The organism is Bradyrhizobium sp. F1.13.3 (assembly GCF_040548265.1).
GTDB lineage: Bacteria > Pseudomonadota > Alphaproteobacteria > Rhizobiales > Xanthobacteraceae > Bradyrhizobium.
Genome location: NZ_JBEPRI010000033.1, coordinates 1 through 41,111, shown reverse-complemented (window position 1 = coordinate 41,111; position 41,111 = coordinate 1). Strand labels below are relative to the sequence as shown.

Genomic DNA, 41,111 nt, shown 5'->3' with positions numbered 1-41,111 from the left:
TCTGGAGAATGGGCGGTCAGGCTAACCAGCGCCGTGCTTGATGGCTTCAAAGGTGTCCATGAAGCCGCCAGCAAGAAAAGTTGCGATCTCACCCAGATCCCCGTCTCCTCGGGAGACGCCGCTCCGCCGTGGCGGAAGGAAAAGGCGCGCGTGGAAGCGGCGCGGTCGCGGAGGCCCTTACATCGCCGCAGCGACCCGGCCGCGCTTGCCGCCGGCGCCAAACCGGAACGTGGTGCCATCGATCCAGATCTTGTGCAGCAGCACGGCGAGCGCGCGCGCCACCGCGGTCGCGGCGCGCTTCAGACCCTTCTTCCTGGCCAGTCGCAGGCCCCAGAGCCGCAGCTTAAAGTTCTTCGGAATGCGCGTCAGGATCGCGATCGCCGCTTCATAGAGCATCGCGCGCGTCAGCTCATCGCCGCATTTGGAGATGTTGCCGATCCGGTCGGTCTGGCCGGATTGATAGCGCCGCGGCGTCAGTCCGAAATGGGCGCCGACATTGGTCGACTTCTTGAATCGCGCCGGGTCATCGACGGTGGCGTCAAACGTCGGCGCCACGCGATGCAGTTTTGCCAAACGCTGCCGCATGGCGCTGCGGGCGTCCAACAGCGGCGCGACGATCGCTTCCGATTCCTTCTTCCCGGCCAAGATATCGCGCACCCGTGCGTCAAAACGGCCGACCGAGATCTCGCTGACTTTGAGGCCGAACGGACGCAACAGGCCGCGGATCATGTTCTCCAAGTCCAGCACCTTGCCGAGCATTGTCTTGCGCCCGACCAGCAGCGCCCGCAACGTCTGTGCGCTCTCCGACTTGACAAGAACCACGCGGAACCAGCCGGCCCGCATCATCTGCGCAACGCCTTCGACGTCGTTGCGGCGGGTCTTGTTCAGTGTCGCGTTCAGCGCCGCCTTGGCGTGCCGGGTCTCTCTGCAGATCATCGGGAGGCCCTTTTCGGCAAGCGCCGTGAACAGCCAGGCGCTGGAGGAGAAGGCCTCAAGACTGACACGTTTCAAGTGAATGCCCCATTTCGCCAGGAACAGCTCGATCGCATCCGGATTGGTCTCGAGCTTCGCCTTCCTGCCGACGTTGCCATCGCCACCCACCGCGCAACTGTTGGTCGCCTCCAGCGACACATCAAGACCAGCATAGAATTCCATCATTCGCCTCCACAGCCGACCGTCGGCACGCACCGCGCGCGCCGCTCGCGGATCGTTGCGAAGCATCTTCGCAGCAGCACGGCCGGCGAGGGGGCACCGGCCACTGCCCCGGCTAACCTGGAATCCCTCGGATTCCTTGTAACGAATTGGTGCCACTCGGCTGCGATCCGGCAGCGGCAGGAGCGCTGCATCGCTTCGACAACGCCAATCATCGACGCTTCATTGCGACCATTCGGCCAAAACCAAGGCTCTGACTTCGATGCGCTGGCGACAGCGCACCAGCATGTCCAAAATTCCTCTCATGACTATGGAGTGGCCAGGTGAGAGACCTCACAACTGTTGAACTCTTGTGGCTCGAGAAGCGTATCGAGAACCGAATCCGGTTCGGCAAGCCTGCATCGGAGAGGATCATTGACCAGCACCGGCGCATTCTCTCATTTGTGCCCGGCAGCATCTTCGCATTCGTGCGCTGGACGTCCAATGACTTCGGAACCACCCTGTCTCGCATCGACATTCTGCGCGCGATCACGCCGGGGCAGCGGTATTCGACCGTGCCTTGGGTCAGCCCCGGTGGCGAAAGCCTGCTGCGGCTAGCAGGCTGGCAAAAGGTCGAGCGCGTTCTTCAGTTGATCGACGCCGTGGAGTCACTCGGCATCGATCCTGCCGATGCAGCCCCCGAGTACTGGCATCACGTCCACAACCGGCTTTCCGTCAACGAGACGCCACGACCTTATACGCGTGCGCGCCACCAGGCGTGGCTCCGCCGGCGCAGGATGGTGTTCTGATGGGGCGGCTAAGGATCGTCCTTGCAACGTGTGGGGCCACAACGCTCGCGCTTTGGCCGGTCACTGACACCTCACTGTCGTACATCTGGAACGCTTCCGAAAGCGTGCCGATCGGCCTCTACCGTTTGCAAGGGACCGCACGATTGCACATCACTGAGCTCGTGGCCGTCCGGCCACCGGAGCCGCTTGCGAGCTTCCTCGACTTCAACGGCTATTTGCCGAGCGGTCTTCCGATGCTCAAGCGCGTGCTGGCGTTGCCCGGACAAACCGTCTGCAGAACGGGACTCAAAATCGTCGTGGACGGGATCGAAATGGGCCAGGCACGCGAGCGCGACCGCCGTGGCAGGCCGTTGCCGGCCTGGCAGGGTTGCCGGGTCGTCGCTGAGGACGAGGTCTTTCTCATGAACTGGCAGTCGGCGGAGTCCTTTGACGGCCGATATTTCGGACCGCTCCCGACATCGGCCGTCATAGGGCAAGCGGTACCGGTGTGGACCAAGGAGGACTGACAAATGGCGGCATTGCTCCAATGGCTTGCGGTCTCTCTAGTCGGCCGATCGCACTGTCATTCCTCCATCCCGGCCGAATTGTCAGCAATCGGCGCGCGTCGCGGCCGTCTCGCGCCGTCTCAGTGCCGGCCGGGAAGAGCTCTGTCCTTGGCGGCTGTCCGCGCATTGCTATCTCGAGCCGCTGCATGCTTTTTGGGAATTCTGCTGACGCTCGGAGCGCCATCGGCCTGCAGAGCGGAGGTTGGATCGCGCACACAAGCTGCGCGCTTCTCAAACCTGCTTCCGGGCCTTGCATACGCCGCGTTCGTGACCGAAGCCCCGCATCGGTTCGCGGTCCCGGAGCGTTGGATCCGTGCTGTCATGCAGGCCGAAAGCGGCGGGAACGCGCACGCCATGTCACCTCGGGGAGCGCTCGGGCTGATGCAAATCATGACGGCGACCTGGGTCGAGCTGAGCGTTCGTCACGATCTCGGTATCGATCCGCTTGATCCTCACGACAACATCATGGCTGGGGCAGCGTACCTTCGCGAGATGCTCGATCGTTTCGGATCGGAAGGGTTTCTCGCGGCCTACAATGCGGGACCAAAACGGTACGAGGAGCACCTGGCCACCGGTCGCCCGCTTCCCGATGAAACACAAATCTACATCGCTAGACTCGCACCATTGATCGGCTTTGCGCGGCGCAACAGCAGCGGTTCGGGTGCCAGACGCTTCACCGCGTGGCAGCAAGCGCCAGTCCTTGTCGAGCGGTCCGAGAGCTTATCCCCTGACGGCAACTCGGCATCTGGCGTCCGCACAATGAAATCGTCGAAAGCAGCGCCTAAGCCTAAGGCGGGTGCAACTGCACTCGTCCCTCGCGCGACGGGCCTGTTTGTGCGGCGATCAGACGAGGTGCAGGCCCGATGATCGCAATCTCATTTCGTCGCATGATGTCGAAGCCAGTCGCAACGTTGAGAGTGGTCGGCAGAGAGCCGGGAGTGAGCGACCGGGGAGGGCAGGGTAAAAGCCGCAAGGTGCGGCCGGTCGGTCGGGGCGGGAATCACCAGCAAACTCAAATCACGCTGCAAACATTGCCAACGTCCGGCAAACTTTGCGACTTTCGGCAACGCGCTATTTTGGTTCAGCTTTCGACACCCTTCGGAGCGAACGATGGCCGGTAACGATGATTTCCGCATCCGTCCCGGCCGCATCCGCTCGACGCGCCCGGCTCGGACAAAACCGTTCCTGGCGCAGGCCCTCAAAGCTGCGCAGAAGGCCGGCGGCCTCTCACGTGGTGGCCTTAAGCGCGGCAGCACGTTTGGGCGCGGCCGCGCGGCGAGCCTTGCCGCGACCCGGCTCCTCAGCAACCGTGCCCGCAGCGCCATCGTCAAGGCGCGTGTTGTGCGCCGCATGCGTTCGCCAGGCGCGCTGCGTGCCCATATCGGTTATCTCCAGCGCGACGGCGTCACCCGCGACGGAGCGCCCGGCAAGCTCTTTGACGCGAGCGGCGATGAGGCCGACGGCCGCGCCTTCGCCGAGCGCTGCGAGGACGATCGGCATCATTTCCGATTTATCGTCTCGCCCGATGATGCCACTGAGCTGGAAAGCTTACGAACCTTCACCCGCGAACTGATGGATCAGGCTTCGCGCGACCTTGGCACGAAACTCGATTGGGTGGCGGTTGATCATTGGAACACGGAGCACCCGCATATCCACGTCCTCGTGAGAGGCCGTGGCGATGACGGCAAGGACCTCGTCATCAGCCGGGACTATATCGCGAGGGGCTTGCGCGCCCGTGCCGGGGATCTCGTCACCCGTGAACTCGGTCCGCGATCAGAGCTGGAGATCCGCCAAAACCTCGACAGGCACGTGACGGCTGAACGTTGGACCAGGCTCGACCGGGTGCTGGCCCGGGAAGCAGGGGCGGCGGACGGGGTCATTGATCTCCGGCCGGACCGGGAAGCCGCGCGCGACCCGTTGCGGGAGATCCGGATCGGAAGGATGCGCAACCTCGAGCGGCTGGGCCTGGCCGAGCCGGCCGGGCCGGCTCGCTGGGTGCTGGCGGCTGACGCGGAGCAGCGCCTGCGAGAGCTCGGGGAGCGCGGCGATATCATCAAGCGGCTGCACAAGAGCCTCACAAAGGATGGCGCCGCACGTGCACCCTCATCCTGGGCACTCGAAGGCGAACACCATGGCGAACCCGTGATCGGCCGCCTGATCGCACGCGGGCTTGACGATGAGCTCAGGGGCACGGCCTTCGCGGTGGTCGATGGGATCGATGGGCGCGTGCATCATCTGAAGCTGCCGGACGTCGAAGCGGCTGGCGACGGGCCTATCGGTGGCATCATGGAGCTGCGGCGGTTTGAGGACACAAGGGGCCGCCAGCGGATCGCGCTGGCTGTCCGCTCAGACCTCAATCTTGACCAGCAGGTGACGGCGGATGGGGCGACCTGGCTCGATCGCCGACTCGTCGCGCGTGAGCCGGTCGAACTCTCCCGCGCTGGTTTCGGTGCCGAGGTCCGCGACGCGCTCGACCGGCGGATCGACGTGCTGGCGGAGCAGGGGCTTGCCCGCCGTGACGGCGACAAGATCACGGTTGGCCGTAACCTGATTGGTACCCTGCGCAACCGCGAGCTCGAGACCGTGGGGCGGCGCTTGGCCTCCGAAACCGGGCTGGCGCATTTGCCCGCGGAGGCAGGAGAGTCCGTTTCGGGGGTTTACAGCCGGAGGCTATCGCTCGCCTCCGGCCGCTTCGCCATGATCGACAACGGCCTCGGTTTCCAGCTCGTGCCCTGGTTACCGTCGCTGGAGCGTGAACTGGGCAGGCAGGTGAGCGGCATTGCCGGTCCTGGCGGGGTGGATTGGAGTTTCGGCCACAAGCGCGACCTCTCGCTCTGACCCGCCGATCTCCGCGCCAATCTGCGCGCGACTACGATGCCTAGCGGATCGCCGTTGCACAGGCACCAGACGTTGCCGCATTGCCTCGGTCCATGTCCGCGACAAAGATTGTCTGGAGCCAACTGATCGTCGTCTCGCTGGTGGTGCTCGCCTTCCTCTGGACAGCGACCGAGTGGACGGCCTGGCGTCTGGCCTTCCAGCCGCAACTTGGGCCCGCCTGGTTCGTGATCGGGCACTGGCCGATCTATCAGCCGGCCGCGTTTTTCATCTGGTGGTTCAAATTCGATGCCTACGCACCCGTAATCTTCATGCAGGGCGCTTGCATCGCGGCCGGAGGCGGAATAGCAGCCGTTGGCCTCGCCATCTTCCTCTCGGTCTGGCGGGCCAAAGAAGCGCAGAACGTCACGACCTATGGCTCGGCGCAATGGGCGGATGCGCGGGAGATTCGGCGTGCTGGGCTTCTTGGCCCCGACGGCGTCGTGCTCGGCCCCTTTGGCCGCAACTATTTGCGGCACAACGGTCCGGAACATGTGCTGTGCTTTGCTCCGACGCGCTAGGGCAAGGGCGTCGGCCTTGTCATTCCGACACTTCTGACCTGGCCGAGCTCCACCATCGTCCACGACATCAAGGGCGAGAACTTCCAGCTGACATCGGGCTGGCGCGCCCGCTTTGGCCCCGTGCTCCTGTTCGATCCGACCAATCCGGCAAGTGCCGCCTACAATCCGCTGCTCGAGATCCGCAAGGGCGACTGCGAGGTGCGGGACGCACAGAACATCGCCGACATCCTCGTGGACCCGGAAGGAGCCCTCGAGCGCCGCAATCATTGGGAGAGGACCAGCCACTCCCTGCTCGTCGGCGCGATCCTACATGTCCTCTACGCGGAAGCCGATAAGACGCTCGCCGGCGTTGCCAACTTCCTGTCCGACCCGTCGCGGCCAATCGAAGCGACGCTGAATGCGATGCTGGCAACGCCGCATCTGGGAGAGCGGGTTCACCCCGTGGTCGCTTCGGCGGCGCGCGAGCTCCTGAACAAGAGCGAAAATGAACGCTCGGGCGTCTTGTCAACGACGATGAGCTTTCTGGGGCTCTATCGCGATCCCGTAGTCGCCAGGGTCACGGGCAGATGTGATTGGCGCATCCGAGATCTCGTGGACGGACCCCGACCCATCTCGCTCTATCTGGTGGTACCGCCATCCGATATCGCCCGCACGAAACCCTTGATGCGGCTGGTGCTCAACCAGATCGGACGGCGCCTGACCGAAAGCCTGGATACCACCCGGCGGCGCCAGCAGCTGCTCCTCATGCTCGATGAGTTCGCGGCACTCGGCCGGCTCGACTTCTTTGAGAGCCAGCTCGCCTTCATGGCCGGCTACGGCATTCGCAGCTTTCTGATCACCCAGAGCCTGAACCAGCTCGAACGCGCCTATGGGCCGAACCACGCTATTCTCGACAATTGCCATATCCGGATCGCGTTCTCGACCAATGATGAGCGCACCGCCAAGCGGGTATCGGACGCGCTCGGAACCGCGACCGAGATGCGGGCGATGAAGAACTACGCCGGGCATCGCCTCTCGCCCTGGCTCGGCCACCTGATGGTAAGCCGCCAGGAGACCTCCCGCCCGCTGCTCACGCCCGGGGAAGTCATGCAGCTGTCGCCCGATGAGGCGGTCGTGATGGTCTCGGGCGTGCATCCAGTGCGCGCCCGCAAGGTCCGGTACTACGAGGATCCGCAATTCCAAAGCCGGATATTGAAACCGTCGGGCACAGGTCCAGCCGCACCGATCGCTCTGCCGGATGCGTGGTCGGGCCAAACGCCGATTCCGCCCTCCGTCGAGCTTCTCGCGACCTTAAAGCACAGAGCCCGGGATACGAATGGCGGTATTCGCCGCGAACCCGAACTGCCGCAACATGAGGAAGTGGTGATCAGCGCCCCGCTTACCGAAAACGAGTTCGACACCGCCCCGGATGATGGCGACGCCGACGTCGCCCAGGCGCAGGCCATGAGCCGCTCGATGCAGGGTCTTGCACGTTCTGTCAGCCTCGACCCGGACGACAAAATGGGGCTTTGAGCGGTCGTCATGAAAAAGGTCCAGCTGAGCATCTACCTCGATCGAGGTATCTTCGGCAGCCTCGAGGCTCTCGCAAAACGTCACGGCAAGCCCAAGTCTCTGGTCGCCGAGGCCGCGATCTCTTCATTCCTCTCGCCGGACGACTCCGACCGGCGGGAGGCTGCCATAGCCAAGCGGCTCGACCGCATCGTACGCATGCTGGAACGACTCGAACGGAATGACGGTGTCACGCTGGAGACGATCGCATTGTTCGTCCGCTTCTGGCTGACGTCTACCCCCGCCTTGCCCGAGCAGTCGAGCCCAGCCGCGCGTTCCAAGGGCGGTGAGCGCTACGACCGCTTTGTCGAAGCTCTGGGGCGACGACTTTCTAGTGGATCGACGGTACTTAAGGAAGTGAGCATGGAATCAAGCGATCCTGGGAGTACGACGCCAGTCACAGGCGATCCCGGCTCGCATTGATCGACCGACCATTCTTTCTTTTCCTACGCCAGAACACGAGCGCCGTCTCCTGTCGCTTGATATCGTTGCGCTGCCTTTCTGCCGCCGTCACTAGGCGCGGTTGGATGGGCAAGGGCGCTACGCTTTTATTGGCGGCAATAGGAAGGGCGTGCGGTTGTCGCCGATTTCCGACGATACATGCCGGGCTCAAATCGAGGGCCGCTGGCTCGCCACTGCGTGAGGTCTATTCCGTGATTCGCTTTGTTGACCCGAACAGTCGAGAGCGCTGCGGTCCGGGTTGAGGCCAGCCGCGACGATGCCGAGCGCCTGGCTCTGGACTGCCCGGTTTTCGACGCGCCGAGGCGTTCCGACCTCCGTGAAATCGATGACGGTGCCGCTTCATCGGCGCACGCGGCCTCGTGCGGTGTTCATCCTGATGACGGATTCCCGTTTCCAATTGCTGTGGCGTGGCGTTCGACTGTATCAATTTTCCGGCAGTTGTATCAAATTTGTAGTACAACTATGGCATCTTGGATGGTCGACAACCAGCGGCACACGGCGAACGAGCATCACTCGAGGCGTATATCCGAGCGGCCATCCGGAAGAACTCGATAGGAGCCTTGGGATCGCAACGTTCGGAGTAGCCTATCCTGGCGACAGTCGCCGTCATTTTCTCCGCGCGTGCGGCAGCATTTAGATAAAACGGGAGCCAGACATGAACGCGCAGAACGACTACAGGAAGGACATCACCGACCCGCTCATCCGTCTGTTCTTCGACAAGTACCGGATGAACTTGCTCAAACTACCGCGGGCCGACCTCGAACCCGGGCAAGCCATCGTTCAGTCGAATGACGGATTCTTCGGTCCAGCCTCGTTGGGACTCGTCGTTCCGAGCGTAACGTTGCCCCACGTCTCGCCTCCGGAAGCGTTGGCCGACATCGGCGAAGCATTCTCCGACGCCCGCGATACAAAGGCGCAGATCGGCTTTTTCGAGGGGATCTTCACAAAGTTTCTGCCCGGCGCAAGCCTTGGAAAGGTCTCCGCGAACGTGGAAGCGCAAGGCGGCCGGAAGTTGAGTATCCGTTTCGCCAGCGCCAAGCGGCGTTCGATCGATCTTGCGGCATTGGCCAAGTCCATCGCCGGCAAGCCCGCGGACCTTGCCGCGTTCGACGCTCCCGAAATTCTGAGAATCTTCTGCGTTACCGATATCTATGCCTGTAACGATCTCGAGGTTCTGTGGACCGACGACAGGGGCCACGCAGTCGGCGCGGAGATCGCGCTGAAAGAACTGGCGAAATTGGAAGCTAATCACCAGACGAAAAACGGCGTCAATGGCTCCATCGTCGTAAAAGGTCCCGAAACCCTCGCATTCGGATTCAGGGCGGTCGAATTGGTCCGCAGCCAAAACGACGCCGGACTTCGCGTACGTCTCGAGTACACCTACATCGACGTGCTGGGAAGCACCTCGGACGAGCGCGATTACTTGCTGCTAGGCGACCCGTGGTCAGGCAGCGCTTTCCTGGACCTTCGCACGTACAAGACCTGACGCCGGCGGCTCCTCGCGCGTCACGGTCAAACTGTCCAGTCGGAGGAACCGGCGGTCGACGCGACGACCGCCGAGGACCACATCGAGCGTTGCCGTCTTGGACGCATTATCGTCGTTCTCGAACTCGACCACGCCATCGAGGACGAGGCCGGACGGCAGGTCTCTTCGCCAGGAGAACTTCTTGGTCTTCGAAACCAGACCGTAACCCGACAACCGGATCCGCGGATCGAGGCGACTCAACTCCTCGGCCGGCGAACCGTGAACGACGCCGGGCAGCGCCTCAGCCATCCAGCGACGAAGTCGTATCCGCGCGTTGTACTTCTTCTTTTCTGCCTTGGCATCGGTTCGGCCGAGTTCGATTTCGAGAAAGAACGGCCGGCCCCGCCTCTCGAAGTAGCCCGACACACCGTCGGCAATCGCCTGCGGCGTCTCGTCGGTGGCGCCCGACGCCGCCGTAGCCCGATAGATCGCAAGGGCAGCCAGCGATCTCAAGTCGCCGTCCTGTGCCGTGAAGACCCGTTCGGCAGCGCTGGCCGCCGCCATCCGCTCCCAAGAAGGCCGCTCCGTCCAGTCGGTTGCAACCAGCCTTCGCAGGGGCTTGTCCATCTGCACGCCGCTGCCGCTGCGCAACGCGTCCAAGGTTTCGACAAGATCGGCATGAGGCTCGGTCGTCGCGGAAACGGGGATTGGCGCGGCGCCGGCACTGGCCGCGCTCACCGAGTCGAACGCGCCCCGCGTTTGCGGCGCAATCTCCACAATCCTCACCGGATGATAATCCTGTCGGTGTCCACGCTTACGGCGTGAGTTCTTTCTTCGCCGCTTCTTGAGCGTGGTGACCTTCCGCATCCTCGCGTCGTCGAGCAATTCACCCACCACCTTCGCGCCATGAACGATCGGTTGGCCGAGCACAAGCTCCGCATCGGCCTTGACGGCGAGCACCTCGTCGAAAGTGAAAAGGCGGCGGCCGTCGGCGTTCGCGGGTATCGCCCGCGTGAATTCGGAGCTCACGTTCACGACGTCGCCGATACCGACCCGGTATTGTTTCCCACCAGTCTTGAAGATGGCCCACTTTTCCCGCGCGGGAGGTTGCTGCGGCATCTCAATCGTCCTCGAATGTTCGATCTAAGCCGAGCGGGCGGTTTCCTGCGCGTCCGGAAGCGGGACTGAAGGGAGTGCGAAGTCATCCATCGCGTGAAAGGAGTAACACAGGCTGGCCAGCGTACCGTCGTTGCGCAAACTGTCGCGACGCGCGCGGAACAAACTTTTCCCTACCGACAATTCGCCGCTCAGCGCATGCGAATAGAAGCGCTCCGCAAAATGCGTCGCGAATCGGTCGTGGATCAAGCAGTGCGTGGCGATCACGCCTCCAGCCCCCAATTGATTTAAACTGTCGGGAAAGTTCGTGTCGTCGACAATCCCAGATTGCGTACCCGCACATAAGTTCAGGAACATGAGGGGTTGGCCTAAAAACGTCCTCGCCCCCTGCTGTCGATTGAGAAAGTCGGCTCGAACCTCAAGTCCGTTGTCCAACACGAAAACGGGCTGACCTGCTCTCGTTTGGGTGTGACTGGTTATATGCCAAATCGGACGATACTGGGCCCAGGCGCGGAAAAGCGCGTGAATGTCAGCCACGTTCATGACAATGCCCTGGGGGTCCCTGAGCGGCGTCTCCTCGTGCACGCGCTCACCGGGGATCTTCAGCCTCTCAAATGCTGCAAAGATGCCATCAGGATTCCTAAGCCGAACGGATTGGACCCCGTTTGTACCGAGAAAGCCGATCCTGAGATCGCTTTCCTGGTCCCCCGGATAGTCGTTGTCGGCGCGGGGCGCATGGACGATCGGCGCCCGCGCCCCAATGAATCGCTGCAAGTCGACGGCCGCCCCGAGAGCGCCGTAGTGAAGCGCGTCGAGCGGGATCCCCGGAACGTCGCTGTCGAAGTTTATCCCTATGAGGTTCTTGTGATCGAGGAAGTAGCGAAGCTCATTGACACGGGCGACGGTCAGATCGTCCGTCTTGTGCCGGAAAATCCTGAGGAAGAACGCAGCCGCAGCATTCTGAAGCGCACGGGTTTCGTCCGGCGTCGGAGGATTGGGGTTGTTCGGCGCCCATGGTCTTCCGGCAAATCTCGCGAGTTCGGCAGTGAAAGCCTTGCTCTCGTTGATGATTTCGGAGCGCCGGGGGCCTTCCTCGAACTTCAAGGTCACTTGGTCGTCGTTGCCCCGGAGCACGTTCACCACGGTCTTCGTGGGGGCTTCGAATCGCGTAGACAACGCTATGCGGATCTTGAAGGGATCAATCGTAACCCGATCGCGCTTGGAAAATTTGCCGTCTGCCATAAAACTACTGACCCGGAAAAACGCAAAATCAAAAATCGACTATCTCTACTTTCCGTTGTAGCTTTGACACAACTCTCTCGTGTGTCAAGAAGGTGAAGCGCACATCGTGGATTCCCGCCTGACCACCGGTAGCCCGGAAGTCGATTGGTTTACCCACCCAACCTCGCTTGTGCTCTGGGGCAACATTGAGCCCGTTCGAATCGGCGAAAACGGTGACTTCCCGTCCGTCCCCGTTACTTGCCATTCCGATCAGTTGGTAAAATTCGCCGTCCAGAAGGGCTGAAACACGAGTTTCGCGGCCGAGCCGAAGTCTCACCGGATCACGCCCGGGCCGCGGGTGACCGCGCCGTTTGCCGAAGGAGACCGAAGCCCGCAGCACCCTCAAATCCTTTGGAAGGAGCCCACTCAGGATAGCGTGGTCGGCCGGCATAGAAAAGAGGTGTTTTCGTTTCGATGAAGCCGATTCTCCGTCGGATAGGGAGTGCAAAGGCAGCGCGGGGAGCGCCGCACAGAGCAGCCGATGCACGCCGAAGCCCAAACTTGGGATGTAAGAGGCAGAACCGGATTCGGCGAGCGGATCTAGGAACGGAAAGCGCCCTTGCTGCCGAACGAATATCGCTTCCTCGACGTCTCTCAGTCTTCGCTCCGCAGAATCGGCGCAAGACAAAAAGTTCGAAGAGCTGAGATCGTGCACTGCGTTCCTGAACAAGGCTGCGGCCTGGGCAAGCAGTTGTTCCGAGACTCCGGCTGAAAGTTCAGTCAGGATCTTCGCCATCTCGAACCTGATCACACCTGTCAACGATTTCGGCACGCGATCGTCGACCTGGTCGAGCCAATCGGCCGCGATCTGCGTGCGCGTAGTCGCATCGACGTCCTCGGAAAAGAGCTCCGAAATGACCATTTCGATCAATCGATCTGGAGACGCAGTGTCGAGGCTCCCGCTTGGTCCTTGACGAAAATCCAACACGACGCAGGAAATCTGTCCGCGCATTGGGTGCAAGAAGCTTACCAAGCGCTCCCCGAGCATGGGGACATAAAACCCCAATCCGTTTTGGCGAAGACCTTGCGGAAGTCTGGTCGACATCCATGCCGGCGCAAGGCATGCGATTTCGTTCTTTCCCCGCTCGACCATTAGAATGACGTCATTCTCGCCGATCGCGACACGTCCATTCCCGGCATCGATCAGGATATGCTTTCGCTCGGTGAGCGCCCGCCCCAGTTCGGCATCGCGACCATCCCTGTCGGCCACCAACCAGCATCGTGCGGCTGGCGCGCCGGAAGGAAGCGCTACCCATTTCTCAAACGGGAACAGGGAAAACTGTTCGGTCATCGGGGAGACCACTGGTGCTAGGGCACGTCGAGGATACGCCAACCGCGGAGGTGGCCGTTGCGTCAAATTCGGCCGAACGGCGCCAATGCCGAGCTATCCACAACAAAGGCGCTGGATGCGTTCCAGCTGCAACACACGCAGCCCGCACGCGCTGTCCTAAGCTATCGTCCCGTGCAGCGCCTCCCCAAGCGTAGGTCCTCCCGCGGAGCTACCTCGGGCGAAAATGAAATATCTTCGCTTGTTGCCGATGCCACGCTGCGGCACAAGCACCATCGCTTTGTTGAAACAGGCGGAGCGTACGAAGACTTGGACCGTCGGCAGTGGCGAATGCGCAGATTCGATGGCTCACCACGGTGCTCACTGGAGCATCTCTGGGCTTTGAGGGCGCAAAGCCGCACTAGTTAGGTACTTTGCCGGCCATGCGAACTCTAACGTCAACGCTGCGCGCCCGCCCAGTCGTTCGTGCTCGGCGACTGTGAGCTGCGGCATCAGTTACTTGTCGGTTTCATTTCCGACCCAGACAATCTCTCCGCTCGTGAGGTAGATAACCGCGCCCCGATTGGCATGGGTTGCCGACAGATAGTCGAGCAGCTGTTGCGCGTGTGCCTTGCGAACGGCGCGTGTCGGGTTGACATCCGATTTCCAGTCAATTGCGGCCTCGACACGCTGGCCGCTGATGGCCAAGGCATCGGCGCGACCGGCGACAAGAACGTGCTCATCCGACGCCCAGACTGGAACCTCAGGTACAAGATAAGGCCGCAGTTCAGCAATTGCGGGCAAAGCAAGGGTACGAAGCGCCGCCGCCGCCATCTCATTGGGATCGGGCCGAGTTTGATCATCGCCGGTGCGAGGTGTTAGCTGATCGAGCAGGAAACGGGCGCGTGCGACGCTTGCCGCTAGTTCATCCGCGAGCTCGCCGGTCAGGAGTTCCTCCATAAGCTTATGCAGGATCACTCCGCGCCGAGCGCCCGCGCCTGAAATTTCGAGACGCTCGGCCTGGCTCTCCAAGGTGATTACCCCGTCAAGAGAGGCGCCAAGACGATCGCCGTCATGCTCGCTTGGTCGACGCCAGACCAGAGCCGGCGAGCTGTCCTCGACGAAAAGCTGTTCCGTCGCAAAAATTTCAGCCGACTGTTCATTTGGCTGAGAAGCGCCAGAACGGGCTGCCATCGGCGTGAAGGAGGAAAGATCTAGTTCTGGGACTTCAAGTTGACGAAGATCGACGGAGCTGAACCACGAATCCTTTGACGCTTGGGGGATATGGGGAAGGATCAGGAGGCTTCGTGCCCTTGTGCACGCCACGTACCAAATTCTCTCGCGCTGATTGGCATTCTCGAGGCTTTCCGCGGCGCGCGCCGCCGCGAGTTCCGGAGGTGCGACGCCACCGATCATCCAATGCAGGCTGTTGTCGGATTGCCTGTGAACGAACTGGTCCGGCCGATAGAGCTCGGTCGTCGAATTGATCGGAATAACCACAGGCCATTCCAACCCTTTTGCGCTGTGGATCGTGACAATCTCGACCGCATGCTCGGCGGCGTCGATGCGACCCTCTGGTGCTCTGGCCTTGCGCTCCCAGTCGGATTGAAGATCGCGAACGAAAGCGCGCAGGCCGGCGACCCCGTAGCTGCGCGCTCTCTCAATCAGCGCATCCAGGTTGGCGAGCGCCCGTGCGTTTCGGTTTCCGTGCCGCGCCGCGATAATGACGCGCGCGTTCAGGCGCTCGATGGCCTCAGTGAGGATCAGGCTCGGTGTGACGACGGGCGCTTTGCGCCGCAGGCTCTGCAGCAACATGAGAATTTCCTTGGCAAGCGGATGCTGCACCAAGTCAGGATCTGTGCGCACAGTAAAGAAGGTCTGAGCCGTCCCATCTGCAGAGAGGGCGGCGGTAATGTCGAGCAGCTCCTGCTCGCTCAGCCCAACCAACGGACCGCGCATGAAGGCGCCGAAGGCGAACGTGTCCGAGGAATCCGCCAGCACCCTCACGAGTGCCAGGACATCCTGCGTTTCCTGCCGTCGCAGTAGGGTCTGGCCAGCTTGCGATGAAACCGCAAGGCCCCGCTGTTCGAGTGCTCGTTCATAACGCCAGAGTTCCGTATGACCCGGCGATAGAAGCGCGATGTCACCGGCCTGCAGGGGAGTGTGCGTTTTGTCGGCCCGCAAAATTGGCAAGTTTCCGACCAACGCTGCGCAGATATCCGCGACCCTTTCTGCTTCGGCTTCCCGAAACATCTCCGCGTAGATGCGCTCGGCGTTAGGAATCTCGATGGTGGAACGCGCTACGCAGGGCAGGGGCTGCGACGCGTCGGACAGTGTTGGAGCAAGAGCGACATATCGGGGCTGGGAAGGCTTTGCAAAAACCGGCTCGAAACATGCATTGACGTGATGGATAATCGGGCTAAGCGATCGAAAATTGGCCGTGACCTCGATGACCGCTCCCCCGTCCTGGCCTTGGATCAGCCTGCGGCAAAGCTCGTAGGCCTCGATATCGGCACCCCGGAAGCGGTAGATCGCCTGTTTCGGATCGCCGACAAGGAAAAGCGCTCCGGCACGCAGCCGCACGGCCTCCCAATGCGTCGGGCGTTCGGCGGTCGCAGCAATCGAGAACAGAATCTCACTTTGAATGCGGTCCGTGTCCTGGAATTCGTCGACCAGAATATACCGATAGCGCCGCCCGACTGCCTGCCGAACCTCTTCGTGTGAGCGCACAAGGGACTGAACGTGAACTATCAGATCGTCGAAATCCAAAATTGCCGCCGCGCGTTTGCGGGCGCGATAGCTCTCCAGAAGTTGGTCAAGCGAGCTTGATAGCGAACAGACGAGCGTGCTCGCGATGTGGCCAATGAGCTGGCTCCACGCGTCGTTGACCGCTTCGAACAGCGCCCGCCCTGAATCGTTGCCAACATCATTCTTGTGAGCGCCAAAACCGCGGGCGGCCTCGTCATAAGTCTTGAGCTGCAATCCCTTCCGTCCAAACAACCGGCCCGATTGCGGGTCGCAGAGTTGCCACAACGAGCGAAAATCCGGATCGCCGGTGAAGCAGCCTTGGTAGCGTGTCGCCAGCCTCCCGAGTTCCTGTGCGATTTCTCGCGCCCATGCCTCGTCCCCGATGCTTGCTCTCCATCGCTCGAAGTCGTCGACTGCCTGGACGAAATCGATGTCGGGTCGAAGATCTCGGGACGGAGCGATCGGCTCAGCATCGGGATGCTTGCGCCGCAGGAATGCAAGTTCGCGGACGAGGTCGACCACTTGCAGCGGGATTTGCTCCGCCAAGACAACGATCGGATCGTCCTCTGAGGCGTCAATTGCGAGCCGGCGTGAGAACCACGCTGATAATTCTGCCATGAACAAATTGTCAGCGACGATCGCGTCGGCGACGCGAGCGCCAGGATCAAGCCCTGCCTGGACGCCATGGCTGCGAATGATCGCCTGACAAAACCCGTGGATGGTTGTCGCAGTCAACTCGTCGAGTTGTGCGGATGCGGCCATGAGTGCGTTTCGCTGCTGGCCGGACAGCCCCTGCGGAATGACCGCCTTCAAGAAGGCCGGAACCACGCCCACCAGCAGGAGGTCGACGGTCTCTCTAATTCGCGCGGCAAGTTGGCTTGCCGCTAACTCGGTAAAGGTGATTGCGGCGATCTCTTCGGGGCGGTGCCCTGCGGCGAGCATCATCGCCACCCGCCCGGCCATGAGCGACGTCTTACCGGTTCCCGCAGCCGCTTCCACCAGCAGGATCGACGAGAAGTCTGTCATTGCCCGGCAACGGTTGTCCTGATCGACGAGCGTCATGTCACGGCGCTCCAGAGCTTGTTGAGTTGCTGGTTGGCTGCGCGGAATTCCGAGGCCTTGCGACGAAGATAGCTGTCGCGATCCGCTGGGAGCGCAAGACGCATGTCGTCATAGAAGGCGTCTTTTTCCCAGCGCGGCGCAAGCCGTCCCCTGCGCAAGATTGTCGTTGCCGCCGACAGGTATCCGATGGCCTGCGTGATTGCGTCGCATAGTTCGTCTCCCTTGAGCTCGAAGGTTGCCGGGTCATCCGCCAAATAAACCAGACGTGCGATCACTGTTCTCACCTCAGGCAGTAGGGCCCGCACGGCAATTGCGTAAAGCACGCGTTGTAACTCGCGCCCTTGTCCAAGGGTGATGCGTTGAGCTTTCGGAGGCGGCTTGATGCTCTTGTAATCTGTGATCCTCGCGGCGTCGCCAGTCGCCCGAATATCTAATCGGTCCATCCGGCCACCGAAGATCAAGCCGGTCGGCTCGATCGGAACGGCCGACGTTGCGTTCCATGGCACTTGTTCCGATACCAAATCGATTTGGCCGAATGGCACCTCGGTCCAGCTTCGCGTGTCGGATCGTACCAGATCGTCGGAGGCAAGGCCTTTCGCCGTCCTGCGCGCCGCTTCCTTCACCGTGTGACGCCAAAGGATCGGCGGCGGGACGGATCGTTGCAACGGCCACGAGGTAAGGACAGCCGCTGAAGCGCCTTCGATTGCCGCCTCGATTTCGTTGGCGCTTGCGCGTGCAAATCCCGGCGCGGGCTCAAGCGCTGAGATCGCACCGCTGATCAACTCGTGTACCAGTTCGCCAAACGACGTCGGATCGAGCTCCAACGGTTCGGGCTCTTGGCGAGCCGAGCGCCAGCCCAATGCATATCGCCAAACGAATCCGAGCGGGTCACGCAGCAAGCGCTGCAATGAGGTCGTCGACTGGACCCGCACAAGGGCGGCCTCGATCGCTGGATGATTGGCGTCCGACAATCCGTCATGTGCGGTGAGATCCGCGCGCCACTGCCAGTTTCGCCAGCAGAGCTGAGCCTGCCGTACATGGGCGAGCTGTCCGGCGTCGCGGGCGCGCGCCAACAACCGGTCGGCTTCGCTGAAGGCGTGTTCTGGCACGCGGTCGCGTTTGTGAACGACCGTGTCGCCGGGCCATAAGGTGCTTGGCGATAGCTGGCTGCCTCTGGCGTTTCGCTGAGCGCGCGACAAGACCAGTTGCTCGCGCGTTTGTGCCCTTATGATCTCGAAATGAAGGCGGTCTCGCTCGGCGGTGCTGACCGGATGCAGCTTGCGGCGCTCGAGCAGATGATGCGGGATGAGGGGATCGTCATGGTCCGATCGTGGCCAGGATCGGCTGGTGAAGCCGAGCAGACGTGTGAACGGTCGCGGACACGACACCAACTGCGATGCCGGACACCAGACAACGCTATTGGCAGGTTCGCATTGATCCGCGACCCGCAATGATTGAAGTGACAGCGCAATTGCATGCGGTGGGGCGCTTCGCAGTGCCTCTTCCCACATCGTCAGGCTGGCGCCGCTCAAAAGCCGCGTGCCGGCTTCGCTTCCAGCCTCTGGTCCGCGGGCGAGGAGATCGAGGATCGGCAGAAGAGTTTGCTCGGCAAGCTCGGCCGTGGACCGCCGTGGCCTGGCCGCGGTGAACGCTTCGCGCCATTGATCAAGTGTCCGTAGCGCTGCCCCTCTCGGAATGCCGGCGAACCAATCTTCGGGAAGTGAGCTGGCGAACGGCCGCGACGGAAGGCGCCGGAGCAGCCGCCAGACGCGTTCCTGGCTTAGACCGTTGCCTAGAATATCCGCAAGGGCAGCGCAGGTCTGACCATCCGCCGTGCTCAACGCCGGCACGCCATGAGAAAAATGAACCGGCAGTGCCGCACTTCTCGCGTAGGCAAGAAAGTGATCGTCCCAGTCTTGCGTCGAGGTCGCGGCGATTGCGATGTCCTGTGCCTTGACCTGGCCCGTCGATAGCAGTCGCCTAGCCCATCTCAGCGCCTCCACGACCTCTGATTTCGGATCTGCGCTCGCTTCGGCGGAAATATGTGTAGGTCCAGGGGCTGCGCTCTTGCGGGTCGCGCCGCCGAACCAGGGCTGCTCAACGCCGTCCGGCATATCCCAAGACAGGTCGGCCACGCGTATGATTGCATTGAGAAGGGGACGCCAAACCGGATCAACCTCGACGATGCCGGCAAGTGTGACAGTGCCCAGAAGGGTGCGGGTGTAGTCAGCGCGTTCGACGGCGGCGTCGCGAAGGTCGCGGGGCAGCAGATGGGTGGCTGGTAGGCTCTCGCGGATTCGCGCCTCAATCAGAGCAAGGTCATGGAACCGCACGGCTTCGTGGGCGAGTGAGGCTAAATCCAAGTCCGAGCGCCAGACCGAATCGAGCGATTGAAGGACGGCCCGTGGCATGCCTGGCAAGCCCGCAATGCCGGCAATATCGCGAAAACCTCCTGCAGCAAGTGCTGCCTGAATCGCCGGGTAAAGAACATCGGTCCCCGCGGGCGTTGTAAACCCGCCGGCAAGGCGACCGGCGAGAAGGGGAAGCGTCAGGATTTCGCGGCCGATGGCACCGCTCATGGCTGTTGTAGCGCGAGCGCTGCGTAAGGCGAGCAAACCGTCGACGATGTGGGCGGAGCGAGTGATCATTTGCCTACGTTACGCTATTGTCGGTCGAGTCTCGATGGTTGCTCAGACTCTCGGCCTACCGAGATGTCAGGCTAATAAAGAGATACAATCCTGGGGGCACAATGCGTCTAAGCAAGTTGAGCATAAGAAATTTCAGAAATTTTCAATCTATTGATATTCCGCTGGCTGGCAATGTCGTGCTGCTCGGGCAGAATAGAGTCGGAAAAAGCAATCTGCTGTTTGCAATCCAGCTCATACTCGATCCGACCCTCCCTGACTCGGCCAGGCAGCTGAAGCTGACCGACTTCTGGGATGGAGGGCCGGCCGATTTCAGTGCGCCCATCGAGGTACATCTGGAGCTTTCGGATTTCGCGACGGATATGGCCCTGACCGCGATTCTAACCGATTTCCGCGCCTCACATGATCCGACGATCGCGCAACTCAGCTACGTCTTCCGCAAGAAGCCCGAGGTTGCCGGTGCTCCACAGTCGAGTGCCGATTGTGAATTTATCGTTTTCGGCGGCGGCGACGAAACCCGCTCGCTTCCCAGTAGGGTTCGCCGCCGCATCGCGATCGAATTGCTGGACGCATTGCGAGATGCTGAAGGGCAGTTGGGGAACTGGCGTAGTTCGCCATTGCGTCCTCTGCTTGAGGATGCCGTTTCCGGGATCAGCCGTACGGATATCGACGCTGTCGCTGCCGAGCTCGACAAGGCGACCAAGACGCTCGAAACGTTTCCGACGATCAAGACGCTGGAAGATGAGTTGCGCTCGGGCATCCTCCATCTTTCGGGAAAAGCGCATGACATCGACGCGCGCTTGAGATTCGCGCCGACTGACCCGCTGCGCCTGTTTAGGGCGATTGCGATGTTCATCGACAACGGGAAGCGTGGCATTGGGGATGCCAGTCTTGGATCGGCCAACGTGGCGTTGCTTGCTCTGAAGCTTGCTGAGTTTTCATGGCGCCGCAAGAAGAACGAACGAAACTTCTCGCTCCTGTGCATCGAGGAGCCCGAGGCGCATCTTCACCCGCAACTCCAGCGATCTGTCTTCAAGAAGCTGCTGGGCAGTGTCGACGCCTCGCAGGCCATGATCGTCACCAGCCATTCGCCGACTTTGGCCGCCGTCACCCCGTTGCGATCTATCGTGCAGTTGAAGAGGCAGGGGGGCTCGACCCAGGCGTTCTCGCTGGCGAACCTGCCGGTAACTTCGGACGAAATCGACGATCTTGAAACCTACCTCAATGCGACACGCGCTGAGTTGCTGTTCGCCCGAGGCGTCATTTTTATCGAAGGCGACGCAGAGGAGGCGCTCTTGCCAATCTTCGCCTCATCACTCGGCCATTCGTTGGACGAGCTTGGGATCGCGGTCTGCAACGTCGGCGGGGTCAACTTCCGCCCCTATGTGAAGCTCGCTGAAGCACTGAAGCTTCCTTACAGTGTGATCACCGACTGGGACCCTCTCGATGGAACGAAGCCTCCTCTGGGAAGGAAGCGGACACTCGATCTCTGGCAGGACATGCTTGCGGTTCGTGGCCAGCCTCTCCTGACGGCCGCGCAACTGGCACCGTGGGAAGCAATGGACCATGCCGCGTTCAGCGCGGGCGCTGCAAAATCCAGCATTTTTCTCAACGAACAGACCTTCGAGGTCTCTATTGCGAACACGCCCACATTGCTGAACCCGCTGCTCGATATCCTGAGTGAGCAGGACTTCGGCTCCGTGCGCAGTCGGCGCATCGCTGCTTGGCGAGCTGGTACGACAGTGGATGCCGCACAATTGCTTGCAATGATTGCAGATATTGGCAAGGGCAGGCTCGGCGCGCGTCTTTCGAAGAAAGCCGTTGGTCTCAAGCCGCCTACTTATATCGAAAGCGCAATCAACACGATCGTTGGACTGGTTGCTCATGTCTAGTGATCGCGCGCTTCGTCAGGCCCTGGCTGAGCTCCAGGCGAACCCGGAACAGTCCGCCGCTGTCGTTGAGACCGGGCATTGTATCGTGCTGGCGGGGCCCGGAAGTGGGAAGACCAAAACTCTGACGACGGCTATGGCGCGGGTTTTGGCGCAAGACGTGGTCGAACCACGAGGCGTTGCCTGTATCACCTACAATAACGAGTGTGCGATCGAACTCGAAACTCGTCTTGCGCGCCTCGGCGTTACTCCTGGAGAGCGCGCCTTCATCGGGACGGTGCACGGGTTCGCGCTGAGCCAGGTAATCGGTCCTTATGTCCGTTGCGTGCCCACAGGCCTTCCTCCTAACTTCCGGGTCGCGACGCGATTGGAAGCGAGGGCGGCCGTGGAGGTGGCGTACCGGAACTCCATCAACGGCGCCGACGATCCCCACCGGCGCTGGGAGTTCGCGTCCGAGAAGCGCAAGCGCGACGTCGATCGCTCGCGGCCCGAGTGGCGTGGCCGCAATCCCGAACTTGCGATTTTCATCGAGGCTTATGAGGCGGAACTGCGCCGACAGGGCTTGCTTGATTTCGACGATATGCCGCTTCTCGCCTATCGCATGATCAAGGATCATCGTTGGATCCGTGAGGCGCTCCGCGCACGGTTCCCGGTCCTGTTTGTGGACGAGTATCAGGATCTCGGCCACGCATTGCATGAGCTCGTCCTGCTCTTGTGTTTTGAGGGGGGCATCCGGCTTTTCGCCGTTGGCGATGCCGACCAGTCAATCTATGCCTTTGCCGGCGCCAATCCTGAACTGCTTGAAAGCCTGACGCGGCGCGCCGATGTGCGGACCATCAGGCTGCGCTTCAACTATCGTTCGGGCGGGAAGATCATTCGCGCTTCTTTGGGCGCGCTTGGCGAAGAGCGCGATTACCACGGTGTCGACGGGACCCCCAAAGGGGATCTTAGCTTTTGGCACGTCCCATATGGCCATGACTCACAGGCCCAAGCCATTGCCGTCACGATCATCCCAAAGCTCATCGAACAGGGGTTTGAGCTCGGGCAAATCGCGGTTCTTTATAGAGCGGCGTGGCTCGGCGACAAGGTCGCGAGTGCGCTAAAAGAAGCCAATATTCCCTTTGTCCGAACAGACACCAACGCCCTCGTCAGAAGAAACTCGCGCCTCGCGCGCTTCATTGAGGATTGTGCCCGCTGGGTGACTGGGGGATGGAGAGAGGCTGATCCACCTTATGCGCGGCTTCTGTCACAGGCTATTGCGCTCGTATTCGGGCGGCATGCCAGCGAACGCGAGCATCAGGATTTGTCCGCGCAGCTTATGACATTCCTCAATGCCTCGATCGGCAGGCAGGAGACAACGCATACATGGCTGGAGCGCTTCCATCGAGAAATCATCACGCCTTGGCGCGACGTTGCCCGAAATTCGGAAGTCGAATGGCACATCTGCGACGAGATGATCACCAACACAGATCCGACGCGAGATCTCGATCTTTCGCTCGCGCACTTCGCGGGGCGTGTCGAAGGTGCGGGACGCGTAAATCTCAGCACCCTACATAGCGCCAAGGGCAGGGAGTTCGACGCCGTCATCATGTATGGCGTCAACGCCAGCGACATCCCGAGCGAACGCGACAGGCGCACTCCGGCGGGGCTTCGCGAAGCAAGGCGGCTGTTCTACGTCGGTGTGACACGGACAAAGAAGCATCTCAGCCTGGTGTATCAAGAGCACCACCACTCGCCGTGGGTCCTCGAACTCTACCAGAGAAGCCAGCGGGACTAGGAACGCCTCACAATGGGCCACGCGCCGAAAAGAGAGGAAAAGTGAAGAAATATCATATTGATCTCAGCGAGAGCGAAGCTGAGCTTCTTCGAAGGATTGATCTTGGCGTTTAAAGAGCCCATCCTGGCGCTCTTGGGTTCTTTGAGCGAGCGCAAGGCGGTGCCGCTACAAAGGCTAAACTACTGGAATGATCCTCGGTACAATTTTGGTCGGATCAAGGATTCTCGAAAAGGACTATTCGAGCACAACGGGTGCACGGGAGCCGATATTTACACGTATCCTCATTTTATCCCGTACTTGAGATATTTCTTGTTCGGTCCTGAACTTCCCGATGACGTCATCGCAAAATTCGAGGCAAAGGTCGGTAATACAGAATGGGTGACATCGAGCGATGTCGTGCCAATCGGGAAATTTGCTAGGGATCTGACAAGGCTGCATCACCTCGATGTTTCCGACGCGCCGGAGGAGTTCTTCAAGCTGTGCCTCGATATGGGCCTAAGCCTCAGCATCGCAGGGAGCGTCATGCGGTCGGTGCGACAGGTTCGCTGAGAGCTGCACCTTGCTCGCTGGGGGTCTGCTTCTAACGTTCGGTACCTGATCGCTCAGCGTGTCAATCACCGGTTCCTATCTCCCTAAGCTCGGCCAAGAAGACTGTGCCGATGTTAACGGCCTGCTTTGCAGCGTCTGCATCGACGTCGACTCCGTGCGAGGCCTCGTTCATGACCCGCAGGGCCCTGAGCATCTCCTGGGTGCTGGCCGGTGCGATCCCGTGCCGTTGTAGGTCCCGTAGCATATTCATGATACCGACCGGCCGGTTCGCCGTGACGCCCTTTGCCACGGCGAGGTCGCGGAGCGCTCGTTCGATCTCAATGCGAAGCTTCACCACTGACATCAGCGGGAACTCGCGTGCAAACTCCTCGACCGTCGGAAGGTCCCGTGCAAGCTGAGGCGGAAGCGCATGGGAGAGCTGATATTGAGCCACGCCCATTGGCTTGCTGGAATCCCGGAGCGCATATTCCACGATGACCTCGTTGATGATGCCGATGGTTGGCTTGTCGTCGGAGTGGCGCAACTGATCGTCCACGGCCGAGAGGTAGAAGTTCATCTTCCCGGAAAATTCCGGTTTGAAGTCCTCGATCTTCAATTCGATCACCACGAAACAGCGCAGGCGTAGGTGATAGAAGAGGAGGTCGAGATAGTAGTCCTGGTCACCGACTTCGAGATGGTATTGGCTACCGACGAAAGCGAAGCCCTTGCCGAGTTCAAGGATGAGCGAGCGCAGATGCTCGATGAGACCACGTTCGAGATCGCGCTCCAGCATTTCGGGGCCAAGCGAGAGGAAGTCGAATGTATAGGGATCTTTGAGGACATGTTGGGCAAGTTCGGATTGCTCGACCGGCAGGGTCCGTGAGAAATTGGTCAGCGCACTGCCTTGACGAGCGAAAAGATTGCTGTCGATCTGGTGGGCAAGGACGTTACGGCTCCAGCCGTGCTCGATCGCTTGCCGGGCGTACCAAGTGCGTTCCTCGGACGCTTTGACGGCGTCAAGAAGGCGGACGTTATGGCCCCAAGGCAATAGTGCAACAACCTGTTGCACAAGGTCGCTGTCGGGTCGGCGAAGGCGCGCATATATTTCAGGTTTCGGGCCGAGAGGCCGGTCATCTCTGGGAAGGCCCGGCGGAGATCCTCCGCCAACCGATCGATGACCTTGGCGCCCCAACCCTCTCGCTCCTGTCGGCCGAGAATGTCCCGACCGGTGGTCCAGTACAGGAGGACGAGCTCCCGATTGACCGAAAAGGCCGGCCCGGTGCCGTGCCGCTGCGATTTTCTGTTTCAGATCGCCGACAAAGGCAGAGTAGCTCTGCAGGTCGATCTCGACGGTCGCCTTACCAGTCTTAACGTGCCGATGGGGCTTACGGCCATCTTCACGCGCTTCTTGGCGAACATAGCGCGGACGAACTTGTCCCAATTTCGCCATGCCGGCGCGTTTCTCCGCCATGTAGTTCCAGCGGTCGTAGTGCTTCGAGCTGACGTCCTGAAGCGCATGGTTCTGCAATCGGTCACGAATCTCCTTCGGGATGCCAGCCTTGCCCGCCAACGTCTTGAAGGTCCGGCGTAGATCGCGGTTCGTCACATAGGGGATCACGCCGCGGTCCCGCTGGCGCCACATGAACGAATAGAGCGTGCCATGGCTGACGGGCTTCGAAGGGTCCTTGGCCGAAGGGAAGAACCAGCCGTATTCGTTGACGTTGACGGATGAGATGAGCTCTGCAGCCAGATCTGGCACCGGGACGGCATGGGGCTGATCGTTCTTGGTTGTGCAGCAATCTTCGGTCAACGGATATTGTATTGAGCAAAAACGCATTATCGTCGAAGCAATAAGTCACTGGGGTATGGGTCTGAGATCGGTAATCTGTGACCCAACGTGAATGTCACCATCGTAACGTCTACGCACGCTCCGTTTGCTCATGACACGTTGGATCCCGAACAACTCTACATCAGTTCTCCGCACTCTGAAAGGCGGACATGAGCGACAACAAAAGCAGATGGTTGATGCCCGCGAGTTGGCGTCACCCTGACCGTACAACTTCGAAGCCCAATAAGCCCGACGGGTATGACCGCCGGGCTTACCGTTACGATCTGCCAGACACTCAATCCCAAGCGCGGCGCCAGAAGCTTGACGTTCCCTTGGGCGGAGCCAGCTGGACAGGAGCTTCGACCTTTGGCGACTGCCTGAGTGCGTCTTGGCGGCGCCATCACGACGGCGCTCGGCTTCGACCTGTTCGTCATTCCAAGGACCGGCTTCGATCATCTCGCCGTGGTCGATCACATAATGTGATCGGCACTTCAATGCCCAATCGCTGATCGGCGGACGAAGCGGAATGGACTCTCCGTCGAACGTCATCTTCGAGTCGGCGTAAAAGACGCGACAATCTCCCTCGCAGCAACTACAGCAGCAGCTGTGGCCGAAAAATGGGCCGATGTGGATTGGCGCCGCGTTAGCGATCTGCGTTTCGGCCTACTCGCGAGCCAACGCTGTCACTGGATCGAGGAGCGAGGCATTGCGCGCGGGCATGTAACCAAAGATCACGCCGATCAGCGTGGAGGACAAAAAGGCGATAACAATCGAGGTCGTTGAATAGATCAGGCTGAAAGTCGAGACAAAAAAATTGAACAAGGCGCCGAATCCTAGCGCCAGACCAATGCCCAGCAAGCCGCCTATGAGACACACCAAGACGGCTTCGATCAGAAATTGCTGCAGGATATCGCTCCGACGGGCGCCAACGGCCATGCGCACGCCGATTTCACTCACCCGCTCCGAGACGGATACAAGCATAATATTCATGACACCGATTCCGCCGACGATCAGCGAAATTACGGCGATGGCGGCAACCAACAGGGTCAAAGCCTGCGCCGTAATGGTGATCGTTCGCCGAATATCATCAGTATTCAGAATAAAGAAGTCCTTGGTGGCGTGTCGCTGCGTGAGGAGCTCCGTGACTGCTCGCTCAGCGACATCGGTCGGCGTGCTATCGCCGACACGTACGCTGATACTGCGTAGCGAAGAAGCTCCGAGCAAGCGGGATTGTACCGTCGTATAGGGAAGATAGATCGACGGATTGGCGCTTGAGCCGAATCCAGCTTGTTGTGAGCGTGTCACGCCTACGATGCGGCAAGGAACCCGGCCGACCATGATGATCTCTCCGACCGGGCTTGTTGCCGTGTCTCCAAACAAGGCATTACGTGCATTATCATCGATCACGACGTCCTGCGCGACGCTTCGGACACTGTCGGCGTCGAAGTAGGCGCCTTCGGCGAGTTGTGTTCCCCTCACCTCAAAATATTGATCGCTGACTCCATTGACCTGTACGCGCGCCTCAGTTGAGCCGAAGCGCAATGTGCTACTGGTTGACACGGTTGGTGCTACCGCAGCCGCATAAGGCTCTTGGGCTAGTGCACGCGCATCGGCCACCACGAGAGTTGTGATCTGCGCTGAGCGGACATCGCCGAAATCCCTACCGGAAAAGATCTCCAGCGTGTTGGTGCCGAGATTATTGATGCTGGCGAGCACCTTCTCCTGCGAGCCTGCCCCCAGTGCGACCACGCATACGACCGACGCGACCCCGATGACGATACCGAGCATCGTCAGGAACGTACGGAGTCGATGAGCATTCATCGATAGCATCGCCATCCGCAGAGCCTCTCGAAAACGGTCGAGCAGCAGCTTCCATGCGATCCTAGGTGCGATGGCCAACGCTCCCGGCTCTGCGTCGCCTTCCGCAAGTTCGAGGCCGGACGCACGACGGTTTGATTGGTCGGATACGATAATGCCGTCACGCATCTCGATGATGCGTTCAGCCCGGCGGGCGAGCGTCATATCGTGAGTTACGATGATGATCGTCCGGCCCTCGGCGTGAAGCTCGTCAAGGATGCGCAGCACCTCCTCGCCGCTCTTACTGTCCAACGCACCGGTCGGCTCGTCGGCGAGGATCACGTTCGCGCCGTTCATGAGCGCCCGGGCGATTGACACGCGTTGCTGCTGGCCGCCGGAAAGCTGACCGGGTCTGTGATCGACACGGCCAGCCATGCCGAGGCGGTTAAGGATGCTCGTCGCCTTTAACCGCCGTTCACTCGGTGTGAGGCCGGCATAGATCGCCGGCATTTCCACATTGCCGATCGCCGTCAACTCCGTGAGGAGATGATATCGCTGAAAGATGAAGCCGAAATGCTCTCGCCGAAGCGCCGCAAGCTCGTCCATGTCGAGCGAAGCCGTCTCGCGGCCGAAGATCCGATAATTGCCTGAGGTCGGCCTATCGAGACATCCCATAATATTCATGAGCGTCGATTTTCCAGATCCGGAAGCACCGACGATCGCGACCATCTCGCCCGTTTCGATTTTCAGATTGAAGTGGGCGAGCGCAACGACTGTCGTTTCACCTGAAGGATACGCGCGACCGACGTCTTGGAGTTCAATGAGCGGCAAAGTCATCGCGACATTCCCACGGACGTCGGCACCGGCGTCGCGCTCCGTTGGCTTACAACGTGCTCCCCGTCCTTGAGGCCGTTGAGGACTTCGGCCGTGATCTTGTTGTTCAGGCCGATCTTGACCGTCTTAAGTGTCGTTGTGCCTGCGGTTTCGATGACCTGCACCGTGTAGCTGCCATCAGCAGCTGGCCCGTTGAGCGCCGCGGCGGGAATGGTCAAGACGTTTTGAGCTTCGCCCAGAACGATGTGGACCTGGGCCGTCATGTAGGTGCGGAGACGATTGTCCGCATTGGGTACGTTGAAAATGCCGTTGTAGTAAATGGCCGCTGACGAAGAAGACGAGGATGAACCGTTGGAAACGGATGAGCTGGATGAACTGAAGCTGCTGTCGCTCCTGATGGAGTCCGGCGCAGGCTCAATAGATTGAAGGGTTGCACGATAACGATTGTCGGGCTCGCCAAGGATCGTGAAATAAACGTTTTGACCGGGCCTGACCTTGACGACATCCGCCTCGGAAATCTCCACCCGGATCGTCATGGTATCGAGTTGACCCATGACGACAATGGTCGGTGCGGACTGCACCGCATTGACCGTTTGCCCTTCCTGGGTCACGACGGCCAGTACCGTGCCATCGATCGGAGCGGTGATGCGGGTGTAGGAGAGATTGATCCGGGCAGTCTCGACTGCAACCTCTCCCTGAGTGATCTGGGCGTCCAATTGTGCGATCTGCGCGCGCGTCGCCTTTACATTAGCCTCGGCGGAGTCATAGTCGGCGCGAGACGATGCTCTCTGCGCCAGCGTCATTTGCTGGCGTGCAAGAGACGACTCCGCAAGAGCGAGCGTCGCCTCCTTTTCCTGACGTAGGGCACGGGTGTTTTGCAGCACGGCTTGCGCGGTTCGCAACGAATTCTGCTGGGTCAATGAATCGATTTCTGCGACGAGGTCGCCAGCCCTGACATTCTGGCCAAGCACAACTTTGAGAGACGTTAAGCGGCCGGAGACTTGCGCGCCGACTGCGACGAGCTTGACCGGCTTCAGCATGCCGCTTGCGAGAACGGTCTGCTCGACATCGCCGATCGTGACCGTTGCAGTCATCGGGTTCGCTGCTTGTCTTGGAAAGAGCCTTGTTTTTGCGAACCAACCGAGAGCGAGAGCAACACTGACAATCGCAACCAGCAGAACGGCTCGACGTTTGGTGCGGGAGGGAGGCGAATGCGTGGGACTGCCATTAGGCCCTTGTGAAGGCGCATCGGGACCCGGCCGTTGCGGAAAGTTTGGGCCGGATTTGCGCTCGCCCTTCGATCTTTCCGCAATGTCGCTTGTCATTGGCATCATGGTAATAGGCACTCGGTCTCCGGAGCGGTGCACGACTTATCGCTTCCGCGCGAAGCGTGGACCGGCGTTGGTATCGATGATTTCTGGTCGGGAGGCGTCGATAGTACCATCCCAGCCGCCTCCCAGAGCTTTTGCGAGCGCAATATAGTTTTTGGCGATGGCTGTACGGCTTTGAAGGAGTGCGTCTTCAGCCGAGTATCGCGAGCGTTCGGCATCGAGGACATCCAGAAAGCTGGTTGAGCCTGTCTCATAGAGCGAGCGCGATAAACGGAATGCCTCTCCGTAGCGTCGTGCGGCTTCCGCCAAACTACGGATCTTGATGCGGTCCTGTGCCAGCGAGACGATCGCGTTCTCGACATCTTCGAGAGCCTTAACCACAGCGGACCGCCAGGCGATGTCGTATCGGTCACGCTGCGCTTGGGCGACTGTAACGGCGGCGCTGAGTTGGCCGCGATTGAAGACAGGGACGCTGAGCGTGGGTCCGAACGACCAGCCGATCGACGAATTCTTTCCGAGATCTCCGATCCTGAGCCCTGTGGTGGAAACGGAACCGGTCAGGCTGACAGTCGGATAGAGTGCCGCTTCTGCTTGGCCGATCCTCGCTGTGTATTGCGCCAGCTGCCGTTCCGCGCTGCGGACATCGGGCCTGTTCACGAGGACATCAGCAGGAATCCCGGTGGGTAAGGGCAGTCTCGGAGCCGGTATGGCGGTGGAGCGCGCCATCCGCTGCGTGAGAACCGACGGGTCGCGTCCGAGCAGGATACCCAGGCGATGGACCTCTTGTGCATATGCTGCGTCGTAGGTTGGAACGTTGGCTTCTGTGCTCGCCGATTGCGCGAACGCCCTTTCCACATCAACGGCCGCGGCCGAGCCTGCCTCGAAGCTTCTCTGCGTCAAGGCTGCGGTCTCGCGTTGGGACGTAGCCGCCCGGCGGGCAAGTGCACTGCGTGCCTGGTTGCCGCGCGCTTCGACATAGTAGGACGCTACATCTCCGATCAGCGTGAGGAGTGTCGACCGCAGGTCGTCGTCGGCAGCGTCGACGCCGTAGGATGCGGCTTCGACAGCCCGGCGCTGAGCGCCGAAGAGGTCTAGTTCCCAACTTGCATCGAACCCTGCCTGGAATTGATTGTAAGCCGAGGCTGGATCCGATCCAGTGGCAGAGGCGCTCGGCCTCCCGTTCCGTGTCGCCAGGCCGCGGCCGTTGACCGATGGAAACAGCGCGCCGATCGCCTGTTGGTGATATGCGCGCGCCTCGCGAATTCTGGCTTTCGCTGCCGCGACGTCGAGATTGTCTTGCACCGCATCCGCGATCAGTGCATTTAGTGTCGGATCATTCAGACGTCGCCACCATTGCGCCAGAACGACGGCTTGTGGCGCGGGCGTCTTCTTATCTTGATGCCAGCGCGTTGGCAGATTGATCGATGGGCCTTCATAATCCGGGCCGACGGCGCAGCCCGCCAGCAGCGACGCCGCAGCTACCAACACGAGCTGGAGTCCACATCGATTTGGTCTGATGTCATTGACGGGCTTCACGGCTTGCTCGCTGGAACTGCACCGTCATCAGACCATTCGGGCGGCAGGCCAATACTGTCGGCGATCATTCCCGGAACGCCGGGATCGCGGCCGAACCCCTCGCAGGCAGCGTATTTGGCCTTTCCGCCAAGCGACCAGTCGATTTTCTCCCGAGAGGGCGCATCCGGCAGCTTTCCGAACGGACTGCCGCCCGTGACAAGCAGGCGGCTAAAGTCCGCGCCGAAGGAATTCGCCAGGGTATAGGCGTCTGCTGCCTTGGACATCTCCGGCGAAGCTGTGAGGGAGTCCGCGCCGCAAGCCCAGATCATGGCGGCCTGCTGCCTGTTTGTGCTATCCACCGCTTCGGCCTCAATCGTCAGGCTTCCCAGTCCGATCGGAATACGTGGGACCGGAATCGGTACGCCGAGGCTGAGCACTGCTGGAATGATCGAAAAAATCTTGGATGCTCCCGCGACCACTTCATCGGTGGCCGCGGCATGGGTCACAACCGCACGAACGGTCAAGTCGGCTGGCGCGTTCGGAAAAACGATTTGAAACCGATCGCTCAAACCAATGCACACCGATCGGTCGACGGCGTTGCCGACCAGACGCGCGAGTCTTCGCTGCGAGAACCTCGTTCTTCCTAATTCGAATGAGAGACTTCGACAGTACGCCGTTCGATGGAGCCATGCCGTCACGGGACGAAAGCGCCGCGGGTCATTAGCGCCGTAGCGCAGCCGGACAAAAGAAACATCGATACGCCTGCGGCGGAGATGCGCGGCGCGAATTTATGAGCTAAAGCAAATCCGGACAGCCGGATGGCGATGATGATCAGGTCAAACGCAAGCATCGCCAATGGCACCCCTCGAGTAATCGAAGCGGCACGATAAGACGAGATGTCCCGAGAGGGGATTAAGTCATGTTAAGAGATGTTTCGTGTCACCGAGTTGGCATCGGGGAATCAGGCTTCACAGGGGATCTTAACAAAAAAACACAACTGCAACGGTGACCGCAGCAATACGCGCCCATAAATTGACGTAATGGCAGCCTTACAGGATTGCGTGCTTTCCGTGTTCTCCGCCTCTTCTGACTCGAAAGCACGCATCCTGTGTGTTGAAGACGACGTGGAAATCGCGCGTATGCTGTCCGAGGTTCTCGAGGAGAACGGCTTCAAACCTTCATTCGTCGGATCAGCCACGGAGATGGACACGGTATTAAGCCGGGAGAACGTCGACCTCGTGGTCCTCGACATCATGTTGCCGGGCGAGGACGGACTCAGTATTTGCCGCCGGCTCAGGGCTACTTCCTCGATCCCGATCATCATGCTCACTGCGCGTGGCGACGACATAGATCGGATAGTAGGTCTCGAGATCGGTGCTGATGATTATGTGTCGAAGCCCTTCAATTCTCGCGAGCTCGTCGCGCGCATACGTGCGCTCCTACGGCGTGCTGAGACCACGCCGGGGCTTGTGCGCTTCCGAACGCGACCGCTGGTCTTCGCCGGATGGCGGATTGATGCCTCCCTCCGCGAACTACATAACCCCGAAGGTGTCAGGATTGCATTGACCTGTGTGGAGTTCGATCTTCTGCTGGCATTCTGCCGCAATCCCGGCCGAATCTTATCGAGAGAGCAGTTGCTCGAGCTGATCCATGGCGGCCATGTCGGGCCCATTGAACGCAGCATCGACGTTCATATCAGTCGCATCCGTCAAAAGATTGAGGCTGATCCGCGGGATCCCTTGATGATCAAAACAATACGTCTCGCGGGTTATGTGTTTACGCCGGCGGTGGAGCAGACCTGATGGTGCTGTTCGACCGCCTGAAGCCGCGCAGCATCACTACTCAGATAACAGGTATTGTCTTTGTTTCTGTGCTTCTGGGCATGATGCTCACAATCGCGATCGTTATCGTCTTGTTCGGAGTGAAGGCTCCAAAAGACAGTCCGGCCGCCGTGGCGTCACGTATCAGCCACGTGACTCGGCTTATCCGAGCGGCCAAAGGTCCAACGGAAACCGATATTGTTCTATCGGCGGCTCGAACCGCAGGCGTTCAGGTCGGTCGTATCGCAATGTCAGAGCTGAAATCTGGGCCACGAGACTCCAACTTGCCGGCCCAATCCTGGTCCTTCATGAGACAGTTGGATTCCGAGCCGGGAATCGAGGTCCTTGAGAGTCTCCGATATGCGCCAGGTCCGGAGCAACAGCTCGCGGTAAAGCTTGATGATCAGTACGCCCTGATCTTCGACGCGACTACAGAAACAAGTCTCTGGCCAGTCTTCCTTACACAGACGGCATTGATTCTGACAATCGTTCTGATCTTTGTACTCCTCCTTTCGATGTACGCGGTACGCTGGATAATCGCACCGTTGGCTGCCGTGGCCCAAGCGGCACTGTCGTTCGGCCGCTCACCACAGGACGACCAAACCATCAAACGTACGGGCCCATGCGAAATCACTCAGGTTGCGGATGCTCTCAACGAGATGCGCACGCGCATCCGCGCACTCCTCGACGACCGTACTCGGATGCTCGCCGCCATAAGTCACGATCTCAGGACTCCGCTTACACGATTGAGGCTGCGAGCCGAGCGCGTGATGGAGCGCAGCCTAGGGGATGCCATGCTCAGTGACATCGCCAATGTTAGCCGCATGCTCGATGAGACGCTGGACTATTTACGTGAAGAGGGGAAATCCGAAGCAATGTCTCGACTCGATCTTCCCAGCCTCCTGCAGACGATTTGCTCGGAGTTCGGTGACGTAGGGCATAACGTCTCTTACGAGGGGCCTCCTCGGCTCGTCTGGTCGGCTCGGTCGAAAGCGCTGACGCGTGCTGTAACCAATATCGTTGAGAATGGTATCAAGCACGGCAACACGGTCATTGTGTCTCTCAGGTCTGGACCCCATAAGGGGCTCGAAATCGAAGTTGGCGACGACGGCCCAGGAATTCCCGAGACGCTTCGCGACAGGGTGTTTGAACCGTTCTTCAAAGGCGACAGCGCGCGTACCCAGGACGGAGATGGGTTCGGCCTTGGCTTGTCGATCGCGCAAGATATTATCAAACGACACGGCGGGAGCATTGACCTACTTGCACGCGATCCGGCGGGCCTGACGGTCAGGATTATTCTGCCCGCCGAAATATCTCTTTAGACGTAAGATCGAGAGACGACGTAAGGTCAAGAGTCATTTGAGTTCAAGCGGCGGCTCAGGACGCAGACCGTGCTGCCGTCCGCAGACACCGCTGCCATACCGTTATGGGCGCTGCTCGCCTCCCGCCAGATCAACATGCGCAAGGTCGATGGTTGGCAGACGCTCGCCACCGAACCCATCGATCAGCCAATTGACCTCGCCGCCTGAACCGCTACCTTCAATGTTACCGGAGATCGCCACCGCGAATTCCAACTATTCCCCGGGTGGCACCGCAAGATCTGCTCGTTGTCGCTCTCCTGACACACCTCGTTCTGGTCCCAGCTTGGTTTGTCGTATCGGAGACGCGGCGACGCTCGGCCTGCACGCCGCCGCACGCTCACTTTAGCCGCTGAATAGGTGCAGAACGGTGTTCTGGGTCTCCACCAACGCAGTTGGCACGATCCTTGATCTCCTCTCTTTGCGCAGCGACCCCAGACTCCATCACTCATAGAAAGAGTGCAAACAATGAAGACCGACATGTCATTCTACGGTGTAACCGAACTAACTCCTGAAGAAGCGTCCGCAACTTCGGGAGGGGGTTTTTGGGCGGTTGCAGGAATAGTTTTCCCCGTTGGGGGAGTAATAGCCGGCGTGATCATTGCGGGTAAGCTTGTATGCGACGCGATCCGCGGTCGCCACCACTAAGCGGCCCAAGCTCATTATAAGTCATATTGAGAGCGCGGCGCTGGTCCAGTGTATGCTCATACGGAAGCACACCAGCGTCGCGCGGTGAAGACAGGGTTTCCATGGAAACTGCCAATTGTCAAAGATCCTACTTCCTCCTGAAACAATCAGCTATTCTGCAGAGAGCATTCTCTCGCGACGATCAGGACGATCTTTGGTCATCTACAAGATCATTGTGCTCTTCGTTGTTGCGGCGTTGGTGTCGCTGCCACTTATAACCGTAACGGTTTCTGTTCAAAGTCCCGGTAGCATTCGCCCCTCCCTGGAGAAGACGCCCCTGATCGCACCCGTCTCAGGACGGATCTCGCGTATTCTTGCCGTTGAGAATGACTTGGTTACGCACGGGCAAGAGATCCTTGCCCTCGATGATAAGGTGGTTGTGGAAAAGCTCAGCGCGCTTACAGGCCAAATCCGCGTAAAGAGCGATCTCGTCCGTGACCTCGAGAGCCTAATCTCTTCCGGCGCGCAGGCAGATGTCCCCATCCGCTTCTTGACCCAGTCCGCCACGGCCGAGCGGCTGCATTTTATCAACCTACTGCGGGAGAACCAATATGCCCGCAGTAATGCCGCGGCAGAACTCGAACGCGCTCAGCGACTCGTCTCGGTTAATGCAGTACCCGCCAAGACGGTCGAGGAAAAGGCTCTCGCTCTCCGGATTCTCGACGTGAAAGGCGAGATTCTCACCCAGAGCAAATCGGCCGAATGGAATCAGAAGCTCTCCGATGCTAACCTCCGCCTTACGGAACTCACAGCCAGCTTGCATCAGCTCGAGAACGAACGCGATCTGACCCGCATTCAAGCTCCGGTGTCCGGCGCTCTCGAGCAATTCTCCGGCCTCACTCCCGGCAGCTACGTCCAGGCGGGCCAAACCGTTGCTTGGGTCTCGCCGGACCGCGAGTTAGTGGCTGAAATCTACGTTTCGCCGAACGACATCGGCTTCGTGCGGCCGGGCCAGTCGGTGCGGCTCCAAGTGGATGCCTTCAACTACAATCAATGGGGTGTCATCGACGCGACAGTGCTGGACGTGGCGCAGGACTTCACGCTCCATGATAGGAGCCCGGTCTTCAAGGTCCGCTGTGCGCTCTCTCGCAGCCATCTCGCACTCAAAAACGGGGTCATCGGTCACCTGAAGAAAGGCATGACCGTGCGGGCCCGCTTCCTTCTGGCCGACCGCACCCTCCTGCAACTACTCTACAATGAGGCCGACGCTTTGCTCAATCCGCTCCTGGCGGCCCGCTAATTCTTGATTTTCCAAGCCAGCGAGCCGCCATGTCGAGCAAGGTCATCAAGTTCAAGCAGCGCGACATCACAGATTGCGGGGCCGCCAGCCTTGCTTCTGTCGCAGCATCCTATGGCTATAAGCTGCCATTGTCGCGCATCCGCCAGTATGCCTCGACCGACCGCTCCGGCACCACAGTGTTGGGCCTCGCGCAAGCGGCTCAAAAGCTCGGCTTCATCGCCAAGGGTGTGAAGGGTGGGTTCGACAGCCTGTACAAGATCCCCAAGCCCGCCATCGCGCACGTAATCGTCAAGGAGGTCCTCCACCACTTCGTCGTAATCCAGGCGATTGACACGAGATGGGTCACCGTCATGGACCCCGCCTATGGCGAAATTCGCAAGCTTTCGCACGAGGAATTCAAGACGCAATGGACTGGCGTCCTGGTGCTCCTGGTTCCGGCAGACAACTTCAAGCGCCGCAACGAGACCACCTCGCCCCTCGCCCGCTTCGCCGGTCTGGTTGCGCCACACAGGGAGGTGATGGCGCAGGCTCTGGTCGGGGCGCTGGTGACGACAATCCTCGGTCTCTCGACGGCCATCTACGTCCAGAAGATCGTCGATCATGTGATCACAGCGGGCAACCGCAACCTGCTCAACCTTATGAGCGTCGCCATGCTGCTGATCCTAGTGCCACAGGTCCTGATCAGTCTTGTCGGAAGCCGGCTCGTCCTGCAAACGGGGCAGAAGATCGATGTCTGCTTGATCCTCGGCTACTACAATCACATCCTAAGCCTGCCCCAGAAGTTCTTCGATAGCATGCGAATGGGCGAAATCGTATCCCGCATGAACGACGCGGTAAAGATCAGGAGCTTTCTGAACGACGTCTCGATCACCATGTTCGTCGACGTGCTGGTGATACTGTTCTCATTCGGGCTGATGTTCCTCTACTCATGGAAGATCGCTTTGGTTGTGGCGGTCTCCATCCCACCGTACCTCTTAGTCTACTGGGCCATTAACCGGCTGAATCGGAAGCGCGAGCGCGCCATTATGGAAAATGCAGCCGATGTGGAGGCGCAGCTGGTTGAATCACTCGGAGCAGTCTCCACGATCAAGACCTTCGGTTTAGAAAGCTTTGCCGGCTTTAAGATGGAGACCCGCTTCGTCAAGACGCTGCACTCCGTTTACAGCTCCGGCCTCATCTCGGTTTTCGGAGACAACGCCTCGACTTTCCTCTCGACCCTATTTACCATCGCGCTGATGTGGTTTGGTGCGACGCTTGCCCTCGATCAGACCATTACGCCCGGCGAATTACTTTCCTGCTATACGTTGCTGGGCCATATCACCGGGCCGGTTGCCAGCCTGATCCACACAAATCGGCTCGTCCAGGATGCCCTTATCGCGGCGGATCGCCTGTTCGAGATCTTCGACCTGGAGCCGGCAAGAGGGGGCGGCATTATTGCCACCAAGTCCGACCTTGGCGATATCCGCCTGGAGAACGTAACGTTCCGCTATGGCGCGCAGCCGGAGCTCTTCCAGGATCTCAGCCTCACCTTCCGTCGAGGCGAGATCACGGCTGTGGTGGGGGAAAGCGGCTCGGGCAAGAGCTCGCTTGCGGCGCTGCTGCAAAATGTCTACCCGCTTGAGGGCGGACGCATCCGGATCGGCCGCTATGACCTCCAGGACCTCACGACCGTATCTCTGCGAAAGCTTGTTGCCGCGGTACCGCAATCGATCGACGTGTTCTCGGGCTCAGTGATCGAGAACATTGCACTTGGCGAGTTCGAGCCGGACACCAAGAAGATCGTGCAAATCTGCGATCAAGTAGGGCTGCGAGAGGTAATCGAGCGCTGGCCCGGCGGCTTCCAGGCCCATCTGGGTGAGAACGGCGTGCGCCCCTCCGGCGGCGAGAAGCAGCGCCTTGCGTTGGCTCGGGCTTTGTACCGGGATCCGGAGATCTTAATCCTCGACGAGGCGACCGCCTCTCTCGACTCCCACGCCGAGACGTTTGTGCTACAAGCGGTTGAGGATCTGCGTCGGGCCGGTAAGATCATCGTCGTCATCTCTCATCGTCTCTACACGATTTGCGGAGCCGACAAGATCGTGGTCTTAGACAAGGGGCGAGTTGTTGCGGAAGGAAGGCATCCTGATCTGCTGACGGCTGAAGGCGCTTACGCTCGCTTGTGGCGGGCGCAAACCGGATCCAGCTAACAGGTTCAAGTGGGGAGGTGATCGCAGATCCCGGGATCCTTCACCACACAAGAATGTCGAAAGCCCGACAAAAGAGCCCAGATCGGGCCTGCAAGAATGAAGAAGTGGCGCAAAGCAACAGGTGCCTAATCTGGCGCGTAAGTTGCTGGATTTGGCTGCCAGGCGCGTTTCCGCTCCGGTGCAGTAACACACTTGTAGCGGCTCCCTACCTTTGGGGAGACCGATGCTTAGGCACCCAATGGATCCAGGGCGACCGTTAACTGCGAATCTGGTCCGAAGCGGGCTCAATCGTCGGCGGTTGCGTTTGAACAATTGGACGCGTCGAAACAGAGTATAGCGGATGAACGTTTGTCAAAGTGTCGGAAGGCTTCCGTCATGCTTCGCGCGAACGAGCCTTTGCGACTTGGCGCGAAATCTCCGCGACAAGCGCTATCGCCGAATCTCGAACCTTTGAGAATCGCCTCCTTCGGCTCGGCGGTCGATTAAGTTGACGATGCCCCTCAGGCAGATGTTCGAGTTCGGCGCTAGAAGCAACCGTCAGAGTTTGAAGTCGCCATGTTTCGCCATATCGAGCTGAAGACGTTATGTCCGCAACTGCACACTGAGGCTCAAATATTTCGGCGCCACGGCGCGAAGCGCGTGCTCTTTCGCTCTTCAAGCAGGATTTGTACAGCCTCTTTGTGGCACGCAAATTGCTATATGGTGAGGAATCTATAGAATATAGCGATCCCGTGGTCGCCCGCCCAGAAAGTCAGATGAAGCCTTGTTCGACTGATTCAAATCACCGCCATAGACGCTGCAGGGTTGACTGCGGTCCCGCCAATTGACGCTTAGTCGCGACCGTCGAAGGTGCCGCTCTTGCTTCTTCGCGCTGGATAACTCTCAAGGCTGGCCGGATTTGACTAGCATTTCGCACGGCAGCTCTCGAGCAAATCCTGCGACAGGCCTGAGTCTCTATGGTGCGGGGCGCCTTGGGTGGGGCCGCTCGACCTGCGCGATGGATTGGCTAAGGGATGAAGATGGTGCATCGGTCTCCTCCAATGCGGACGGATGCTTGCGGGCTAGGCGAAAGTGGTGGGCTCCAAGCTGCAACTCCGTCAATCTATTCTAGCGTCTTTGTTGGTGGTGGTACGCTAGCCATCAGGTGTGCGCAGCTAGCACGGGAGATGGGCCACGACATCCGCGTGGCGCTGTGTGCCGACGCCACATTCGCCAATTGGGCCGCTCGCGCTAATATCCCGTGCGTTGTGAGCGTTGAAGAGCTCGCCGCGTTGCTGAAGGCCGAGCCGGTGGAATGGATTTTTTCCGTTGCCAATCCGTTCGTATTGCCGCCGGAGGTGTTTGGGCGAGCCCGTCAAGGCGCTTTCAACTACCATGACGGTCCGTTGCCGCGATATGCGGGAACTCATGCGACGTCTTGGGCGCTTCTTGCCCGAGAGACTGAACATGGCATCACGTGGCATCGTATTGATCATGGGGTTGATACTGGTGAGCTGGTAGTACAACGCCAAGTGTTGATTGCGCCGAGCGATACGGCGTTGACGCTGAACCTGAAATGTTATGAGGCTGCTATCGAGGGCTTCCGCGAACTTCTAATCGGCTTAACAAATGGAGAGCTCGGTGCTCGTCCGCAGGCGCTAGCGGACCGAAGTTTTTTCCCGAAACATCGACGCCCAGATGCTGCGGGCTGTCTGCGATGGGATCAATCCGCACAGGGGCTGGCAGCGATGACGCGCGCCTTAGATTTTGGCCCGTATCATGCCAATCCGTTGGGGCTGTCCAAGGCTCTCCTAGGCGATGATGTCGTCGCCGTCAGGCGCTTGGAAGTAACGGCTGGGCGCTCGGGCTTTGCGGCGGGGTCTCTAGTTGAAATCCATCCCAGCCACTGGCGTGTCGCGACAGGCACAGAAGATGTTGATGTTTGGTTTGACGACTCAGATGGTCAGGCTCTGGACGCGCGGGCACTAGCCAGGCGTTCTGATCGCGATGTAGGCGACCGACTCCCGATTCTAAGCGATGATGAGGCGCGGGGCATAACGGTTGCGCATGAGATGTTGGTGCCTCGGGAGAGTTTTTGGCGACGGCGGCTAGAGCAGTTCAAAACATCCCAGCTTCCTTTTCTATCCTCTGTAGAAGCCTTGGCTACGCCCAGATGGCAGTCGAGTTCGTGGCGAATTCCAGGTGCGTTGGCTGAGCTGTCCCCCAGTGATCGCACGGAATTCTTACTAACTGCTTGGCTGATCTATCTCGCCCGCGTCACGGGGGAATCAGAGCTTCAATTGGGATGGACTCCCGCGCCGAATGGATCGCGAGCCGGCTTGAAAGCGCTCGAGGTGCTTGTCGCGTCTGTCGTGCCGATGGCAATTGCCATCGACCTCGATAAAGATTTCGCGGAGGCGCGTACGGCGGTCGCGGCCGAATTCGCTCAACTGAACGAGCAGGATAGCTTTGCGCGCGATCTGGTTGTTCGATGCCCGACTTTGCGCAGTGTGGAGGCGCTACGATTGCGCCGTCCCTGGCCGGTTGGCGTTACGGTTACTGTAAATGGCGGATCTGCAACTGGCGATTTAGCTTCGAGCCCGATTTCTGAGGCGGCCCTGGCTGGTGAGGCGCTAACGTTTGAGGTTTGCGCTCTGGATGGGAGCTTCCGATGGCACTTTGATGCAAGTCGCCTGGAGCTCGATCAGATCGACCGTATGACACAGCATTTGCAGAATTTGTTGTGTGCTGTGAGGGCCGATGCGCAGCAGCCGGTGGGGCGGATTGAGCTGCTGCCACCTGACGAGCGGGCGTATCTGGTGGAGGAGCTGAACCGGACGGCGGCGGCCTATCCGTCGGAAGTGTGCA

Annotated in this window: 26 protein-coding genes and 4 pseudogenes; 17 read left to right on the top strand and 13 right to left on the bottom strand. The window is 60.0% G+C overall.

Annotated features, from left to right (window positions below; all coding sequences use genetic code 11):
* Positions 1 to 177: 177 nt before the first annotated feature.
* A complete protein-coding gene (locus tag ABIB66_RS41695; RefSeq protein ID WP_354259682.1) occupies positions 178 to 1,155 on the bottom strand; it encodes an IS110 family RNA-guided transposase in 978 nt (325 codons plus the stop codon).
* Between the two features lie 320 nt (positions 1,156 to 1,475).
* Here ABIB66_RS41695 and ABIB66_RS41690 point away from each other — a divergent pair, with 320 nt between their 5' ends.
* From ABIB66_RS41690 to ABIB66_RS41660, 7 genes and pseudogenes are all read left to right on the top strand, one after another.
* Complete coding sequence (locus ABIB66_RS41690; protein WP_354259679.1) at positions 1,476 to 1,940, top strand: DUF2840 domain-containing protein; 465 nt, start codon at positions 1,476 to 1,478, stop codon at positions 1,938 to 1,940.
* Positions 1,940 to 2,446 (top strand): S26 family signal peptidase, encoded by a 507-nt coding sequence (locus ABIB66_RS41685; protein ID WP_354259676.1) that lies wholly within the window; start codon positions 1,940 to 1,942, stop codon positions 2,444 to 2,446. Before ABIB66_RS41690 ends, ABIB66_RS41685 begins: the two co-directional genes overlap by 1 nt.
* Positions 2,447 to 2,806: 360 nt before the next feature.
* Entirely contained in the window at positions 2,807 to 3,352 is a 546-nt protein-coding gene (locus tag ABIB66_RS43790; protein WP_502918367.1) for a lytic transglycosylase domain-containing protein, read from the top strand.
* A 243-nt stretch (positions 3,353 to 3,595) separates the two neighbouring features.
* Positions 3,596 to 5,323: a relaxase/mobilization nuclease domain-containing protein gene (locus ABIB66_RS41675; RefSeq protein ID WP_354259671.1), complete on the top strand. Its 1,728-nt coding sequence runs from the start codon at positions 3,596 to 3,598 to the stop codon at positions 5,321 to 5,323.
* A gap of 92 nt (positions 5,324 to 5,415) precedes the next feature.
* Positions 5,416 to 7,392, top strand: a pseudogene (locus tag ABIB66_RS41670) (conjugal transfer protein TraG).
* A 9-nt stretch (positions 7,393 to 7,401) separates the two neighbouring features.
* Positions 7,402 to 7,851 carry a CopG family transcriptional regulator gene (locus ABIB66_RS41665; RefSeq protein WP_354259668.1) on the top strand — a complete coding sequence of 150 codons (450 nt, stop codon included), beginning with the start codon at positions 7,402 to 7,404 and terminating at the stop codon, positions 7,849 to 7,851.
* 694 nt (positions 7,852 to 8,545) lie between these two features.
* Positions 8,546 to 9,376, top strand: a complete 831-nt coding sequence (locus ABIB66_RS41660) for a hypothetical protein (protein ID WP_354259665.1) — start codon at positions 8,546 to 8,548, stop codon at positions 9,374 to 9,376.
* Here ABIB66_RS41660 and rplU read toward each other — a convergent pair.
* The 5 genes from rplU to ABIB66_RS41635 form a co-directional block, all read right to left on the bottom strand.
* On the bottom strand, positions 9,335 to 10,474 hold the full coding sequence (gene rplU, locus ABIB66_RS41655; RefSeq protein WP_354259662.1) for a 50S ribosomal protein L21: 1,140 nt from the start codon (positions 10,472 to 10,474) through the stop codon (positions 9,335 to 9,337). The two genes, ABIB66_RS41660 and rplU, sit on opposite strands and share 42 nt — an antisense overlap.
* A 24-nt stretch (positions 10,475 to 10,498) precedes the next feature.
* On the bottom strand, positions 10,499 to 11,713 hold the full coding sequence (locus tag ABIB66_RS41650) for a CHAT domain-containing protein (RefSeq protein WP_354259659.1): 1,215 nt from the start codon (positions 11,711 to 11,713) through the stop codon (positions 10,499 to 10,501).
* 28 nt (positions 11,714 to 11,741) lie between these two features.
* Entirely contained in the window at positions 11,742 to 13,043 is a 1,302-nt protein-coding gene (locus ABIB66_RS41645) for a hypothetical protein (protein WP_354259656.1), read from the bottom strand.
* Positions 13,044 to 13,535: 492 nt separating this feature from the next.
* On the bottom strand, positions 13,536 to 16,829 hold the full coding sequence (locus tag ABIB66_RS41640; RefSeq protein ID WP_354259653.1) for a UvrD-helicase domain-containing protein: 3,294 nt from the start codon (positions 16,827 to 16,829) through the stop codon (positions 13,536 to 13,538).
* Positions 16,826 to 19,408, bottom strand: coding sequence for a PD-(D/E)XK nuclease family protein (locus tag ABIB66_RS41635; protein ID WP_354259650.1), 2,583 nt, complete (start codon positions 19,406 to 19,408; stop codon positions 16,826 to 16,828). Before ABIB66_RS41635 ends, ABIB66_RS41640 begins: the two co-directional genes overlap by 4 nt.
* A 170-nt stretch (positions 19,409 to 19,578) precedes the next feature.
* Between ABIB66_RS41635 and ABIB66_RS41630 the strand changes: the two genes are divergently transcribed.
* The 3 genes from ABIB66_RS41630 (at position 19,579) to ABIB66_RS41620 (ending at position 23,689) form a co-directional block, all read left to right on the top strand.
* On the top strand, positions 19,579 to 21,366 hold the full coding sequence (locus tag ABIB66_RS41630) for an ATP-dependent nuclease (RefSeq protein ID WP_354259647.1): 1,788 nt from the start codon (positions 19,579 to 19,581) through the stop codon (positions 21,364 to 21,366).
* On the top strand, positions 21,359 to 23,140 hold the full coding sequence (locus ABIB66_RS41625) for an ATP-dependent helicase (protein ID WP_354259643.1): 1,782 nt from the start codon (positions 21,359 to 21,361) through the stop codon (positions 23,138 to 23,140). The genes ABIB66_RS41630 and ABIB66_RS41625 overlap by 8 nt, the downstream gene beginning before the upstream one ends.
* A 102-nt stretch (positions 23,141 to 23,242) precedes the next feature.
* Positions 23,243 to 23,689, top strand: a complete 447-nt coding sequence (locus tag ABIB66_RS41620) for a hypothetical protein (protein ID WP_354259640.1) — start codon at positions 23,243 to 23,245, stop codon at positions 23,687 to 23,689.
* A 61-nt stretch (positions 23,690 to 23,750) separates the two neighbouring features.
* On the opposite strand, the gene ABIB66_RS41615 is transcribed toward ABIB66_RS41620, so the two are convergent.
* The 7 genes and pseudogenes from ABIB66_RS41615 to ABIB66_RS41575 all read right to left on the bottom strand — a co-directional run bounded on the left by ABIB66_RS41615 (position 23,751) and on the right by ABIB66_RS41575 (position 31,829).
* The gene (locus ABIB66_RS41615; RefSeq protein ID WP_354259637.1) at positions 23,751 to 24,737 is read right to left on the bottom strand and encodes a PDDEXK nuclease domain-containing protein; all 987 of its coding nucleotides are present in this window, start codon (positions 24,735 to 24,737) and stop codon (positions 23,751 to 23,753) included.
* A gap of 236 nt (positions 24,738 to 24,973) precedes the next feature.
* A pseudogene (locus ABIB66_RS41605) lies at positions 24,974 to 25,469 on the bottom strand (site-specific integrase); the annotation flags it as partial.
* A 690-nt stretch (positions 25,470 to 26,159) separates the two neighbouring features.
* Positions 26,160 to 28,130 carry a MacB family efflux pump subunit gene (locus tag ABIB66_RS41595; RefSeq protein ID WP_354259634.1) on the bottom strand — a complete coding sequence of 657 codons (1,971 nt, stop codon included), beginning with the start codon at positions 28,128 to 28,130 and terminating at the stop codon, positions 26,160 to 26,162.
* Positions 28,127 to 29,452 (bottom strand): efflux RND transporter periplasmic adaptor subunit, encoded by a 1,326-nt coding sequence (locus tag ABIB66_RS41590; protein ID WP_354259685.1) that lies wholly within the window; start codon positions 29,450 to 29,452, stop codon positions 28,127 to 28,129. The genes ABIB66_RS41595 and ABIB66_RS41590 overlap by 4 nt, the downstream gene beginning before the upstream one ends.
* 45 nt (positions 29,453 to 29,497) lie before the next feature.
* A complete protein-coding gene (locus ABIB66_RS41585; protein WP_354259631.1) occupies positions 29,498 to 30,994 on the bottom strand; it encodes an efflux transporter outer membrane subunit in 1,497 nt (498 codons plus the stop codon).
* Positions 30,991 to 31,542, bottom strand: coding sequence for a DUF3313 family protein (locus ABIB66_RS41580; RefSeq protein ID WP_502918366.1), 552 nt, complete (start codon positions 31,540 to 31,542; stop codon positions 30,991 to 30,993). The genes ABIB66_RS41585 and ABIB66_RS41580 overlap by 4 nt, the downstream gene beginning before the upstream one ends.
* 125 nt (positions 31,543 to 31,667) lie before the next feature.
* Positions 31,668 to 31,829 carry a hypothetical protein gene (locus ABIB66_RS41575; protein WP_354259626.1) on the bottom strand — a complete coding sequence of 54 codons (162 nt, stop codon included), beginning with the start codon at positions 31,827 to 31,829 and terminating at the stop codon, positions 31,668 to 31,670.
* Between the two features lie 184 nt (positions 31,830 to 32,013).
* On the opposite strand from ABIB66_RS41575, the gene ABIB66_RS41570 reads away from it, so the two are divergent.
* From ABIB66_RS41570 to ABIB66_RS41540, 7 genes and pseudogenes are all read left to right on the top strand, one after another.
* The gene (locus tag ABIB66_RS41570; RefSeq protein ID WP_354259623.1) at positions 32,014 to 32,775 is read left to right on the top strand and encodes a response regulator; all 762 of its coding nucleotides are present in this window, start codon (positions 32,014 to 32,016) and stop codon (positions 32,773 to 32,775) included.
* The gene (locus ABIB66_RS41565; RefSeq protein WP_354259620.1) at positions 32,775 to 34,115 is read left to right on the top strand and encodes an ATP-binding protein; all 1,341 of its coding nucleotides are present in this window, start codon (positions 32,775 to 32,777) and stop codon (positions 34,113 to 34,115) included. The genes ABIB66_RS41570 and ABIB66_RS41565 overlap by 1 nt, the downstream gene beginning before the upstream one ends.
* A 39-nt stretch (positions 34,116 to 34,154) precedes the next feature.
* Positions 34,155 to 34,322 (top strand): annotated as a pseudogene (locus ABIB66_RS41560) (IS256 family transposase); the annotation flags it as partial.
* A gap of 670 nt (positions 34,323 to 34,992) precedes the next feature.
* Positions 34,993 to 36,078, top strand: a complete 1,086-nt coding sequence (locus ABIB66_RS41555) for an HlyD family secretion protein (protein ID WP_354259617.1) — start codon at positions 34,993 to 34,995, stop codon at positions 36,076 to 36,078.
* A gap of 29 nt (positions 36,079 to 36,107) precedes the next feature.
* Complete coding sequence (locus ABIB66_RS41550) at positions 36,108 to 38,264, top strand: peptidase domain-containing ABC transporter (protein ID WP_354259614.1); 2,157 nt, start codon at positions 36,108 to 36,110, stop codon at positions 38,262 to 38,264.
* A gap of 368 nt (positions 38,265 to 38,632) precedes the next feature.
* A pseudogene (locus ABIB66_RS41545) lies at positions 38,633 to 38,750 on the top strand (IS6 family transposase); the annotation flags it as partial.
* A gap of 680 nt (positions 38,751 to 39,430) precedes the next feature.
* Positions 39,431 to 41,111 (top strand): formyltransferase family protein (locus tag ABIB66_RS41540; RefSeq protein WP_354259612.1); only part of this gene is annotated, 1,681 nt, incomplete at its 3' end.

Coding starts and splice junctions, on each gene's coding strand:
- ABIB66_RS41675 (WP_354259671.1), top strand. CDS start 3,596: ATGGCCGGTAACGATGATTTCCGCATCCGTCCCGGCCGCATCCGCTCG.
- rplU (WP_354259662.1), bottom strand. CDS start 10,474: ATGCCGCAGCAACCTCCCGCGCGGGAAAAGTGGGCCATCTTCAAGACT.
- ABIB66_RS41695 (WP_354259682.1), bottom strand. CDS start 1,155: ATGGAATTCTATGCTGGTCTTGATGTGTCGCTGGAGGCGACCAACAGT.
- ABIB66_RS41565 (WP_354259620.1), top strand. CDS start 32,775: ATGGTGCTGTTCGACCGCCTGAAGCCGCGCAGCATCACTACTCAGATA.
- ABIB66_RS41635 (WP_354259650.1), bottom strand. CDS start 19,408: ATGAGCGGTGCCATCGGCCGCGAAATCCTGACGCTTCCCCTTCTCGCC.
- ABIB66_RS41625 (WP_354259643.1), top strand. CDS start 21,359: ATGTCTAGTGATCGCGCGCTTCGTCAGGCCCTGGCTGAGCTCCAGGCG.
- ABIB66_RS41685 (WP_354259676.1), top strand. CDS start 1,940: ATGGGGCGGCTAAGGATCGTCCTTGCAACGTGTGGGGCCACAACGCTC.
- ABIB66_RS41570 (WP_354259623.1), top strand. CDS start 32,014: ATGGCAGCCTTACAGGATTGCGTGCTTTCCGTGTTCTCCGCCTCTTCT.
- ABIB66_RS41630 (WP_354259647.1), top strand. CDS start 19,579: ATGCGTCTAAGCAAGTTGAGCATAAGAAATTTCAGAAATTTTCAATCT.
- ABIB66_RS41645 (WP_354259656.1), bottom strand. CDS start 13,043: ATGACCGAACAGTTTTCCCTGTTCCCGTTTGAGAAATGGGTAGCGCTT.
- ABIB66_RS41660 (WP_354259665.1), top strand. CDS start 8,546: ATGAACGCGCAGAACGACTACAGGAAGGACATCACCGACCCGCTCATC.
- ABIB66_RS41665 (WP_354259668.1), top strand. CDS start 7,402: ATGAAAAAGGTCCAGCTGAGCATCTACCTCGATCGAGGTATCTTCGGC.
- ABIB66_RS41640 (WP_354259653.1), bottom strand. CDS start 16,829: ATGACGCTCGTCGATCAGGACAACCGTTGCCGGGCAATGACAGACTTC.
- ABIB66_RS43790 (WP_502918367.1), top strand. CDS start 2,807: ATGCAGGCCGAAAGCGGCGGGAACGCGCACGCCATGTCACCTCGGGGA.
- ABIB66_RS41650 (WP_354259659.1), bottom strand. CDS start 11,713: ATGGCAGACGGCAAATTTTCCAAGCGCGATCGGGTTACGATTGATCCC.
- ABIB66_RS41590 (WP_354259685.1), bottom strand. CDS start 29,452: ATGACAAGCGACATTGCGGAAAGATCGAAGGGCGAGCGCAAATCCGGC.
- ABIB66_RS41595 (WP_354259634.1), bottom strand. CDS start 28,130: ATGACTTTGCCGCTCATTGAACTCCAAGACGTCGGTCGCGCGTATCCT.
- ABIB66_RS41550 (WP_354259614.1), top strand. CDS start 36,108: ATGTCGAGCAAGGTCATCAAGTTCAAGCAGCGCGACATCACAGATTGC.